Raw genomic sequence first — 57,671 nt, 5'->3', positions numbered from 1 at the left:
TATGCGAACCTGTCACACGCTCAACCAGTACTTCAAGCTTACCGCCCGACACTTTTTGCCCTAAGAGCCGCGCTGGAATAACCCGCGTGTCGTTAAATACAAGCAAGTCATTGGGTTCAATTAACTCAAGCAAGTCGCGGAACTGTTTATGTTCACATGTACCCGTGCTGCCATTTAAGTGAAGCAAACGGCTTGTTGCACGGTCTTTCTGGGGGTAACGAGCAATCAACTCGTCGGGTAATTCAAAGTGGTATTCTTGTCGCTTCATGACCAACCAATAATGTTAGGTAGAATAAATAGGCTACGGAACTAGAGCACGGATTGTAGTCGCTCGTTCAGCTCACCAATTCGTTTTGCCATACCCGCAATAATTGCATCTTTTAACTTTTCTCGAATAGCCGGCGCTAACGAGCGTAAGGCTTCTATGTCAATACGTAATAGCAAGGTGTCTTCCAAAGCGACACCCGAGGCACTTCGCGGGCCTTGAGTTATAAACGCGCCCTCTCCAAGAAATTGACCCGCTTTAACTTCCCCGAGGGTACGATTCAATTTCCGCTGAACAATGCGAACCCGGCCGCTTAAAACCAAATAAAAGGTTGCGTCTATTTCGCCTTCGCGGAACACTCGAAACCCTTTCTTACAAAAGAACACCTGTAACTTGTCTTCTAAAAGTGCATGGCGGTCATCTAAGGAGAACTGCTTAAAAAAGTCCAGCCGGTTCAGTATTTCCAACAGCTTTAAATTCGATACGTTATCGACTTGCTTCATGTTCATCCGTCCTAATTCTAAGGTGAGTTAGAACTTATACACTAAAGTGACAGCTGTTTCTGAATCGAGCTTTTCTGGGTATTCGCCGGAGGCTTTTGGGGTGACCGTTGTATTGTGCGTTAGTGTCAAGGTTAAACGCATGGCTAAGCGGGCATTTAAGTTAGCCGTTAACGCCGACACTGCACGTGAACGTGTGTTGTCTTCACCAACTTCCGTTGAAATAAGCTGTGTGAAGTTTGAGTTTTCGGAAATAGTCCATTCAATGTTCGTCGCCAAACGTAAAATGGCTTCAATTTCAGACTCTTCCTCGACAGACTTGTTGTATGCCAAACCCGGACCAATTTCAAAGTCCGCGTGGAGACTTTCACTGTGTTTATAGCGCGAACCGTAACCCGCGGCAATCGTCGACTGATATTCAAAACTCGACTTACGGTCGTCCTCGTATGAGCCATACATAAAAATAGACGAATTCTGGCTTTCACCGAATACACGGTTCGACTGTAACGAGGTAAATAAGCGGTCCGCGTCCACTTCTGTGCCCGTATCTGTTTTTCGTTCCGCTCTGTCGTAAGTAAATGAACCCCGATGACGCCACATGGCCGTATCGCGATGTATATCTAACTTCGTTTTCCACGACTTCGAGTCGGTATTGCCTGATCGCATCAGAAAACCGAATTCCGCGCTTGCTCTCCACACACCATCTTCTTCTCCAGACGTGTCTCTGTCTTTGATATCATCAAACATAAAGCTTGAAGGTGCAGCCACTGCTGAAAAACTACATAAACTGAGAGCCATTACCAATAATCGCACGAACACCTCTTTTCATTATTTAGGAAAACATAACAGTTAGAGTAGTGTAGCAAAGAATAATAGAGGTCTTATAGGCTTCTGGCCTTTTTTATAAAAAAAAATACCAGCCGAAGCTGGTATTTTTAATAAATGCAATCTGTATTACTTAATGATTGCTTTTAGCTCACCCGCTTCATACTTCTGCGACATAGCTTCAAGCGATATTGGTTTAATTTTACTACCTTGACCGGCAGCACCAAATGCTTCATAACGTGCAATACAAATTTCTTTCATCGCTTGTGTTGCCACAGCAAAGTATTTACGTGGGTCAAACTCGGCTTTATTTTCCGCTAAGAAACGGCGAATAGCACCCGTTGAAGCCAAACGTAAGTCTGTGTCAATGTTTACTTTGCGCACTCCGTGGCGAATACCTTCTTGAATTTGCTCAACTGGCACACCGTAGGTTTCGCCAATGTCACCACCGAATTCATTAATCACTGCTAGCCATTCTTGCGGTACAGACGAAGAACCATGCATCACTAAATGCGTATTCGGAATACGGGCATGAATTTCTTTAATACGGTCAATCGAAAGAATGTCACCTGTTGGTGGACGCGTAAACTTGTATGCACCATGGGAAGTACCTACTGCAATCGCCAATGCGTCAACTTGAGTAGCGCGTACAAAGTCGGCCGCTTCTTCTGGGTCTGTCAGCAGCTGTTCCGCGGTTAAAGTACCTTCAGCACCCACACCGTCTTCTTCTCCTGCCTGACCTGTTTCTAGAGAGCCAAGGCACCCTAGTTCCCCTTCTACAGAAACCCCACAAGCGTGGGCCATTTCTACAACTCGGCGCGTCACATCTACGTTGTAGTCGTAGTCTGCAGGGGTTTTACCGTCTTCTAATAAAGACCCGTCCATCATCACTGAGCTAAAGCCCAGTTGAATTGAACGCTGACAAATTGCTGGGGAAGTTCCGTGGTCTTGGTGCATAACCACAGGAATATGTGGAAACTCTTCGGTGGCTGCAAGGATTAAATGACGCAAGAAAGGTGCGCCAGCATATTTACGTGCACCAGCAGACGCTTGCACAATTACTGGGCTGTCGGTTTCGTCCGCAGCTTCCATAATGGCACGCATTTGTTCTAAGTTGTTCACGTTAAACGCTGGGATACCATAGCTATGCTCAGCAGCGTGATCGAGCATTTGGCGCAATGAAATAAGTGCCATGTCGGAAACTCCTTTACCTAATTATTTTATTTAAATCGTGTTGTTTTCATGTTGTATATGGTGCGCTTGTTTAAGCGTCTTGTCCACGGGCTTGCAGAATCGCCACAGCCGGCAAGGTTTTCCCTTCAAGAAACTCTAAGAAGGCACCGCCACCTGTTGAAATATAGGACACTTGTTCTGCAATACCGTATTTGTCTATTGCTGCGAGTGTGTCGCCACCACCAGCGACACTAAAAGCGTCACTTTCCGCTATTGCCCGAGCTAAGGCTTCTGTGCCCGCGCCAAACTGTTCAAATTCAAACACCCCAACAGGGCCATTCCAAATAATAGTACCTGCATTTTTTAAGTGCTGTGCCAAAGCGTCTGCTGTGTCCGGGCCAATGTCAAACACCATATCGTCTGAGCTTATGTCAGCAACGGGCTTTGTTGTTGCCTGTGCGTCTTCAGCAAACCGCTCACCTACAACCACGTCTGTTGGAATAGGTATTTCAGCACCACGGGCACGGGCAGAGTCTGACAAGCGTTGCGCTTCTTTAACCAAGTCGCTTTCGTATAAAGACTTCCCTACAGGGTACCCTTCACTGGCAATAAAGGTATTGGCAATCCCTCCGCCTACGATGAGTTGGTCTACTTTGCGGACCAAGGAATTCAGTACCATCAGCTTGGTTGAAACCTTTGAGCCGCCTACAATGGCAACCAATGGGCGCTTCGGATTTTCAAACACTTTACCCAGCGCATTCAACTCGGCAGTGAGTAAGGGTCCAGCGCACGCGATAGGGGCGTACTGGGCTACGCCGTAAGTTGACGCCTGAGCACGGTGGGCTGTACCGAAAGCATCCATAACAAAAACGTCGCATAGTGCAGCAAGTTTTTTCGCTAAGACTGGATCGTTTTTCTTTTCGCCCACATTGAAGCGAACGTTTTCAAAAACAACCAGCTCGCCGCCCGACACTTCAACACCATCAAGGTAATTACTTTCAAGGCGCACAGGGAATGGCAAGTGCTCGTCGAGATAGCGTGCTACCGGGCTCATAGAAAATTCAGGGTTATATTCCCCTTCCGTGGGTCGCCCGAGGTGCGACATCACCATCACTTTTGCACCTTGCTCCAGCGCTTTTTTCAAAGTGGGTAGTGCAGCTCGTAGGCGAGCATCCGACGTTATAACTCCCTCTTTAATGGGCACGTTTAAATCTTCACGAATTAATACACGTTTCCCACGTAAATCTAAATCGTCCATTAACTTAACTGTCATCGCATTACCTTCAATGTGTGTTGCTAAAAGTTTATGTTATTGAGCCTTTATGAACTGTCCCATATCCGCTGCCGTGTCGAGCATGCGGTTGGCAAAGCCCCATTCGTTGTCACACCAACTGAGAACTTTCACAAGTCGCTTGTGACTTACCCGGCTTTGCGTACCGTCGACAATACAAGAGCGCGGGTCATGGTTAAAGTCAGCCGAAACCAACGGGGTGTCTGTGTAACCTAAAATACCCTGCTGCGAACCTATGGCTGCGTGTTTTAATGCCTCGTTAACACTGGCTATGCTCACATTTTGATTCAAGGTGACACTTAAGTCCATGGCGGTCACGTTGGTTGTCGGCACACGCACAGCAATGGCTTCAAAGCGTCCGGCAAACTTAGGTAGAATTCGCTCAATCCCACGAGCTAAGCGCGTATCTACTGGAATAATTGACTGTGAAGCCGCACGCGACAAGCGTAAGTTGTCATGATAACTGTCGATGACTTGTTGATCATTCATCAAGGAATGAATGGTGGTTATAGTTCCGCTGTCTACACCAAAGGCTTCATCTAATGCCTGGATAACCGGTACAATGCAGTTCGTAGTACAGGAGCCATTCGACACAACCACATGCTCGGCTTTTAACTCCGAGTTGTTGACGCCTTGTATAACGGTAAAGTCGACATCGGGTGAAGAAGGGTGCGACAACAACACCCGCTTCGCCCCCGCAACTAAATGCAGCTCCGCATCGGCCCGAGACTCAGCAGTGCCGGTACAATCCAGCACAATATCAATACCTAGCGCCTCCCATGGAAGTGCCGACACCTCTTTTTCATGCAGCGTTGTTATGACTTGATCCGCCACACGCAGTGTTTCGCCTTCAACGGTCACCGGGAACGCAAAACGCCCATGTGTTGTGTCGTACTTCAGCAGGTGAGCCATGCCTTCTATAGATGCTAATTCATTAATTGCTACAACTTCAAATGCATGATGACGCTCAGACTCAAACAGGGCGCGTAATACACTACGCCCTATGCGTCCAAACCCATGAATAGCAATTCTTATGCGCTGCTGCTTCATTTACACTTTGCCTACTAGCTCAACCAGGTTTTCTACAGTAAAGCCAAAGTGTTTAAACAACTCGTCGGCAGGAGCTGACTCTCCAAAGGTTGTCATGCCCAGCACGGCGCCGTCGAGACCTACATATTTACGCCAAAAGTCAGCTGAGGCGGCTTCCACAGCGACACGACGACGAACAGCGCGCGGCAAAACCTGCTCTTGGTAGTCAGCGTCTTGGCTGTCAAACACGCAGGTAGAGGGCATTGAAACAACCCGGACTTTTTCCCCTTGCGCAGTTAGCTGTGCAGCCGCTTGCATTGCTAGCTCAACTTCAGAGCCTGTGGCCATTAAAATCACATCCGGTGTGCCTTCCGTGTCGATCAGTATATAGCCGCCGCGGCGAATGTTCGCTAGCTGCTCCTCAGAGCGCTCCATTTGTGGCAAGCCTTGGCGAGTAAATACCAAGGCGGTGGGGCCGTCATTCCGCTCAACCGCAGCCTGCCAAGCCACGGCCGACTCCACTTGGTCACATGGGCGCCAGGTATGTAAGTTTGGCGTTGAACGCATGCTGGCTAATTGCTCGACCGGCTGGTGTGTAGGACCGTCTTCACCCAAGCCAATGGAGTCATGGGTATAAACGTACATGACCGGTAGTTTCATTAATGCTGACATGCGCACCGCATTACGCGCGTATTCCATAAACATTAAGAAGGTAGCGCCGTAGGGACGAAAGCCGCCATGCAGCATGACACCATTCATAATGGCGGACATACCAAACTCACGAACGCCGTAAAACACGTAGTTGCCACTGGCGTCGTCAGCCGTAATGGCTTTTGAGTCTTTCCACAGGGTAAGGTTTGACCCAGCCAAGTCTGCAGAGCCACCTAAAAGTTCAGGCAACATTGGACCAATGGCATTCAACGCATTTTGCGATGCTTTACGTGTGGCTACATTCGCAGGGTTCGCTTGCAGTGAAGCTATCCAGCGGTCACTTTCTTCACGCCAATTTTCAGGCAACTCGCCTTGCATGCGGCGCTCGAACTCTGCCGCTAACTCGGGGTGTTCCGCTTTATATCCGGCGAATAATTCATTCCATGCTTGTTCTGCACGGTTTCCAGCGGCCGACGCACTCCAAGCGTCCATCACGTCATTTGGCACCTCAAATGCAGGGTGCGGCCAGCCTAACTGTTCACGGGCTAACGCAATTTCGTCTTCACCCAGCGGCGCACCATGGCTCGACTCTGAGCCTTGTTTATTCGGTGAACCAAAACCAATCACCGTCTTACAACAAATTAGCGTGGGCCGCTGTGTTTCAGCACGGGCGGCTTCAATGGCTTGTTTTACTGCGTTGGCGTCGTGACCATCCACATCTGCAATGACATGCCAGCCATAACTTTCAAAGCGTTTTACGCTGTCGTCGGTGAACCAGCCGTCCACCTGGCCGTCAATAGAAATGCCGTTGTCATCATAAAAAGCGATCAGTTTACCGAGGCCTAAGGTACCAGCCAGCGAACAGACTTCATGCGAAATACCTTCCATCAAGCAACCGTCGCCTAAGAAGGTATACGTATAGTGGTCTACAATGGGGAACGCGTCGCGGTTAAACTGTGCTGCCAGTGCTTTTTCAGCGAGTGCCATACCCACAGCATTTGCAATGCCCTGCCCTAATGGACCTGTGGTGGTTTCTACGCCGGGTGTATAGCCGAGTTCTGGGTGGCCTGGCGTTTTTGAGTGGAGTTGGCGGAAAGCCTTAATGTCTTCAATACTTACGTCGTAACCGGTTAAATGCAACAGCGCATAAATCAACATCGAACCGTGACCATTGGAAAGAATAAAGCGGTCGCGGTTCAACCACTCAGGATTCGCTGGGTTATGTACCAGGTAGTCACGCCATAGCACTTCAGCGATATCCGCCATCCCCATGGGTGCGCCGGGATGCCCCGACTTAGCTTGTTGAACAGCATCCATACTTAGCGCACGAATAGCATTGGCAAGGTGGCGACGGTCAGACATGCAGAACTCCTTGATAATTAAGAGAAAGGTGGGAAGCGCATAGGTAAAGGCGTTGCAACCCAACATCATTGGCGCATTATTGTCTAATATTCCTGGCGTAGGCGCAAACCTAACCGCCCCTTTGCTACGCTATTTTCAAAAAGAAGTTTAGACAGATAGACGTCTAATTGTAGATTTCTCACTCTCGCTGCTGTATCCTGTTGCCCATTCAATTGTATTTGTTGTGGCAGGTTCTGTTGCAGCACATTTTCCAGCTTCTTGCGTAACCAAACGGACCAAATTATGACACGTCACGTATTTACCTCTGAGTCAGTATCTGAAGGGCATCCAGATAAAATAGCCGACCAAATTTCCGATGCCGTACTGGACGCTATCTTAGCTGTCGACCCAAAAGCCCGTGTAGCCTGTGAAACCTACGTAAAAACAGGCATGGCGTTAGTCGGTGGTGAAATAAACACTACAGCTTGGGTGGATATTGAAAAAATAGCCCGCGATACAGTTCGGCGCATTGGTTATACCCATTCAGACATGGGGTTTGACGCCGACAGCTGTGCTGTTTTAAATGCCATTGGCAAACAGTCTCCCGATATCAACCAAGGTGTGGACCGGGCGACTCCCGCTGAACAAGGCGCCGGTGACCAAGGACTTATGTTTGGGTATGCTAGCGACGAAACAGATGTGCTCATGCCAGCCCCTATTGTGTATTCTCATAAGTTAGTACAGCGCCAAGCTCAGGTGCGCCGCACCGAGTTAGACTGGATGCGCCCAGACGCCAAGAGCCAGCTTTCTTTTGTCTATGAAAATGGTGTGCCCGTTGGTATCGACGCGGTGGTATTTTCCACTCAACACCGGGAAGACATTAGCTTAAGTGATTTACGTGAAGCGGTTATGGAAACCATTATTAAGCCAACGCTTCCTGCGGAGTGGTTGCATAAAGACACGAAGTTCCACATTAACCCCACAGGGCGCTTTGTGATTGGCGGCCCGGTTGGCGATTGTGGTTTAACGGGTCGAAAAATCATTGTGGACACCTACGGTGGTATGGCTCGCCACGGTGGCGGTGCTTTCTCTGGTAAAGACCCTTCAAAAGTAGACCGCAGTGCTGCCTATGCTGCCCGCTATGTTGCCAAAAACCTTGTTGCAGCTGGCCTTGCCAAACGCTGTGAACTGCAGGTGTCCTACGCTATTGGTGTTGCCGAGCCGACGTCTATTAGCATTGAAACCTTCGGAACCAGCCCACACAGCAATGAAACCCTTGAGCGACTTGTACGTGAGCACTTTGACTTGCGCCCTTATGGCTTAATTCAAATGCTCGATTTAGAGCGCCCAATTTATCAAGCAACCGCCGCCTACGGGCACTTTGGGCGGAACGAGTTCCCTTGGGAAAAAACCGACAAAGCTGAACTACTGAGAAGCGCAGTTTAGTTATGCGCGTGCCACGCATTTATCACCCGGAGCCTATAAGCCTTCAGGCTGAAGTAGCCCTCACAGAAGATGCGGCCAACCATGTTGGCCGCGTTTTGCGTTTACGCGAAGGCGCCCCTATTGACCTATTTAATGGGAGCAACAAGGTTTTCCATGCCACCATTGTCACTGCCAGCAAGAAAAATGTGCTGGTTAAAGTGCAAGCCGAGACGCTCGATAACCGTGAGTCGCCTCTCGCCATTCATTTGGCACAAGGTATTTCAAGAGGTGAGCGCATGGACTTTGTACTGCAGAAGTCGGTGGAACTCGGCGTCGCTTCAATTACGCCACTTTTTACCGAGCGATGCACGGTGAAATTACAAGGTGATCGCTTAACCAAGCGGCTGGAGCAATGGCAACGTATTGTCATCAGCGCCTGTGAACAAAGTGGACGAAACCTTGTACCTGAAGTACGCCCTGCGGTAACCTTAGCTCAATGGCTTGCGTTAGAACCGCTAGGGCAACGCTTAATGCTTGAACCGACAGCGCAGCAGTCGTTGTCGGGCTTAACTGCTCAAGACGCCTTCGAAGTGTTGATTGGCCCTGAAGGTGGTTTTAGTGCGCAAGAAGTGTCACTCTGTGAACAGTTCAAGTGCCAAGGCATTCAAATGGGGCCTCGCATTTTACGCACAGAAACAGCTGCGCTTACCGCTATAACCGCACTTCAGTGCCAGTTTGGCGACCTTGCCGGCTTACGTTAGCACTTAGTTTTAAGGAGTATTTATGGCTCGCGTTGGTTTTATCATGGACCCTATCGCCCAGATTACGCCACACAAAGACACCAGTTTCCGCCTTGCCCTTGAAGCGCAAGCACGTGGCCATGATCTGCTCTATTTCGAGCTTTCTGACTTATATATTGAAGACGGCACGCCCGTTGGCTCAGCACGCTCTCTCACCGTGACCGACCAAAGTGAGGACTATTACCGTCTGGGTGAGCGCCAGCAAATAAAGCTTGGCGACGTAGATATTCTGATTATGCGTAAAGACCCTCCCTTCGACATGGAGTTTGTTTATGCAACACATATTCTTGACCTTGCACAACGAGACGGAGCCTTAGTTGCAAACCGTCCACAAAGCCTAAGAGATTGCGGCGAAAAGCTTTACACCGCGTGGTTCCCAGAGTTAATTCCAGCCACTTTAGTGACCCGCAGCGAACAGCAAATTCGTGAGTTTCACAAGAAGCATCAGGACATTATTCTCAAGCCTTTAGACGGCATGGGCGGCGCCTCTATTTTCCGTGTTAGCGAAGACGGCAATAACCTGGGTGTTATTATTGAAACGCTGACCCAGCATGGTCAGCAGTACTGCATGGTGCAGGAATATTTGCCTGCTATCAAAGAGGGCGATAAGCGTATTCTACTTATTAATGGCGAAGCTGCTCCTTATGCACTTGCACGCATTCCTACCGCTGGCGAAACCCGCGGCAACTTGGCCGCCGGAGGCAGTGGTAGACCACAACCTCTCAGCGAGAGCGACTGGGCCTTAGCTCGCGCCGTTGGACCCGCGTTCAAAGCCAAAGGCTTGTACCTCGTTGGCCTTGATGTCATTGGTGACCGCATTACCGAAATAAACGTCACCAGCCCTACCTGCATGCGTGAAATTGAAAACCATTACAATATGAATATTGCAGCCGACTTTTTTGCCGCAGTTGAAGCGGACGTAGCGAGTAAAAATGAATAGTTTACAAAATAACTTTCTCATTGCTATGCCAAGTTTAAAGGACCCTTTCTTTGAACGTACCGTGACCTATATTTGTGAGCATAACGACGAAGGAGCCATGGGCTTAGTTCTTAATCAACCGATAGATTTAAGCCTAGCCAGCCTGCTCGAACAGATTGACATTGAAACCAGTAACCCTGAGCTGGACGAGGTTCCTGTATTTGCTGGCGGCCCTGTTGGCACCGACCGTGGGTTCGTACTCCATACACCACAAGAGGGTTGGCGCAGCAGTTTACAACTTAGTGATGAGGTGATGATCACCACGTCAAAAGACATTTTGTCAGCCCTAGGCACCGACCGTGCTCCGAGCCAATTTTTCTTAGCCCTTGGTTTTGCTGGCTGGGAAGCAGGGCAATTGGAAGACGAGCTAGCCGCAAATAGTTGGCTGACGATACCAGCAGACGCAGACATCGTGTTTAACACCCCGATAAAAGACCGCTGGGAAAAGGCAACCGCTCAACTTGGCATTGACGTATGGCAGCTTAGTAATGAGGCAGGACATGCCTGAGCCCCCCACGCAACAAGCCATGACGGTGCTTGCCTTCGACTTCGGTACCCGCAGTATTGGGGTGGCTGTTGGTCAAAGTCTAACCCAAACCGCTTCTCCCTTAGCCGCCTTAAAAGCCAAAGATGGGCAGCCTCAGTGGCACCTGGTGAGCACCCTATTAGACACCTGGCAGCCTCACCTTTGCGTCGTGGGGCTTCCTTACAATATGGACGGCACAGAGCAAGAGCTCACCCAACTCGCTCGTAAGTTTGCGAACAGGCTGCATGGCCGCTTCGGTGTCCAGGTAGTACTTCAAGATGAACGCCTGACCACCGTGAGTGCAAAAGAAGAACTCTTCGCAGAGTACGGCTACCGAGGGCTGGCGAAAGACAAAATTGACAGTGTCTCAGCCTGCTTAATTGCCGAGGACTACTTTAGCCAAACGCCTCCGATAGTTGGCGATGATTAATTCTTCAGATATAGTAAGTGTCATTACGTTTTTGCAGTAAAGCTGCTTTTATAAGAGGACAGCGCCTTGTTTACACCTGAAGAGCCGTTTCGAGTTTCTGGTAACACCATTACGCTTATTGACGAGAATAAGCAGTTATTACTTGTGACGCCGGATCGGTTTAAAAATATTCTCGTCAGCCGCTATGGTGTCGAGCTATCCGACTGGCAACCAGAGCGACGTCCAGGCGTAAAGAATGTCTTTTTGAATGAACTATTCAAGCGTGAAAAGCTGTACTTCTTTGTCAATGCCTCGGGCGTTGAATACCAAGTGGATCTCAAGTTTGCAGACCGCCCCATTAGTGAAGTTAAGTTTTAACGCTCACCGCCGGTAGGACACCATCGCCACCCATGTTTCAATATCAGCCGCCACAGACCCCGTGGCTTTCTGTCTTATATCAAGACAACGACATTTTGGTTCTCAATAAGCAAGCAGGCTTACTTACGGTGCCTGGTAAAGCCCCTGAGCATTTCGACAGCGTTATTTGGCGCGTACAGCGTGCCTTACCTACAGCGCGCATTGTCCATAGGCTCGACATGGCAACCTCCGGCCTTCTGCTTCTTGCGCTGCATAAGCCCGCGCAAGGCCATTTAGGTAAACAGTTTGAGCAGCGGCAAGTTCACAAGCGGTATGAAGCCGTTGTTTCTGGCGAGCTTGAAAACTCTGAAGGTGAAGTGAACTTACCCTTACGATGCGACTGGCCAAACCGCCCCAAGCAAATGGTTGACCCCCTCGAAGGCAAGTCGGCTCAAACCTTTTATAAAGTGCTAGAACGTCGCCCTGGTGCCACCCATGTGGAGCTGACGCCCATCACTGGCCGCTCTCACCAGCTGCGTGTGCATATGTTAGCTTTAGGGCATCCTATTCAAGGCGACCGTCTGTATGGTCAACCCCATGCTGTAACACAAGCACCTCGACTACAACTGCATGCGACAACCCTCGCTTTTGAGCACCCAAGCAGCGGTGAAGCCATGCGTTTTCACTGTCCAGCCAACTTTTCATAGCGTTAACGTTTAGAAGTTGCGCCTGCGGCCGATACCAGAACTATGAAACAATCGCTTATCTATCTGCTAATGGTCTCGTGGCTTCTCGGTAGCGCTCATGCATCGAAGGCTGATGACCTCGCTTATTATTTGCCACCTGAAAATACTCAGTGGGTTGAACCTGCACAAGAAGGCACTTCTGCCTTTGTGTTGCTGACACACCCAAGCGAATACGCCATAGAAAACGGAACCGTTTTACTGGTTTCTGAGTGGGGTTTAACCCCGCTGCAAAGCCCTTTCGTCCGCTCGCTCAGTGTACACCTGCCTCAATATGGTTGGCAAAGCGTTGCTTTTAGTCCACCGGACATAGACCTTGCCACTTTCAATTGGCGCCACTTAGGCGACAAACCTTACCCAGAGAGCGCACCCAACGAACAACTGTTACAGATTAAAAACCCACTGCAACAGCGGCTGCTCAACACCCTTGAGCACCTAGCTGCAGAGCCCGGCGTTCGTGTTGTGGTAGCAGAAGGGTTAACAGCAGGGCTATTAATACAGCTTTATCAAGCCAATGCGTTGCCCCACCCAGAGGCCTTGGTTGTCGTGTCTCCATACCTGCCCCACTGGCAGCTTAACCAAGCCTTACCTGAGCTGTTAGCCGCATTACCCTTCCCAGTGCTTGATTTGCAAGCAATGAATAGCAACAGCTGGAGCAGTAGCACAGCCTCCGCTCGCGTTATACAAGCGAAGCGTGCGTCGCACGTCCAATACAGGCAGCGCACTTTGCCGTATTTTCCGATGCGCGACGACGCGCTGGCCAAACAGGTTTTTGGCTGGCTAAGACATGCCGGAGTTCAAGGCTAGCGACGATGCTGCTTAATTAAATTGTAGGCAGCTTGTATTTCTTGTGTACGACGGGTTGCACCAGCCAACATTTCTTCTGGCAAGCCCTGGGCAGCCAGTTTGTCCGGGTGGTGTTCTGCCATCAGGCGGCGATAAGCTTTTTTAATAACTTCATCGGACGCTTCCGAGGTGACCCCCAGCACTGTATAGGCGGCTTTTAACTGCTTGTTCTCGGCTGCTGGCTGTGGTCGCTTTGCCTTATTTTTAAATCGTTTAAACTGCAACTGAGCCGATTCCATTAACAGCCAGCGTTCGAGTTCAAACCGCGTGTAGCCAAGCGTTTTAGCAACCGTAAGTAGCAACTCGAACTCGGCTCGCTGCAAACGGTGAGCGCGTATTAGCAAAGCGATAAGTTGCAGCATAAACGACTGCAAAACGGCGCTTCGGTTGTCGTAGTCGCGACGAAACTGTTTCAGCGTAGGCACCAATGGAAAATGTGGATCTTTGCCTTCGCGAAAGGCAGCACGGGCCTCTTCTAAGGCAGCACCTTTTAATCCAAGCTCGTCCATTAAGCCCTGTGCTGACGCTATATCTGCCTCGCTAATACGCCCCTTGGTTTTAGCGATATGGCCATGAGCTGCAAACAAAGCATAAAAAAATGTAGCGTCTTGGCGAGAGTAGCTTCTTTTTGCAAAGAAACGATTCAGGCCACCTTGCCCAGCTAAGGGCGCGCCGTACTTCCAGTCGAACCAGTAGCCTATGGCAAAGCCTAAAACTGCACCTGGCAACTTTCCAAAAATAAAACCAAATGCAGCACCTACAACACGCCCCCACATTTAACCTGCTCCTGCCAAGGCTTTCTCCAGCGTTTCCAAACGCTCAGGCGTACCCACATCGGTCCAGGCGCCGCAATAATGGCGGCCTGTTAAACGACCTTGGGCAATCGCTTGTTGCAGTAGCGGTCGCAGCCCCTTACGACCCGCAGACACTCCTTTAAACAGCGCTGGGCTTAATACGCTGACGCCACTAAATGTAAGCTTCTGCCCCTCTAACTTCACCCGCCCTTCTGCTGACAAAGCAAAGTCGCCCTGTGGGTTATGCAAGGGGTTATTGACTAGCACCACGTGCCCTAACGCCCCTTCCAGGGACCGTGGTAACACAGAGAAATCAAAGTCTGTCCAAATATCGCCATTGACCACCATAAATGGCTGGTCGCCAAGCAACGGCAAGGCTTGAACAATACCACCGGCCGTTTCTAATCCGCCTGGCGGCTCATGGGACCAATGCACATGTAAGCCCCAGTTTGCACCGTCGCCAACGGCGTCCACTAAGGCGTCACCTAACCAGGCTGTGTTAATCACCACCTCGCTCACGCCCATGCGCGCCAGCTTCTCTAAGTGCCACATTAACAACGGCTTTCCAGCCACGGGCAGCAAGGGCTTTGGGCACGTGTCGGTGAGAGGCCGCATACGCTCTCCTCGACCGGCTGCTAAGATCATGGCTCGCATGGAGTTCCTCGCTGCTCGGCTAATGGCAGCACTTTCTGCTCGACCCAATGACCATAGGCTGCTAATTCGTCATACTGCTTAGCTACTTGCACGATATAACGGAGGGTTTGTGGTATGTCGCCTAAATAACGTGGCTTGCCATCTCTATGGTAAAGGCGCGCAAATATTCCACTTGCTTTGGTATGTCGTTGCAGCCCCATCAAGTCGAACCAACGGCGAAACCTCGATAAGTCCACGGTTGCCGCAAGGTAGCCATGCTTTTGGAATACCTGGTAAGCATACCCCATAAGCTCATCTACAAAGTCGGTTGGCCACGCCACATAACAGTCACGCAAGAGCGACACAGCGTCATAGGTAATAGCTCCCACCACAGCGTCTTGAAAATCGATCAGCGCCAACTCTTGAGCTGAATTCACCATAATATTGCGGGAGTGGTAGTCTCTGTGTACTCCCACCTGGGGCTGCTCCAGCGCATTCTTTGTCATAACGCTCGCAAAGTGCTGCCACAAACTTAGCTCATGGTCGCTCAAAGTAAGCCCGAGGTGTTTTTTCAGCAACCAGTCCATAAAAAGTCCATTTTCCTGCTCGAGTAAGGCCTTATCATAGGCGGGCAAGGGACCTAGCCGTGTTGCCTGCACACTCATAACCTTAGGTAGTAAGTCAATGGCTTGTTGGTAGCGATGCCGAGCAGACACCTTGGTTTCTAACAAAAGGGTGTCGCCTAAATCCTCTAGCAGCATAAACCCTTGTTGGATATTGGTTGCCTTCACTTGCGGCACCTGCAGCCCTGCTTTTGCATAAGCTAAAGCGACAGAATGAAAAGGCTCAAGAGCTTCAGGAGGTGGTGCGTCTACTAGAATTTCAGTCTGCTGATGACTGCCTGTTACCCTGTAATAGCGACGAAAACTGGCGTCACCGGCTAACATCTTGACTTGCGGCTCTGGTAACGTACTTACAGTGCGCACCCAATTTAACCGCTCTACTTCTCTTTGGGGCATATCCTCAGCCTTTGTTATACAGTGAAACTATCGTAGCAAATAGCGTTATCAAATAGCAGGAAGTGGAAAATTGCTTTATCATAACGGACTACTTGAATCTTAAGAGAAAACGCACTGTTCATGTTCATTCGCTTACATATTTTACTGACCACTTTTGTTGCCTGCTTCAGTATTGCCACAGCCAATGCAGTTGAGGTTAAAGAGCAAAGCACAAGTGCGTATTTAGCGAACCAGCAGTGTCGTATTTCACCTTCCTGGTTACCAGGACTAGACGATATTATTACGCCTTCGAGTCAAGGGCAACTAACGGCGGAAGCCGACCATGTTGAGCTACGTGGCAATCAGTTCGCAGAACTGTCTGGTCACGTCACCTTGCGCCAAGACAATCAATGGTTAATTACCAACAACGCCGTGCTTGATCAGGAAGCCGCTCGCCTACATGCATACAACGGCATACGATATGGCGACGGCTATATTGCAATTCGCGCTGACGAAATTGAAGCAGACATAAATGCCGCCACAGCTGAAGTGGGCGCAGCTGAATACTTGCTTATTCCAAATTCAGCTTATGGCACAGCCTCCTCCATTGCATTAGGCGCTGCCCCCGGCGAGCGACATGTCACCTTATCAGAGGGTACTTTTACCACCTGTCCAGGCGAACGACCCGCATGGCAAATTCGTGCCGACAGCATACAAGTGAATGAAAACAAGTCCTGGGGGGTGGCCAAACGAGCCCAGGTGCGCTTGTTTGATGTGCCTGTTTTATACGTTCCTCACTTCACCTTCCCATTAACCGACGAACGCAAAACGGGCTTGCTTTACCCGGTTGTTCGCAGCACCTCACGCAACGGTTTGGAAGTTGAAGTTCCTTGGTATTTAAACCTAGCTCCCCAACGCGATGCGACCATTACCCCTCGGTTTACAAGTAAACGAGGCGTTATGCTAATGGCAGAGCTGCGTCAATTAACCGAGCAGCATCGCATTCAACTAAATGGCGAATACCTCGATGGCGACAAAGAAATAGCAAACCGTCCCAACCGCCATTTTATCCGTTTTGAAACCCAATCAGAATGGCAGGCTAACTGGTCAAGCTATGTGGAGTTCATGCAGGTTAGCGACACCAGTTACATTCACGACTTTAACAGCAACTTTGCTAACCCAGCCGACGCGCATCTATATCGACAAGGTCAGCTGAACTATCATGGGGCGCATTCTCGCCTGCAAATTCAAGTGGAAGACTTTCAAATGCTTGGGCCCTACAGTGCGCCTTATCGCACCCTGCCTCGCATAAGCTTTCACTCGGGGCGGTCCATCACCGACTTGTTAAGCTATAACGTATTTTCTGAGCTCACTCATTTCCGTAACAGCGAGCGCTCCCAAGAGCACGCGACTCGCCTGCACATCGAGCCGAGTGTTTCTTTAAACGTGCAACAGCCGGGTTGGGACTGGCAAACAGAAGTGAGCTATCTGGCCACCCATTACACTCAAAACAACATACCCGACACATCCGAAAGCACAGTAACTCGCTACCTGCCTCGTTTTAGAACGCAAGCGCGGCTGCATTTGGAGCGCGCCTTTGGCGACGAGGGCGGCTTACAAACACTCACACCTCAAGTGCAGTACCTGTATGTCCCTTTCCGTGACCAAAGCAACATTGGTATTTATGACACAGGCCTTATTCAGGATGACTACCATGGTCTTTTCAGAGCCCGCCGTTTTACCGGCTTAGACCGAGTGGCAGACGCCCATCAAGTTACGCTTGGGGCTTCCACCAGCATATTTGATAGCGACGCTGAGGAACTATTGCGGGTCAGTTTAGGTCAGATTTTCTATCTTGATGAAAGCCAGACACAATTGTTTGACGACAGTAGTCGAATAACGGCTAGTAATTCCGAGCTGGCCAGTGAACTCGACTTTCGAGTGAGTGACCGCTGGTTTTTCAGTGGCGCATTGCAGTACGACACAACGCTCCAGATTGCGCGCAAAGCTCGCCTTGCTGCCGAGTACCGGAAAGATAGTGACAGCCTTATCCAGTTCAACTACCGTAAGGTGCACGGTGCAGGCAATGAAACCGAAGAAAGTCGTTTCCAACGTGTTGAGCAAATTGGTGTTGCCTCTTCTTGGCGCCTCGACCAAGACTGGGCCTTAGCCGCACACTGGTATCAAGATATACGCCGTGGTACCACGGTTGACGCTTTAATTGGCATACAGTACGAAAGCTGCTGTTGGTCTATTCGTGTTAATGCATACCGCCGTATTAACCGAAGTTTTGAACCAACACTGCTGAATAGCCCCGTGCCGGCCGCAGAGTTCGATAACGGGGTGAGCGTACAATTTATGTTAACCGGCCTTGGAGGCGGTTCGCGTCGATTAACTGATATACTCCAACAAAGTATTTTCGGTTATCGCCGTCCTTTTTATTTAAGTAATTAGTGGACTATATATGAACCTTTTGAAAGTATGTTTTACCAGCCTTGTGCTCGCACTTATGCTTGGCCAGGCTTCTGCTAAAGAGCTAGACCGAATAGCCATTGTGGTGGACAGTGGTGTTGTGCTTGAAAGCGAAGTGCAAGCTCTGATGAGCCAAGTAAAAACCAACTTAGAGCAGGAAGGGCGTGCACTTCCCAGTGACGAAGCCTTGCGTGTTCAGGTCACAGAGCGGTTAATTACGGAAGCATTACAACTCCAATTAGCAGAGCGAATGGGATTTGTCATCTCAGACGCCCAACTTGACCATGCAATTCGAGGCATTGCAGGTGAAAACAATGTAACTCTTGAGCAGCTACGCAATCAAATTGAGCGTTCCGGTGACAGCTGGCGGAGCTATCGCGAAAGTATACGAAAGCAAATCATTACCTCAGAAGTGCAGCGGGTGTCGGTTCAACGTCGTATTTATATGAGCCCCCAAGAAGTCAGCATGCTGGTGGAGCTTATTAAAGAGCAAGGCGGCGACCAAACAGAGTACAACATGGGCCATATTTTAGCCCGTATTCAAACTCCTGACGGCAGCCTTGACGTCGAGGCAAGCCAAGCTCAAGCCGAGCAAATTATTGCCGAATTAAACCGCGGTGGTAACTTCCGCGACCTGTCTATTTCTGCTTCTAGTGCTTCAAATGCTTTAGAAGGCGGTGACATGGGCTGGCTTACACTCAGCGGTATGCCGACTCTTTTTGCCAGTGCCGTAGAAAGCAACCCAACGAAAGGCGCTATTATTGGGCCTCTTCGGAGCGGCATCGGTTTCCATATTCTTACGGTGCACGACGTGCGGGGACAAACCCAAGCTCAAATAGAAGAAGTGCGCTCACGCCATATTCTTATGCGCCCTTCTGTCATTCTTTCTGAAGCCAAAGTTCAAGAACAGCTAGAGACGATGCGCCAGCAAATTCTTGATGGCACCGCGACCTTTGCTGAGCTTGCTGAAGAGCACTCGGCCGACCCAGGCTCAGCTCGCAATGGCGGCGACTTAGGCTTCGCAGAGTCTAGCCTGTATGTACCTGCATTTAAGCATATGGTGGACACCCTAGAAATTGGCACCATCAGTGAGCCGTTCCGCACGGAGCACGGCTGGCATATTGTTGAAGTACTTGAGCGCCGTACACAGGATGTAACCGAAAAACGTCTTGAAGAGCGTGCTCGCCAAATTCTCTTTAGCCGTAAATACCAAGAAGAGCTGGATATTTGGCTACAAGAATTGCGTGACAGTGCCTATATTGAGTTTAAGGAATAATGCCAAAACGAATTGCTATTACACCCGGCGAGCCGGCTGGAATTGGGCCAGACCTTATTGTTACACTGGCTCAGCAAGCATGGCCTGCTGAGCTGGTTGTTTTTGCCGACCGCCAACTCCTGCTTGATCGAGCAGCTCAACTCGGGCTGCCTTTATCTTTGCGGGAGTATGTCGAGCAACAATCGCCGCAGGCGCAAACTGCAGGCACGCTGACGGTTTCCCATGTTCCTTTGCAAGTACCAGCAACGCCAGGACAACTGGCTGAAGCAAACGGGCATTACGTGGTTGCCACCCTGACCGCAGCAAGCCAAGCGAACCTGTCTGGCCAGCTCGACGCCATTGTGACTGGGCCTGTGCATAAAGGCATTATTAACCAAGCTGGGGTTGCTTTTAGTGGTCACACGGAGTTTTTTGCCCACCATGCGGGCTGCTCGGACGTCGTGATGATGCTCGCGACAGAAGGCCTTCGCGTCGCTTTAGTTACAACCCATATTCCGCTGGCGAATGTACCTAAAGCCATTACGCGGGAACGGTTAATTAAAGTCATTGATATTTTACATCATGACTTAAAGCATAAGTTTGGTATTCAAAGTCCACATATTTTAGTTTGCGGTTTGAACCCTCACGCAGGTGAAGGTGGTCACCTAGGGTATGAAGAAATAGACACAATAACACCAACCCTTGACCACCTGCGCAAAGAACACAACTACCAGCTAACGGGCCCTTTGCCCGCTGACACTATATTTCAACCAAAGTATTTAGCAGCGGCAGATGCTGTTCTGGCTATGTATCATGATCAGGGCTTACCTGTGTTAAAATACAAAGGCTTTGGTAACGCTGTGAATATTACCCTGGGTTTACCATACATTCGCACTTCGGTTGACCACGGCACAGCCCTTGACCTTGCAGGGACAGGCCAAGCCGACGTGGGCAGTTTTAAACTCGCTATTTCTCACGCACTAACAATGGCAGAAAACACAATTTATGAGTAAGTCTATGCACGGGCACCGCGCTCGGAAACGCTTTGGTCAAAACTTTTTAAACGACGACCAAGTTATTCACGACATTGTCTCCGCTATCGGGCCGCAGCCACAACAGCATTTGGTTGAAATAGGCCCAGGCCTTGCCGCCCTCACCGAGCCTGTCGCTGAAACCAGTGGCCATTTGCATGTCATTGAGCTTGACCGCGACCTAGCAGATCGCCTAGAGCAACACCCGCGGTTGAGCAAACTGTTAACTGTGCACCGCAATGACGCCTTGAAGTTTGACTTTCAAGCGCTTGCCGCTGATCTTGGCGGTAAGTTACGCGTGTTCGGGAACTTACCCTATAACATCTCAACACCACTTATTTTCCATATATTGCAGTCATTAGACGTGGTGGACGACATGTACTTCATGCTGCAAAAAGAAGTGGTTGACCGCATGGCTGCAGGGCCAGGCAGTAAAGCCTATGGGAAACTGTCTATTATGGTACAGCAATGCGCTGAAGTCTCTTTGGTACTAGATGTGCCACCTGAGGCTTTTACCCCTGCACCTAAGGTAGACTCCGCCGTGGTTCGGTTAGCGCCTTATGCGCACCCCCCTTTTCCAGTGAAAGACCGGGCAATGCTGAATCGTGTCTGTCAAACTGCGTTTAACCAGCGCCGTAAAACCATGCGCAATAATTTAAAAGAACTCCTGAGCGCAGAACAGCTCGAAGCATTGCAAATAAACCCTGGCGCACGCCCTGAAACATTAGCCGTCGCCGACTACGTTCGTATTGCGAACTGGCTAAGTGATAATCCGCCCCAAGAAGATGAGTAATAATAACGTTTCTGTAAAAGTTAAAACCATGTTTTTGCCGGCTCAGTCCGAGTCGGCCCGCCACCGTTATGTGTTTGCTTACACCATTACCATTACCAACCAAAGTGAAGGTTCTGTGCAACTTATGGACCGCGCTTGGACTATTACAGACGCAAACGGAGAGGTAACAGAAGTAAAAGGAGCGGGTGTGGTAGGCCAGCAACCCATTATCGAGCCTGGTGACTCTTTTACCTATACCAGTGGCACTGTGTTAGAAACTCCCGTGGGTGTCATGGAAGGTTATTATGGCATGCGCGATGCATCCGGCGAGTCCTTTCAGTTGGTTATTCCCCAGTTCAGGCTGGCTCAACCGAACATTTTACATTAATGTCAAAGGAGCCCGTGGCATGAGCCGTTACCTGGTGGGTGATATACACAGTTGTTACACAACCTTACGGAGCCTCTTGGCAGAAGTCGACTTTTCTCCAAGTCGAGACGAGCTATGGGCCGTGGGCGACTTAATTGGGCGTGGCCCTGCGCCCCTAAAAACCCTGAATTTTCTTTATAGCTTAGAAGGTGCTTTTTCATGCACCCTTGGTAACCATGACCTGCACTATTTAGCTGTGTACGCTGGCTTGCAACCCACCAAAACAAGCCAAGAAACAGCTGCGCTTTTGTCCGCTCCAAACAGCCACCTTTTAGCAGACTGGCTGCGCCACTTTCCGCTTGCCTTGCATGACCCAAAAGCACGTCAATTTATGAGCCACGCAGGCTTGCCACCCGGCTGGAAAATTGCAGAGACAATTCAGTATGCACACGAAGTTGAAGAGCAACTACAAAGCGCAAGCTGGAAGGGCTTACTGCAACACATGTATGGTAATGAACCCAACAAATGGCACTCAAGTTTGTCAGGGAGCGACCGATACCGATATATAATCAATGCATTAACACGCATGCGTTATTGCACCCCAGAGGGTGCGCTAGACCTGACGCACAAGGATGCGCTAGAAACAGCGCCACCGGGTGAGCTTGTTCCTTGGTTTGAATTACAAGCCACCAGCACCACCCAAGTATTTTTTGGGCATTGGGCTTCTCTCAGTGGTGAAACGGGGCGTGACGACATCATTGCCCTAGACACGGGCTGCGTATGGAATGGTCACTTAACATTATACGATTGCGACCGTGCAGAAAAAGTTAGCCTGCCTAATTTAGAAGGCAAATAAAAACAAAATTCAGTGGTTTGTGGAGCTTATTATGAGAATAACTGTTGCTATGCGCATCATCGGTGGCTTTGCCATCATAACGGCACTTCTATTTGTTATTAGCGTGAGCTCATTTTTTGGCTTGCGGAATGTAGGAGCCTCTACGGATCAAGTGAATGAAGTGGCTATTCCTTCTTTAGTAGGGGTTGGCGCTATCCAAGCTGAACTCTTGCAAATCAGCAACATTCAACTCAAAAGCTACCATGCCACAACCTTAGACCAAGTTAATGCAGAACAGTTAGCATACGACGAGAACTTAGAAAGTTTAGACGCTGACATGGAGCGCTTGGCCGATACCCTTGCGGCCTCTGGACAACAAACCAATATTCAAGATGTTATTAATAGAGCCCACAACTTCACCACAGATGCAGCCAATGTCATTAGCTCACAGCGTGAGTTTTTAACCTTAGGTGACCAAACTCAGCGCCGTATTCGTGATGTAGAAAACTACTCTGACAGTGCGGCTATGTTTATTCTTGACCTCATTGACGAGCCTGGTATTTCTCGTGAGCTTTACAACGACGCAGGCCTACTAGAAACAGCACTGAACAGCTTTGTAACTCTAGGCTACGACATTTTAAATGCAGACGACGCTGACCGTGCCAGCATTATTCGTAGTGAAATTGAAGTGGCCATTGAAACCATTGACTCGCGCTACCAATTAGTTCGTGGGCATGCTCCAACGCATCCTTTACTGCCCGACATTGCCGAAAACATTCAGGAAGCTAAAAACGCTTTAATTGGCTCACCTGACGCGCTTGTCGAAATGGTGCAGCGCTCGCTTTCACTCCGCACGCAAAGCCAAGCACAAATCACCGCTAACGAAGAGCGCATGTCGCGTCTACTTGTGGATATGAGCCAGTTACAGTCGCAAGTACAAGGCGTGGCTCAAACCTTACGCCAAGACGCACTCGCCTCTATTTCTCGTGGCACCTGGATTAATACCTTGCTCACCCTGGTCTCTGTGCTACTGGCGATAGGCATTAGTTTTGTCACTGTGCGCGCTATTACCGCCCCGCTAGGCCGCGTCAATGAAATTCTAAATACGCTTGCCTCTGGTGACTTAAGTCATAAGCTAGACGACTCAAGCAACGACGAATTTGGTGAGCTAGCAAGTAACACCAACAAGTTAATTGATAACTTAAGAACCCTTATTGAAGGTATTGCAAACCGGGCTACCCAACTAGCAACGGCAGCCGAGCAGTCATCCAGTGTGTCAGCGTCAAGCATGAGTGCTATCCAAGAGCAACGCTCACAGGTTGAACAAGTTGCAGCGGCCACGCAAGAAATGACGAGCACCTCTTCGGAAGTTGCACGTGCCGCCACCGACGCATTGCGTGAAATTCAGCATTCAGACGAAGAAGCAAGCCAAGTTATTGTGCTGGCGCAAGAGAACAGAAAAACCATTGAAGGCTTAGCAGTTGAAATTAAAAATGCCGCCGAGGTTATTAACCAGCTTTCAGAAAACAGTTCCAACATTGGTGGTATTCTTGACGTCATTCGCGGTATCGCCGACCAAACCAACTTATTAGCTTTAAATGCAGCCATTGAGGCCGCTCGTGCGGGTGAACATGGTCGAGGCTTTGCGGTTGTAGCTGACGAAGTACGTACTCTTGCCAGCCGTACACAGCAGTCAACAGAAGAAATTCAAAGCATGATCGAAAGCCTACAGACAGACTCGGAGCGCGCCGTTAGCGTGATGGAGCGTGGTCGTCAGCAAGCAGAAATGAGCGTCACTCAAACTGAGAAACAAACCAGCGCACTGGACGAAATTACTCACTCGGTACACCAAGCTTCCGACAGCAGCACGCATATTGCCACTGCCGCTGAAGAGCAAAGCGCTACCAGCCGTGAGATAAGCGAGAAGCTTGAAGAAATTGTAGCTATCGCAGAGCGTGCCGAGTCCGGCGCATTACAAACCGACGAAGCAAGTGACGAAGTTGCCCGCCTCGCAGCGGAGATGCAAGAGTCGATTCGAACCTTCCGCTTATAATCAACAGGCAAAATAAAAAGGGCTCTGAATAATCAGAGCCCTTTTTTTATGCTTTACAAAGCTGCGCAACCCTTATGCTAGCTTAATGCGAGCAAACTTACGCTTTCCTACTTGGTACACTGCTTCACTGCCACGCTCGCACGTTAACTTGGTGTCTGTCACACGCTCGCCGTCTATGCGCACAGCGTTTTGTTTAATCATGCGCATGGCTTCAGAGGTAGACTGTACTAAACCGGCCTCACGCAACACACTGGCAATACCTAGCTGTGCGTCATCTAAAGTTAATTCCATGCTTTCAATATCTTCTGGCATGGCGTTCTTTTGGAAGCGTTGAACAAAGTCTTGCTCTGCTGCGTCGGCAGCAGCCTCGTCATGGAAGCGCGTAATGAGCTCTTTGGCCAATGCCACTTTTACGTTACGCGGGTTTTCTCCTTCGGCAATGGCTTGCTTTAAGCCTGCAATTTCTTCTGTGGAACGGAAACTAAGCAGCTCAAAATAGCGCCACATCAACTCGTCAGAAACGGACATAAGTTTGCCAAACATATCATTCGGTGCATCGGTAATGCCGATGTAGTTACCCAACGACTTCGACATTTTCTGGACGCCGTCGAGCCCCTCAAGTAATGGGACTGTAATAACCGTTTGAGGCTCTAGCCCTTCTTCACGTTGAAGTTCACGCCCCATAAGTAAGTTAAAGCGTTGGTCAGTTCCGCCCATTTCTATATCGGCCTTTAACACAACCGAGTCCCAGCCTTGCACCAGTGGGTAAATAAATTCATGAATAGCAATGGCTTGGCCGTCTTTGTAACGTTTTTTAAAGTCGTCACGCTCCAGCATACGGGCAACGGTTTGGCGGGCAGCAAGCTTAATCATATCGGCGGCGCCCATCGCGTTCATCCATTCACTATTAAAGCGAACATCTGTTTTGGCTGGGTCAAGAACTTTGAATACTTGCTCTTTATACGTTTCTGCGTTCGCGAGCACTTCTTCACGGGTAAGTGGCTTACGCGTGACATTTTTCCCTGAGGGGTCACCTATCATGCCCGTAAAGTCGCCAATCAAGAATACCACGTTATGACCTAAGTCTTGGAAAGCACGTAACTTGTTCAGTAAAACCGTATGGCCTAAGTGTAAATCAGGGGCTGTCGGGTCAAAACCTGCTTTGATTGTCAGTGGCTTACCACGGCTTAACTTCTTTTCTAATTCCTCTTGTAATAAAACTTCATCAACCCCACGGGTGATGAGCGCCATTGCTTTCGCCACATCTGTACTCATTTTTTACTCCACGTATAATGAACTTTTCTGCATACTATGTATTCTACTGCAAAGCATATTTTTATTGAACTCACTTGGTGCTAGCAAAGCGTATAAAATGCTATTATGCTAAGGCTGCTTACCAAATAGGTCTTTGTTTTATGGTAAAACCAATTCAAAATGTGGTGCGACGTTTACCGCGCCGACACAAAATAACCATTTCGGGTATCTCCGCTTTATTATTGATCCTCCTGATATGGCCTTCTGAGCGTGCCAGCGCCTCACGTAATGTAGCAGCACAAGAGTCGCTCTATGAATTAGGGAAACGCTACCCCCTACCCCTTGATATCGCCCTGCCAGAAGGCGCTGAAACGCCTGAACAAACCGTTACCTGGCTGGAGTATGAAATTAAGTCCGGTGACAGCTTAGCACGCATTTTTTCTAGCTTAGGCTTTTCTGCCCAACAACTGTACCGCCTGACCCAAGCCGATACCGACAACCTACTTCGCCGCGTACACCCGGGCGACACACTGCAAATAGCCAAAAACCCAGAAAACAACATTGTTGAGCTTCGCTATGTGTTGAATACCACTGACACGTTTGTACTGCGTGCCGCAGAAGGTACAAGTGACTTTGTTGCCCATATGGAAACCAAAGAGTTTGAAAGCCGCGAAGAATTCACGCAGGCCACTATTACCAGTAACTTTTGGAACGCAGGGGTTGAAGCGGGGTTAACCCAGTCACAAATTATGAGCCTAGCAGAATTGTTTGGCTGGGATATCGACTTTGCTTTAGACATTCGTCAGGGCGACCGCTTTGCGGTTATTTTCGAGAAAAAATACGTAGACGGCGAGTATGTGGGCACAGGCCATATTATTGCCGCTGAGTTTATTAACCAAGACGAAGTGTTCCGTGCTGTTCGTCACAACAACGGCAACTATTACACGCCTGAAGGTAAAAACATGCGCAAAAGCTTCTTGCGCGCACCCGTGCACTTTACCCGCGTCAGTTCAAGTTTCAACCCACGCCGCTTACACCCAGTTACCGGCCGGGTGTCACCTCATAATGGTATTGACTATGCAGCCGCAACTGGAACTCCGGTTATGGCCGCAGGCGACGGTAAAGTCATCGCCAGTGCCTATAACAATTTAAACGGCCACTATGTGTTTATTCAGCATGGTGAACGCTATGTAACTAAGTACCTGCACCTTAGCCGCCGTCATGTGAGCCGCGGCGACAGGATTCGCCAAGGACAGCTTATTGGCCGCGTCGGTGCCACAGGCCGAGTAACCGGTCCCCATTTACACTATGAGTTTCTTGTTGATGGTAGCCATCGCAACCCGCGTACAGTCAACTTACCGCAAGCCGAGTCCTTACCGGCAAGTGAGCTGGCATCTTTTACTCATTTTGCCGAGCAAAAAATGGCCATGCTAGAAAGTCGTCAGCGTATTTTCTTGGCTTACCACAATGCCGACTAAGCAACTTTATCTTGGTGCCTTATCGGGCACCAGTATAGATGCTATCGACATTGCTATTACAGCTATTGACGCGGCTGGCATTGAGTTGGTGTCCAGCTATAGTCACCCATTTCCACCGGCGCTGAAACAGCAACTCCAACAGCTCTGCAGCCCACATGCGAATGAACTCGTGAATTATGGCTTGGCCGACCGAGACTTTGCTTTAGAAACAGCGAAGGCTGTGCAGCATGCTTTAGCCGCAGCAGGTGTGCAGCCACAAGAGATCATAGCCATCGGCTCCCACGGTCAAACCGTACGGCACCACCCAGAATTGACGCCCGCATTTAGCCTACAGTTAGGTTGCCCAGCGACCCTCGCAGCCAACACTGGCATAGCTGTGGTGTCTCACTTTCGCCAAAAAGACATTGCTGTCGGTGGGCAGGGCGCACCACTTGCGCCAGCTTTGCACCAGGCTTTATTCCATTCAACGGAGTACAACCGTGCCGTCATTAATTTAGGTGGCATCGCCAATATTTCCTGGCTTCCTGCCTCAGGAGATATTACCGGTTTCGACTGCGGCCCAGCGAACACGCTGCTTGACGCCTGGTACCAGCAGCATCATAAACAGGCACATTTCGACCGAGATGGCGCTTGGGCACGCTCTGGCCAGCCCCTTGCTCCATTGCTAGAAGCCTGCCTTGCCGATCCCTACTTTCAATTAGCGGCACCGAAAAGTACCGGCCGTGAGTATTTCAACTTACGCTGGCTTCACCACAAGCTTGCAGCGTTCACCGCTGTTACCGGCCAAGAGCCTACGCCAACAGACGTACAAGCAACCCTTTTAGAGCTGACTGCCCACACAGTCGGGCACGCTCTCATGCAGCAAGGACACTGTGACCAAGTGTACCTTTGCGGAGGGGGCGTTAAAAACACCTACTTGGTTGAGCGGCTGCAAGCATTGACTCCTAATATCGATTGGCACAGTACCGCTGTGCTCGGGGTCGATCCTGAGTGGGTGGAGGCCATACTGTTTGCATGGTTAGCTTATGCTCATGTCACCACGCAAGCGGGCAACGTAACACAGGTCACTGGCGCGAAACGGCCTGTTGTTCTTGGTAGTTACACGCCTGCCCTGTAACGAACAGGCGTGCTGTAGGTGGCTTATTTCAAGCTTGCGAAGGCGTCTCGGGTGAGGTTTTCTACCGTGCCTTCTGAGGTTACATGTACGCTGTCTTCAATCCGAACGCCGCCGTACGGACGGAGCTCTGCAATTCGCTGCCAATTGAAGTCTTCGTTTCCTTCAAACTCTTCGAGCAACTGATCAACCACATACAAGCCAGGCTCAATGGTAAATACTTGACCTGCCTGAATGGTTTGGCGCAATCGTAAGAACGGGTGCTGTGCGTCGGGTGCGAAACTTTCCCCTTGTGCGTTCTTTAAGTGCCCAGCCACATCGTGCACCTGTAAGCCAATAAAGTGACCTAACCCATGCGGAAAGAAGGCACGGGTATAGCCACGCTCAAAAATGGCTTCAGCACTGATTTTGAAGAAACCAAATTGGGCCAAAAGACCTGCAATTTTTCGGTGCATGTCCACATGTAAGTCGTAATAGGAACGACCCACTTCGATGTCACCTATAATCGCTTGCTCTGCTTCGTCTACAGCCTGTACTAATTCGGCATAAAAACCTTCCGCTGAAGCACTATAGGTCCGTGTAATATCGGCACAGTAGCCGTCATGCAATGCTCCGGCATCAATCAGGAATGACAGGTGCTCCGCAGGGGCTTTGGTTTCATATACGTCGTAATGCAGCACGGCCCCATTTTGGTTCAAAGCCACAATGCTGTTATACGGCAGTTGTGTTTCGTGGCATTGAATAGCGCCCAAGTAGGCATGGTGTATTTCCAGCTCACTGGCTTTGTTATCAAAGGCGAGCTTAGCTGCATTGTGCCCTTGCGCAGCCAACACGTTGGCTTTTCTTAAGCAACTTACTTCGTACTCGGTTTTGAGCGAACGCTGAAAATGCACGTAGTTAATGAGCGACGTTGGGTTCACTTCAGCAAGCCCCCACTCTGACAGCCCATCAAATGCTTCACCGAGAAACGCTGTTTGCGACAATGCGCCGCTTAATGCAGAACGTACTGGTTGAATCGTATCGATCAGTTGAATATCGAAAAGCTCTTGCCATTCACCCGGTGGCAGTTGAGGCTGGGTGTGCCAAAAGTCGCGTGCTTGGAAAAGAAACAGCTTAGGTGTTTCGCCCTTGCGGTAGAAAATATAGCTTTTAGGGCTTTCCGTAATGGGCAGCCAATACTTAAAAAGTGGGTTTACTCGGTATGGGTAGCTATTATCGTCAAGGAAGGCTACTTGAGGTTGTCCGGAAAAAATTAATACGCTGTCGAACCCCGTATGTTCCAGGGCCTCGTCGAAACGACGCATTACGGTTTTTAAGTGTTCACTGTATAGGCTCATACGCCCCTCTTCAAAACTAAAAGGTGTATGCGCAGTGTAACAAAAGAAGCGACTCGCTTCCTAACCCGAATGCGTCGGTATGCAGTGTGGGTTATTTCCCTAAGCGTTGGCGAACAATCGCAATCACGGGCGAGCTGCCATAGCCGGCTTTTTCTGCCCATTCATCCACACTTTCCCCGTCAACCTTGTCAGCTTCAAGTACGCTTAGGGGCACACGCCGTATAAGCATTTCGCCCACATCAAGTGCTTCTGCCGTAATGGCAAACTGCAACATGCTGTAGCCATTGCAACGAACGGCTGTAAATACATTCGGCAAACGTAGCTTGTGTTTCGTGATGATGTCTCGTAGATACGAGCGGTCGTCCGACATAATTGCCCGGCAGAGACTTTTGGCAATTAGTTCGTTTTCTACTGCTTTGGCGGGTGCTGCAAACACAGCGGATGTAAGTAAAACAGGTAAAAACCATTGAATCAAACGCATCGTTTTAAACTCCTAGCTCTACTCGACAGAGCAATAAAACGTGTTCGATTCTCCCTGTTTTATTTCGTAAATCAATTGATTTCGTGTTTTCAATTTGTTAAATGGCGCCTGCCTGCTTGAGCTAGTTTGTTGCTAATAAGTATACTCTTAGACGCCAACTTTCACTTAGCGCATGTACCATATAGGCTTGCGCAGGTTATACAAAACGTTAACCTGCTACACAGAAAAGGATGCGCCACAGCCACATGTTGTACTCGCATTGGGATTGTTTACAAAGAAACGGGCGCCTTGTAAGCCTTCTTCATAGTCCACCACGCCCCCCACAAGGTACTGTAAGCTCATCGGGTCGACGACAAGAGCTACGCCATTTCGCTCTATTTTAAAGTCATCGGCGTTTTGCTTCTCATCAAAGGTGAAGCCGTATTGAAAGCCCGAGCAACCACCTCCTGTAATGAATACACGAAGCTTTAGATTTTTGTTTTCTTCTTCGGCAAGCAAATCGTGTACACGCTTTGCTGCTGACTCACTAAACTCAATAGGCATTGCCTGTTCTACACCACTCATAAACTTTGTCCTACCTATTTCATTAAGTTACTTTCTCAGTCTTATTTTCCCTGAATCGTACTGGGGTTGCAATCACTCTTCAGAAGGAGCCTCCTGCACCGAACCCGCAGGGCTGCCTAGCAACACCTGCCATTGGTATGTTTGTTCTATGGCACGGGCATTGTCTGCCTTCGCCGTTACTTTCACATACTGAGGAGTAAACCCGTCTGGCAGTGTAAAAGTACCTTCTGCAAGCGCATAATAATGTATTTGAAAGCGCCCTGATGTATCTGGCGTATTGGCAAGCTCAAGCAGGTTGAGCGTAACATTTTCCTGGTCAAGCTGCCCGACTATTTCTATATCAAAGCGACCTGAGATGCGCTGCTGCACGCGACGGTCTAACTGTAAAAGAATCAAACGATAATAATAACTATTATTTGCCCGGCTGGGGGTCACGACAAATGAGTCCTGAATAACCCCTTTTGTGCTTTGCTCCGGCGACACCACGCGTTGATAAAAGGTCAGCTCACGAGTTAACTCAGACTTTTCAGCAATGAGGGCTTCTACGTCTTGCTGTAAAACTGCGCTGGCTCCCCGTTCAACGTCTATTTCAACTTGCAAAATATTAATTTGGTATTCTAATTGCGCTATACGTTCATACAAGCTGCTGTTTTGCTGTGCCAACCAGTCGCCCCTGGCAAGCTGCCACTTTATATGGGCTGTCGCCGCATAGTAGCCAAGCGCGACTGCTGCTAACAGGCTTGCGATAACTATTAGCAGTGTTTTCCGCGTGATGACGTTCCCAATATTAAACACTTGCAGGTTCCTCTTTGGTTTGGCTGGTTCTGGCACTCATGTGCCGAGCGTGCTAAATTCCATAACTCTAAATATAAGGGAGTATTATGGCAGACTATCAACTTGTGCAATGGTTCAAAGCTTTGCATCTCGCGTTCATGGTGGCGTGGTTCGCAGGTATTTTCTACCTCCCTCGCTTGTTTGTCTATCATGCAGAAAGCAATGAGCCTCTCGTGCACACACAGCTTCTTACCATGGAGCGGCGCTTGTTGTTTTTTGTGACTCCCTTCGCAGTTCTTACCTTTGTATTTGGCTTTGGTATGCTTTGGATTTATGGCATTGAGTGGTTCAAAGTGTCTCACTGGATGCATATCAAGCTTCTTTTGGTTTTAGCCTTAGCAGTTTACCATGTTTATTGCTTCCGTCTGTTGAAGCGCTTTCAACAGACACCCCATTTCCGCTCGGGCCGTTGGTTCCGTATTTTCAATGAAGTGCCGGTGCTTGCCCTCTTTGCTATTATTTTCTTAGCCGTGCTCAAGCCGAGCCTTGGCGCCTAATTCTTTCCCTCTTAAGGGCCCTTTCTGCTACAATTGACGGCAATTATATGTCTGGGGAAAGGTAAAGAGGGTTATGCAATTTAAAGGGGCTAATATTCTTTCAGTCGGGCAGTTCACCCCCGACTCTATTCAGCAAGTATTCGCAACTGCAGACTTAATGGAACCCTATGCACACCGGAAGAAACGCACGACGGTTTTGAACGGTGCTATTTTAGGTAACTTGTTTTTTGAGTCCTCCACCCGAACCCGTGTGAGTTTTGGTACCGCCTTCAACCTACTCGGTGGTGAGGTACGTGAAACCACGGGCATGGAAAGTTCTGCTATTGCGAAGGGCGAGTCGCTCTTCGATACGGCCCGCGTACTCTCAAGCTATAGCGATATTATTGCAATGCGCCACCCAAAGGCAGGCTCCGTAAGTGAGTTTGCTGAAGGAAGTCGAGTTCCCGTCATTAATGGCGGTGACGGTGCTAACGAGCACCCAACCCAAGCACTGCTCGACTTGTATACAATAGCCAAAGAGTTGGCGCACCACGGGCGGCAAGTAGACGGCATGCATATTTGCATGATCGGCGACTTAAAGCACGGGCGTACTGTGCACTCGCTGTCAAAGTTGCTTTGTTTGTACAAAAACATTCGTTTCACTCTTATTTCGCCTCGGGAATTAGCTATGCCCGACGAGGTGCTTGACGCCCTGACCAATGCAGGCCATGCGTTTCACATTACCGACGCGCTTGTTGGTGAACTAGACGCCGACATTGTGTACCAAACCCGAATTCAACAAGAACGTTTCGCAAGTTTAGAAGAGGCAGCTTTGTACCGCGGGAAGTTCCGTCTTAACAGCGAAATTTATACCCGGCATTACAAGCCGAACACTGTGATTATGCACCCGCTTCCTCGCGATTCACGGGCAGAAGCCAATGAGCTTGACAACGACTTAAACCAAAACCCTAACTTAGCCATTTTCCGCCAAGCGGATAATGGCGTACTTATTCGAATGGCTTTATTTGCCCTTACTCTTGGTGTTGAGAATATCGTCAGCAAATACGACACCGACGTTGTTTGGCATAGCCAAAAGTCACGTTATTAAAAGGATCCACTATGTCTCGTTCTGAAGAACTATATACCCAAGCCCAACTAAGTATTCCTGGTGGGGTCAACTCCCCTGTCCGTGCGTTCAAAGGTGTGGGGGGCACGCCTGTTTTTATTGAGCAGGCTGAAGGGGCATATATGTTTGATGCCGACGGCAAAAAATACATTGACTATGTGGGCTCTTGGGGCCCAATGATTCTTGGTCACAATCACCCAGACGTGCGCAATGCAGCTATTGATGCCGCATCACGCGGGCTCAGCTTTGGTACCCCCACAGCCATTGAAATCAGCATGGCAGAAAAAGTCATTTCACTCGTACCTTCTATTGAAAAGGTACGCATGGTGAACTCAGGCACTGAAGCCACCATGAGCGCTATTCGATTAGCTCGTGGCTACACAGGCCGCAATAAAATTCTTAAATTTGAAGGCTGTTACCACGGCCACGCCGACGCTTTATTGGTGAACGCAGGCTCAGGTGCCCTGACGCTAGGCGTACCAAGCTCACCTGGCGTGCCAGCTGATGTAGCGCAGCATACCCTGACCGTCGGCTTTAACCAGCTTGATCAAGTTGAACAGGTTTTTAAAGAAGTAGGCGACGACATTGCCTGTATTATTGTGGAGCCTGTGGCGGGTAACATGAACTGCATTCCACCTCAGCCAGGGTTCCTTGAAGGATTGCGCGCGCTGTGTGACACCTACGGCAGCGTGCTTATTTTTGACGAAGTGATGACCGGCTTCCGCGTATCTCGGGGGGGTGCACAGCAGTTTTATCAGGTGCAGCCCGACCTTACCTGTTTAGGTAAAGTGATTGGTGGTGGTATGCCTGTTGGGGCCTTTGGTGGTAAAGCTGACATTATGAATCACATTGCACCTCTAGGGCCTGTGTATCAAGCCGGTACCTTATCTGGTAACCCGGTCGCTATGGCTGCAGGTTTAGCGGCTTTGAATGCGATTTCTGATGAAAGCCAATACCAGCTACTAGAAGACAATGTGACCAAGTTAATGGACGGCTTCCGCGCCTCGGCAGCGAAGCACGGTATTCCACTCACCACCAACCAAGCCGGTGGCATGTTTGGGTTCTTCTTTACTGACGCCGAGCAAGTGACCAGCTTTGAGCAAGCAACCCAATGCAATATGGAGCAATTTAAAGCCTTCTACCATGCCATGCTGGAACAGGGTGTGTACCTTGCGCCTAGTGCTTATGAAGCGGGCTTTATGTCTTTCGCGCATTCAGACGACGATATCGAAGAAACCCTTCGTTGTGCCGATGTGGCCTTTGCACGCTTAGCAAAGCAGTTTTCTTAGGAGCATCAATGACAGACGCTAGCAACAAGAAACCTCTTTATATTCATTACGCTGGACCTTCTTTGCTGGAAACGCCACTGCTCAATAAGAGCAGTGCGTTCAGCCCCGAAGAACGTAAAGAGTTTAACTTAACAGGCCTGTTGCCACCCCGCTATGAAACCATTCAAGAGCAGGTGAGCCGAGCCTACATGCAATATAAAACCTTTGATATGCCATTGAACCAGCATATCTATTTACGGGCTATTCAAGACAACAACGAAACCATGTTCTTCCGCCTGCTGAAAGAGCACATCGAAGAAATGATGCCCATTATTTACACCCCAACCGTTGGCGACGCCTGTGAACAGTTCTCCGACATTTACCGCAGTGCTCGTGGTTTGTTCCTGTCTTACGAGGACAAAGACAACATCGACGATGTGCTGCGCAACGCCACCAAGCGTAATGTGAAAGTCATTGTTATTACCGACGGCGAACGCATTTTAGGTTTAGGTGACCAAGGTATTGGAGGCATGGGTATACCTATTGGCAAGCTCTCTTTGTATACCGTCTGTGGCGGTATTAGCCCAGCATACACCCTGCCTGTCATGCTAGACGTGGGCACCAATAACGAAAAGTTACTCAATGACCCTATGTACATGGGAGCTCGCCATAAGCGCATTACAGGGGAAAAGTACGACGACTTTGTGGACACGGTACTACAAGCTATTAAACGCCGCTGGCCTGAAGCCCTTATTCAATTTGAGGACTTTGCCCAACAAAATGCCATGCCACTGCTCAAGCGCTACAAAGACCAGTTGTGCTGCTTTAACGACGACATTCAAGGCACTGCGGCAGTCACCGCAGGCACCTTGCTCGCCGCTTGTAAGGCGAAAGGCGAGTCCATTAAAGACCAGCGCATTGTATTTGTTGGGTCCGGCTCCGCTGGCTGTGGTATCGCCGAGCAGCTTATTGCCCATATGTGCAAAGAAGGCATAAGCCGTGAGCAGGCCCAGTCGCAAATATTTATGGTCGACAGGTTTGGCTTATTAACTTCGCAAACGCCTGATTTGCGTGACTTCCAGGCGGCACTGGCCCAGCCTGAAGAGCACCTATCAGACTGGCAATACAGCGGCACCTTCCCCTCGCTTTTAGACGTGGTGCATTGTGCTAAGCCAACAGTCCTGATTGGTGTCTCGGGGCAGCCGGGGCTGTTTACTGAGCAGGTCATTCGGAGCATGCACCAATACTGTGAGCGCCCCGTTATATTTCCATTAAGCAACCCTTCACGCCAAGTAGAAGCCCACCCAAGCGACGTCCTTGAATGGACGGATGGCCAAGCGATCATGGCTTCGGGCAGCCCCTTTGGTACCGTAACCTACAAGGGCGACGAATACCCCATTGCCCAGTGCAATAATAGCTATATTTTCCCCGGCATTGGTTTGGGTGTGTTAGCGGTTAGTTCAAAGCGGGTTACGGAGGAGATGATGATAGCCGCCAGCGAAACATTGGCTTCATTGTCGCCGCTGGTGCTGGGCACAGGCAGCACCTTGCTGCCGCCATTAACAGGTATCGAAGCCTTGTCCCGTGAAATTGCTTTTGCGGTGGGTAAGGTTGCTCAAGAGCAAGGGCATGCCCTGAACATTGACGACAGCATGCTACGCCAGCGTATTGAAAATATGTTCTGGCAGCCTGAATACCGCGAGTATCGTCGGGTCAGTCTCTAATACCTGAGCCCAGGTGCCATAAAAGCCGGTGTACAGCGTAAGCCTACACCGGCTTTTTTTATGCCCCGAACAGACGCTGCCACCAGGACTTCTTCTTTTCATCCTTCGGCTGTTCAGTCTCATGATGTTCAGGGAGTGGTTCACCCTGACAGTCGTAGGTCGCCTCTGGGGCTTCTCCCCATATAGGTAAACGTATGGCATGTTCACACTGAGCCCCCACGCGCACGCCTCGTGTTTGATCAATATACGCCCAGTGCATTTGTTGGGGTAAGAAGGGGCTGCGCGGCGCCACCCCTGCGACTTGCCAGTATGCTCCTGCAAGGGGCAGTGCTCCGCGGCTCCCCGTCAAGCCAACGGGGCTATTGTCGTCGTGCCCTAACCACGTCGTTAAGACATAATTAGCGTCGTAGGAAACAAACCAGCTATCGCGTAAGTCATTCGTTGAACCGGTTTTTCCTGCTAAGCCTGGACCTAAATGCGCCAGCCCACGGCCCGTACCTGTACGAATGGCTCCCTCAAGGGCAAAACTGGTTAACCATGCTGCTTCCTTCGTAAATAGTTGCACTGGCTCTGCCATGTGCTGATACAGCAGGTCACCTCGATGCGTTGTGATAGCGTTCACCGCGTAAGGCTTATGTGCAATTCCCTCGGCAGCAAGCGCACCGTATACGCGTGCCACTTCGAGTGGGGTGAAGTCCATGGCACCGAGCAAGATGGAGGGCCAGGGTGGAATTCTGGCGTCGCCGGCCGCCGGGAGTAAACGGCTACGAATATATTCTGGGGTTAACTCCATGCCTAAACGCACCACAGGAATGTTTAAAGAGTGCACCAAGCTTTGGTATAGGCTGGTGTAGCCTCGAAATTTATTATCGAAGTTGCGCGGGGTCCAGTCCTCGCCATGTTTGTCTTGTATGGTGACCGGGCTGTCGTCGAGCATGCTGGCTAGGCTATAGCGTTCAGCTTGCTCAAGCGCTATTGCATACACCCAGGGCTTGGCTAAAGAGCCAACCTGACGCCGCGCTGTAATCGCTCGGTTAAACCCGCCTAGCACAGGCTGTGCCCCACCGACTAATGCTCGTACAGCTCCTGAACGATGCTCTGTTAACACCATGGCACGTTCATTATCAGCGAGTTGCTGTACCGAGTTGGAGTTTCTAGCGGCTTGCTCTAGCGCCCGTTGTTGTTCTGGGTCAAAGGTAGTGAACACCCGCAAACCTGTTTCTTGCCAGCTACGGTCTGGCAAGATGGAGCGCACTTCCTGCTGAACCAAGTCTATAAAGTCGGGCCGATTAAAGCGCGCTAGGCGCTTTTCTGCCCGTGTTCGAACCGGACTTTCAACGGCCGCAAGGTACTGAGTTTGCGAAATCAAGTCGTGTTCGAACATCAAGCGCAGCACCACGTCTCGGCGCTGCTGAGCACGTTCAGGGTTGCGCCGGGGCTCGTAATAGGAAGGGCCCTTGATCATGCCGATTAAAGTAGCAATTTCAGCCACGCTTAAGTCTTCGACAAACTCACCAAAGTAAAACTGGCTCGCTAGAGCAACACCATGAATGGCATTACCTCGGTCTTGACCAAAAAACACTTCATTAAAGTACGCTTCTAGAATTTCGTCTTTGGAAAACCGGTAGTCCAGTATAAGGGCCATAATGGCTTCGTTTGCTTTACGGACATAGGTTTTGTCATGGGACAAGTACATGTTTTTTACCAACTGCTGGGTAATGGTACTGCCCCCTTGTACCGCTCGACCTGCCATGAGGTTTGCTACTGCAGCACGAGCTATCGCTGTGGGTCGCACCCCATGGTGGTGATAAAATTCGCGGTCCTCCACCAGCAGCAGGGTTTCCCGCATCAGCACAGGCACCCGTTCAAGGCCAACTAATAGCCTGTCTTCATGACTGTCTGTGGAAAAGCGCCCTAATATTTGTGGCTCTAATTGCAAGCTGTCGAGGGGCTCTTGCCCTGGCCACGACTCTACCCGTTCAAGCCAACCTTCTTCATCGAAGAGCAAGCGGACACGTTGTGACTGGGCAAAGTGCGTCGGAAAGCTAAAGGCACGTGTGTTCAAAAGGAGCTGCTGCCCCTGCGCTTGGTACTCGCCACTATTGCGTGCATAACGGCTGACTTGATAGTCGAGTGCCTGTAGTTCTTTAATAATACGCTCGCGGGTAATAGGCTGCTGAGCATTTATTTCTAGCGCTTGGCTATAAAGTAATGCCGGAGCTTGGTAACGAGCCGTACTAAATCTATGGGTCAACTGCCCATCTAAATAAATGGCATAGAAGACAAGCACCACGGCCGCTACAAGCCCGAGGCGAAAAATAAGACGAAATGAGGGTAGCCAACGACGGCTTTTAGGTGTTTTCATAGCCCAGTATTTTGACTCGCTTTCGTGGAATTAAACATGCACTTTGCATAAGGTTTACGGTTTTTTACGTGCTAAAGCACGCTTGGTCAGGTGCGTTGCCTCTGCCTCCACCGGATGTTCAGGCCATGGGTGTTTGGGATAACGCCCACGCATTTCCTTACGCACCTCTGGCCACGCATTCTGCCAGAAAGACGCCAAATCCGCCGTACGATGCAATAGTCGACCGGCTGGTGACAACAACTCAAACGCTAGGGTAAGCTGACCGTTGGCTAAGGTTGGCGAGCTGGGCGTTCCAAAGACTTCTTGCAGCTTGAGCGCTATAAAGGGGGCATCCGTTGCCGTGTAGTTAATACTATGACGACGCCCACTAGGTGCTTGCCATTCAGTGGGCAGCCAGCGCTCCAACTGCTGCCGCTGCTGCTGTGTAATCAGGGTGCGTAAAGCCTCCAGGGGACGCCACTGCTTTAGATCGTTTCGCCGCTCCATGGTTATCAGCCAAGGCAACGCCCATTGTTCAAGCTGTTCAAGTAACGCGTGCGCGGTCCAACCCTCGGCCGACGCTTGGTTGAGCCGCATCAGTTGCTGCATACGAGCACAGAACTGGTCTTCCGCGTGGCTCCAAGCTGTTTTGCCCCAGCCCTGTTGGCGTAACCAGTCTGCTAATGCTTTGCCCCGTTCATCCGCTGTAATGGCGCCCTTTGCCTGTGTGGTTTGCAGTATCAGCTTGCCCCAGCTGACTACATGCTCTCGCTCAAGTCCCCCTTGCTCTCCGCGCCAGCGGGCTCGCGTGGCACTGAGCTTCAGCGGGTGCGACATGGCCGCAAGTATTTCCGGGTTGAAAGACTCATAGAGCCACAGCCTTGCTGCGGCTTGGTCTTGTTGCAGAGAAACCTCTACCGCAATAAGCCAGTCCCCACTCGGGGGACGTTCTTCCCCCATTTCCAGGGCTAGCCCGGTGGCTAATTGGTAACGTCCGCGCTGAGGCTCTGCGACACGGTCTGCAAAGCCCTCAAGCAGCATCCGTGGTAACTCAGAAAAGGGCAATTCAGGTACAGGTTGGCAACCTAAAAAACGCAGCCAATGCTGAAAACGCCGTTGGGTTCTCGGTAAGCCGTTGGTCTGCTGCCATCGCTGGTGTAAGGCTGTTTGCAAATGCCCGGTGAAACGCCCTTCCCGCTCTTCTAGGTTCGCCACCAGCCAAGCTGCAAGCACTTGTTCGCGAACACTTTGTTTGCGGCTATAAGCCAAAATGGCAGCATACCTTAACTCGGTACTTGCTTTAACTAATTCAGCACCCCGTGCTGTCACCTGGCCTTTCTCAATGGCTTGAAGGTCGTGTAGTTGCTGTTCCGCAGCCGCCAGTAAGGCGGGTGAGGGGGGTGTATACCATGCCAATTGCTCCACAGGTGCGCCCCACACTTTTAATTCTAATAGCAGATTAGCTAGGTCTTCACGTTCGATGGCCGGAGTGCCAAATGCATCCAGCCGGTCCGTGCCGCCTTCTTGCCACAACCGGAAACAATGACCAGGGCCTGTTCGCCCTGCGCGCCCTGCTCGCTGCACCGCTGAAGCCCGCGAAATCATGCGAGTGCTTAAGCGGGTAAAGCCATATTTCGGACTGTATTGCGCTCGTCGCTCGCGGCCCGAGTCGACAACGACGTCTATATCAGGAATGGTCAAGCTGGTTTCAGCAACATTAGTAGCAAACACCAACTTCAAGCCACGCGCCAAAGGGGCCATCACCGCTTGCTGTTCTTCAATTGTCAGGCCTCCATATAAGGCCATCACCCGTACCTGAGCAGGTGCAGTACGAAAGGCCTCTTGTAGCCTGCGTATTTCCCGTTGCCCAGGCACAAATACCAACACGCCCTTCTGCGCCATAGTTAAGGCTTCTCGCACAACCGCAGGGAGGTCTTGTAGCCAGTTTTCTAACGTACTAGGAGGGCGGTAATGGGTTGTTATCGGGTACTGGCGACCTTCGCTCGCAACGAAGTGGGTGGCATGTCCCTGTTCTTCTAACCAGGTCTGAATCATCTGTCCCGGCAAGGTTGCAGACATCACCATGACCCGCAAGTCAGCTCGAAGGGGGAGTACGTCAAGACACAGAGCTAAGCCTAAGTCTGAATGAAGGTTTCGTTCATGGAATTCGTCGAAAATAACCAAGCCCACACCCTGTAGCTCAGGGTCTCGCTGTAACATGCGAGTAAAAATACCTTCGGTAACGACCAAAAGCTGTGTACTTGCAGATAAGCACTTCTGATTTCGGATATGGAAGCCAACACGCTGCCCTGGCTTTTCACCCAGCTGTGCGGCCACGTAATGGGCCACATTCACTGCAGCGACTCGCCGAGGTTGGATAAGGATTATGCGGCCGTTCCAGCCGTGATACTGTTGCAGCAGCCAGCGGGGTAGTGCCGTAGACTTGCCCGCTCCAGGAGCAGCTTCCAGCACCACATGATGGGTTGCAAGCGCACCTGCAACCTCATCAAGAATGCCTTCAACAGGAAGCTTATGCGTTGAGCAAAGAGGCGATGGTTCTGACACCTGTTGCCGTTGCTCCAGCTGCAAATAAGCTATTGCTTTGACCGTGATAAGCAGCCGCTAGGTCGAAATGCAACCAGCCGGCTCCTTGGTTTGGCGCAAAGCGCAGTAAGAAGCCTGCCGCGTTACTTGCGCCCCCTGTCCCCCCACCTTTTTGTGGGCGACTGTTTGCCGTGTCGGCAAAGGGCGACGGGCACTGGAACTGGTGCCAAGGTGCCAGCGGTAAGCGCCAAAGGTTTTCTTGTTCCTTTTTCGCTGTTGCTAGCGCTTCTTCGGCATAGCTGTCGTCAACACTAAACAAGGCATTGTACTCTTTGCCAACCGCAACTTGGGCTGCTCCCGTTAAGGTGGCTGCGTCAATAATACGCTTTGCACCCAACTCGCCCGCTCGTATTAAGCCATCGGCCAGCACCAAACGACCTTCGGCGTCTGTATTCACCACTTCAACGGTTTGACCGTCTTTGTAGGTAATAATGTCGCCGTTTTTATAGGCGCTGCCATCAATCATGTTTTCGGCACAGCATAAAATGAGTTTCACGCGCTTATTCAGGCCCTGACGAATGGCTAGCATGAGCGCACCGGCAACCGTAGCAGCACCGCCCATGTCGCACTTCATGCTCACCATGCCTTCGCTGCTTTTAATGCTGTAGCCACCCGTGTCAAACGTAATGCCTTTACCAATGAGGGCAAAGTCCACTTCCGCTTTGTCATTACCCGTTGGGTTGTAGTCCAGCTCTAACATAGCAGGTGGGTGCTGACTTGCACGGCCTACCGTATGTATACCCATGCGTTTTTCAGCAAGCAACTCAGGGCCTACCACGAGACGGTGGCTCACGGCTTTTCCGCCGACTTTACTTAATTCAGACACCACCCGTTCGCACAGGGCTTCTGGGAAAATTTCCGAAGGCGGCAAGTTCACCAGTTCACGTACCCAGGCAAAACTTTCATGCATAGCCGTTAATTCGTCTGCTGCGTCCCCAGTAAAGCTCACATCGCCCTTATTCAGTGTGTCGATAAAGCCAATGGAGAAGGCCCACTGGGCATCTTTCGTCCAGTCATCGCCGGCGAACTCAACGCTTTCAATACCTAACTGCTCAAGCTTTCGCCCCGCTTTTTGGATCACGAGCAGCTTTTCTGCTTCGCTCTTGTCTTTTACCGCAATGGCGTACCCATCGCTGGTAGCAAACACAATACTATTTTTACGTACTCCGGCTGGTAATTCATTTTCGCTTAAATGAATGCGCACTGAACTGGACATAACATACCTCACCACGTAGTTTATTCGCTGCTTATAATAAGCGTGAACAGCTTGTGAAAGCCATTCGAGTTAAATTTTAGCTTTATACTGTAACGAGAAACCTAGTGACTATGCAATTTGAACCTTCATTAAGCTCGGCCACCCTCATTCGTCGCTATAAGCGTTTTTTAGCAGATGTCACCCTACCTTGTGGCGAAACAGTGACCATTCATTGCCCAAATACAGGCGCCATGACAGGCTGTGCAGAGCCCGGTAGCACTGTATGGTTTAGCACCAGTGACAACCCCAAGCGCAAATATTCCCGCACTTGGGAACTCACTCATACTCAACAGGACCACTGGATTTGTGTGAATACCCATCGAGCGAACAAGCTTGTAGAGCAGGCAATTCTTCAGCACTCCCCTGCTGCTTTTGAAGGCTATACTGACGTTCAACGCGAAGTTCGTTACGGCGAAAAAAGTCGCATCGATTTGGTACTCAAAGCTGCCAATAAGCCAAACTGTTATGTCGAAGTAAAATCTGTCACATTATTAGGTGAAGAACAGCAAGGTTACTTCCCAGACGCCACTTCAGACCGGGCTGCGCGCCAGCTCGAAGAGCTAACAAGCCTGTGTCAAAGCTCGTCAGAGTTGCGTGCTTTTGTGGTGTATGCAGTCCTACACTCGGGAGTTACGAAAGTAAATGCAGCCAAACATATAGATCCCAAGTATACTATTGCGCTTGAAAATGCGAAGTCCGCTGGTCTGCAAGTTCTCGAGGCGCACTTCACTGTAAATGCAGAGGCCATTACTTTTTCGCACTGGCGCACTTGAAATAATTAAGTTAGCCCCCATTGAATGGGCTTCTGTAAAATTGCACGATTTTTTTTATTCTGTTATACATATCCCCACTTTATTGGGGTTGACTTAAACCTCCCGGAGGAGTGTGACCATGGCGGACATCAAGGGAAAAAAAGTACACGGAATTTTGGCACAAGCGGGTTTAGAGCCATACGTTGAAAAAGAAGGCGAAGAATACATGGGTGAAGCACAGCGTGCTCACTTTAAACGTATTCTTGAAGCCTGGCGTACCCAGCTACGTGAAGAAGTTGACCGTACTGTAGGGAACTTACAAGAAGAAGCAGAAAACTATGCCGACCCTGTCGACCGCGCTGCTCAAGAAGAAGAATTTGCTATTGAGCTTAGAACTCGCGACCGCGAACGTAAGTTAATCAAGAAAATCGAAAAAACCTTAGAGCTGATAGAGCACAATGACTTCGGCTTTTGTGAGTCCTGTGGCATTGAAATAGGGATTCGACGTCTTGAAGCACGCCCAACAGCAGACCTTTGCATAGACTGCAAAAGCCTAGCGGAAATTCGCGAAAAACAAATGCGCGGCTCTTAATTGTTGCGCATTTTTCACCTCAGCAAGAGCTCGTTGTAACGAGCTCTTCAGGCAAGGGCACTCACTATATTCAAACACCTCTTAAACATGGCACGTAACCTCATGCCCAGTAAAAAAACAAACGCCACACCAGCCGTTGTTGTACAAAAGATCCCACGGGATAAGCACCCTATTTCTCGCAAAGACATTTCTGAAAATGCAATTAAAGTGCTTTATCGCTTACACAAAGGGGGCTTCGACGCTTACCTTGTGGGCGGCTGTGTCCGCGACTTGTTACTCGGCATTACCCCAAAAGACTTTGACGTTGTCACCAATGCAACTCCTGAACAAGTGCGTCAGCTGTTTAAAAACTGCCGCTTAATCGGGCGCCGCTTTCGCTTGGCTCATATTATGTTTGGCCGCGACATCATTGAAGTGGCTACTTTTCGCGGCCCCCATGAAGAAGATAAAACGAAAAACAGCAATGTGTCTCGGACCAATGACGAAGGCATGATTTTACGTGACAATGTGTACGGCACCATTGAAGAAGACGCCGTGCGCCGCGACTTCACCGTGAATGCCTTGTATTACAATATTGCCGACTTTGCTATTTATGACTTTGTAGGCGGAATGGCCGACCTTGAAGAAGGCGTACTAAAACTTATTGGCGACCCAGAAGAACGCTATCGCGAAGACCCTGTTCGTATGTTACGGGCTGTACGCTTTGCCACCAAGTTAGGCTTGCGCATTGATGACTCCTGCCGCAACCCTATTCCTCGTTTAGCCCATCTTCTGGATGATATTCCTGCAGCACGCCTTTTTGAAGAGTTTTTAAAAGTCTTTATGTCGGGCAAAGCCGTGGCTAACTTTGAAGTATTGAACGAACACGGGCTCATGGCGCCTCTGTTCCCTGTGCTAAAAATGCCACTTAAAGACCCTGCAAGTATTGAATACCGCATGGTCCATCAGGCATTTACCGACACTGACGAGCGGCTGCAAGCGGGCAAGTCGGTCAACCCTGGCTTTTTGTTTGCCGCTATTCTTTGGTACCCCATGCTTGCTCGGGCGAATGAAATTAGCCAAGAAGCCAGCTTCACTGAGTACGAGTCGTATCAAATGGCTGCTGCCGACGCAGTCAGTTTACAGGCCCGAAGTATTTCTATACCTAAACGCTTTAGCTTGCCCATGCGCGATATTTGGATTTTACAGTTACGCTTGACGCAAACCGCACCGCGCAAAGCGCTGCGTCTACTGTCGCACCCGAAATTTAGAGCAGGCTATGACTTTTTACTGCTACGGGCCAAAGTGGAAGGCGACAAGCAGCTTCATTCCTTAGCTGCGTTTTGGACAAAAATGCAGGCCGAAAACCCAGGTGTTGCGCCAAGCCCAAGTAAACCTGTGGCAAAACGTCGACGCCCTCGTCGTCGCCGACCGCCCCGTAAGTCGTAAGCTAGCGTCATGGTAGAATGCATCATTGGCCTGGGTGCCAACTTGAACAACCCTGTGCAGCAGGTGCTAAACGCCAGCAAAGCTCTCGCTGAACATGCTGAGATTGCGGGCTTCCATAGCTCGTCTTTGTACAGTAGCAGCCCAATGGGTCCGCAAGATCAGCCCGACTATGTCAACGCGGTGGCTATCTTTCACAGTGCCCTTGCCCCGCATGCACTGCTCGACCTGTTGCAGTCCATTGAACAACAACACGGCCGTGTGCGTAAGCAGCACTGGGGCCCTCGCACCTTAGACCTCGACTTGCTATTTTATGGCCAACAGCAAATTCACGATGAGCGCTTAACCGTACCCCATCCTGGTATTCTGGTGCGTGAATTTGTAGTGGGTCCCCTCGCTGAGTTGCGCCCTCACTTTGTGCTACCAAATAATATCATGGCCAAACAGCACCTAAGCACCTTAAATACCCAGGAATTACGCGTCATTCAGGCAAGCCCATACCAAACTGACTTTTAACCCTGTGCCGCACAGGCTACAATAGCCACCTATTATTCATTAACTATTAGGTGTAAGCGCCATGAGCAAAGTTCGTATCTCACAGCTTTTAAAAATGAAGCAGTCGGGTGAGAAAATCACTGCTGTCACAGCCTACGATGCTAGTTTTAGTAAGCTATTCCATGAGAACGGTATCGAAGTCATATTAATCGGTGACTCCTTAGGCATGGTATTACATGGCGAAGACACCACTCTGGGCGTGAGCGTAGAAGACATTGCTTACCATACGCGAGCTGTGCGCAAAGGTGCTGCTGACGCTTTTGTTATTGCGGACATGCCTTTTATGAGTTACCCAGACCCAGACACCGCAGGATTCCACGCCGCTGAATTAATGCGCGCAGGCGCCAACATGGTCAAAATGGAAGGCGGTGAATGGTTGGTCGACACAGTAAAGCACCTTACCCAGCAAGGCATACCTGTATGTGCCCACCTTGGTTTATTACCCCAGCAGGTGCATTTGATTGGCGGCTACCGTGTGCAAGGGAAAACCAAAGAACAGGCGGACAAGCTCATTGAGGAAGCCTTAAAACTCCAGGCTGCAGGTGCCCAGCTGTTAGTTGTCGAGTGTATACCAGCAGCACTTGGTAAACGCTTCAGTGAAGCCTTGCATATTCCAGTCATAGGCATTGGTGCCGGTGCAGACACAGATGGTCAAATTCTCGTTATGCACGACATGCTTGGCATGAATGCTGACTACTTACCTAAGTTCACCCGCAACTTTTTAGTTGGCCATGACAGCTTGGCAAAGGCCGTTCAGTCGTACGTGGCTGCGGTGAAAGACGCAAGCTTCCCTGGTCCTGAACACACCTTTAGTTAAGGACTAACCATGCAGCATATCACCACAGTGAGTCAGCTCCGTCAGCAGCGCCAAGCCTGGCGACAAGCCGGCGAGACATTGGCCTTCGTTCCTACCATGGGTAACTTGCACGACGGTCACTTGGCGCTTGTTCGACAAGCAAAAGCCAGTGCCCAGCGGGTGGTGGTGTCTATTTTCGTGAATCCCTTACAGTTTGGCGCCAATGAAGACTTAGACAGTTACCCGCGTACGCTAGCAGCTGACATGGCCCAATTAGAAAGCCTTGAAGTAGATGCAGTTTTTACCCCAAGCGTGGAAGAAATGTACCCACGCGGCTTAGCGGCCCAAACAATGGTTACGGTACCTGAAGTGTCTACCATACTGTGTGGTGCTTCCCGTCCAGGCCACTTCGAAGGGGTGGCAACGGTCGTCACGAAGCTTTTCAACATGGTGCAGCCTGACATTGCCGTGTTTGGCACCAAGGACTACCAGCAACTGCAAGTCATTCGCTTACTGGTGGAAGACTTGTGTATGCCCATTGAAATACAAGGTGTAGAAACCAAACGCGAGCCTTCAGGTTTAGCCCTCAGCTCGCGCAATCACTATTTAACCGACGAAGAGCGTGTAAAAGCAACGGTTATTTATCAGTCGCTGCAGCATGTGGCTCAAGCTGTGAAGTTAGGCGCCTCTATCCCCGAGGCTATTCAGGTTGCTCTTGAAAGTTGGCACACGGCAGGTTTACGAGAAGACTACCTGCAGGTGTGTCGTGCGAAAGACCTCATGCCACCGACAGACAAAGACAGCGAGCTCGTTGTGGTCGCCGCTGCTTACTTAGGTCATGTCCGCTTGATCGACAACCTCTCCTTTAGTCGCTAGAAGTAGCGGAATTAGCCGCTCTTGTGCTAAAGTGCCCGGCTCGCATAATCGGAGAAGATTATCTTGACGATGTCTAAACAACCAGCAGAAGCCACTGTGGAGTCTTTGCACCGTATATTTACCGTGCCTGAAGCCCCTGACTCTACGCTTGGCCGTATTGAACAGCACCTTTCAGAAAACCTTGAGGATTTTCTGAGCAACCATATTGTTGCGCGTGAAAAACCGCTGCAAGAAATTGAGCGTGGCTTTTCTGAAAGTGCCATTCCGGAACAACCTGAGTATGTGTCTGATCATACTGAGGTGTTGTTAAATAAGCTGGTGGCACACTCCGTACACACAGCCTCACCGCGTTTTATTGGGCATATGACTTCAGCGCTACCCTATTTTTTGCTTCCTTTAGCAAAGCTCATGGTGGGGCTAAACCAAAACCTAGTTAAGGTTGAAACCTCGAAGGCCTTTACGCCCATGGAACGCCAGGTGCTTGGCATGCTACACCACTTGGTGTACAGCGAAAGTGAGCACTTCTATACAAAGTGGATGCACAGCGCAGAACATTCCCTTGGAGCCTTTTGCTCCGGTGGTACTGTCGCTAACATTACCGCACTTTGGGTGGCCCGTAACCGCGTTCTCGCACCACAAGGTGACTTTAAGGGCATTACCGCTGAAGGGTTAGTGGCTGGCCTTGAGCACTATGGCTACAAACGCTTAGTTATTTTGGTCTCTGAACGGGGCCATTACTCCCTATCCAAGGCCGCTGACTTGCTTGGCATTGGTCGAAAAAACATTATTGCCATTCCCACCGACGAGCATAACCGCATTCAGCTCGAGGCTTTGAAAGAAACCTGTGCCGATGTAACCGCACAAGGTGGCAAAGTGATGGCCATTGTAGGCATTGCAGGCACCACAGAAACCGGTCACATTGACCCGATAGATGCCTTAGCAGACATTGCCGAAGCTTATGAAACACATTTACACATAGACGCTGCCTGGGGTGGTGCAACCTTACTGTCAAACAAGCACCGTGAACTGATGCAAGGCATTGAACGTGCCGACAGCGTCACCATAGACGCGCACAAACAAATGTATGTGCCCATGGGCGCGGGAATGGTTATTTTTAAAACGCCGCATTTAGCGCGATCCATTGAATATCATGCGGAGTATGTTATTCGCCGAGGCTCTAAAGACTTAGGTAGCCACACGTTAGAAGGGTCTCGCCCGGGCATGGCCATGATGGTGTATTCAGCGCTGCACGTGATAGGCCGGAAAGGGTACGAGCTGCTGATTAATAAAGGCATTGATAAGGCAAAGTACTTTGCCGAGTTAATTGCACAGCAAGACGACTTTGAAGTGATTACACAGCCCGAGCTATGCTTACTCACGTACCGGTATATTCCAGCGGAACTCAAGGGAGCGTTAAAAGCAGCAAGCCCAGAGCAAATAAAAGCAGTGACCCCTTTGCTGAACTCGCTCACGCGCTTTATTCAAAAGAGCCAACGGGAAACGGGCCAGTCTTTCGTGTCACGGACTAAGTTAACGCCCTACCAATACGCCCACCAAGCCACTGTGGTGTTTCGTACCGTACTAGCAAACCCGCTGACCACGCACGAAATGTTGCGAGACATTTTGAAAGAGCAGCGTGCTATTGCGGCAAAAGCTCATACCATTTTAGCGGACTTGAATACTCAAGCCCGCAAAGCAGGTTTGTTATAGCTTGTCGCTTGGCAGCGTCGCCTGAAGTTGCCAAAGCGCTTGCCCTGCTGCTTGGTACTTTCGCTCAAAAGGCGTGATGGGGCTCACATTGTCAGCTAACTGCTGCACATCCGCTTGCACCTGATAGTGGCTTAATGCCGCAGCAAACTCTTCAATATATATTGACCAATTACTTCTCACCGTCAGCTTGCCCCCTAACGCCACTAGCGCGGGTAGTACGGGGCTTGCGTGCCAACGCCGGCCAAGGTGCTTTTTCTTTGGCCAAGGATTGGGGTACAGCAAATAATGGTGGCTTAACTGCCACTTTGCTTCAGCAGCTAAACGCCAAAAGTCATTTAAATCGGCGCGTAGCAATAAGTACGAGGCGTCACCGGCTCGTTCCTTATGTTGCAAGTTCCGTTGCAAACGGTGGGCCGACTTATCCACGCCTATGACAAGCGCTTCTGGATGTCGGTTCGCCAGCACCGCTGTACTTTCGCCAACCCCACAGCATGAGTCTAAAATAACCGGCCCTTGCCACTGCCGCACGTGTTCTGCAGCGGCTTCAAAGGCTTGTCGGCTATGCTCAGCGATAGGCTTCAAAAACGGGTGCGCCTGGTAGCGGCGCACCTGTTCTGCTAAGTCTTCATGCACACCGTCTTGGTTGCTGGTCACTGCTCGTGCTGGTTGCTGCATTAGGTACGAATTCCTGTGCCACGATGAAGAAGAACCCACACAAGCGCGAGGAAAGCCGCATTAAACCCAAGCAGCACCACAATCGCAATACTCGGTGAGACATCAGAAACGCCAATAAAGCCTGCTCGGAACCCATTTACCATATAAATAATAGGGTTTCCTTTTGACACCATTTGCCAGAAATCTGGTAGCAGAGTAATCGAATAGAACACCCCACCTAAATAGGTCAGTGGGGTTAGCACGAAGGTTGGAATAATTGAAATATCGTCAAACGACTTCGCATGGAGTGCGTTCAGTAAGCCCCCCAAAGCAAACAGGGTAGCCGTTAGCAGGACTGTGCCTATGACCATGCCATAATTCTGTATGCTTAAGGGCACAAAGAAGCTTGAAACTAAGGTGACTATGGTGGCAACCAAAACGGCTCGAGCCACGCCTCCGCCCACATAGCCAAGAATAATGGTTAAATTAGAAACAGGCGCCACCAACATTTCTTCGATATTGCGCTGAAACTTCGCGCTAAAGAACGACGAGGCCACATTCGAGTAGGAGCTGGTAATCACCGACATCATGATTAAGCCAGGCACAATAAACTCCATGTAAGACACGCCGCCCATTTCGCCTATACGCTGCCCTATTAAATTTCCAAAAATAATAAAATAGAGGCTAATAGTAATAGCGGGTGGTACTAAAGTTTGAACCCAAATACGTAAAAAGCGGGTACATTCTTTTATCCAAATGGTTTTTAAGGCGTTAAAGTGAATTAAGTTACCCATATTATGCTGACGCTCCTGATTTACGACCTTCCTCTACCAAGTGTACAAACAACTCTTCCAGCCGGTTTGCCTTGTTTCGCATTGAAAGCACCTTGTGCCCCTGCTCTGACAGCTCCGCAAAGACTTTATTTAGGCCTTCCGATTTAGGGACATCTACCTCAATGGTGTGATCATCAAGTTGTCTGTAGGCTACACTGGTTAGGTTCATTGGCTCTTTTACAGGCGCTATGTCTAATACAAAGGTTTCGACATTGAGCTTGCCAAGCAATGCCTTCATGGATGTGTCTTCAACAATTTCACCCTTATCAATAATGCCTATGTTGCGGCACAGCATTTCAGCCTCTTCTAGGTAGTGAGTGGTTAAAATAATGGTCACGCCTTCTTGGTTAATGCGTGTTAAAAAGTCCCACATGCTTCTACGCAGCTCAATGTCTACGCCGGCCGTTGGTTCATCAAGAATGAGTAGTTTAGGCTCATGCAAAAGGGCCCGCGCAATAAGAAGACGACGCTTCATGCCCCCAGAGAGAGTCCGCGCTCGTTCATTTCGCTTATCCCAAAGCCCAAGTTGCTTCAGGTACTTCTCGGCCCGCTCTTTCGCCACTTGCCGTTTTACACCGTAATATCCTGCTTGGTTCACTACAATTTGTAGCACTGTTTCGAACTGGTTAAAGTTAAACTCTTGCGGCACTAAACCTAGTTGTTTTTTCACATCGGTTATTTGTGTGTCTAGGTCGTAACCGAACACATTTACCGAGCCAGAGGTTTTATTCACCAAAGAGGAAATAATACCTATCGTGGTGGACTTGCCTGCACCGTTTGGACCTAGTAGCGCATAAAAGTCGCCTTCTTTTACTTTCAGGTCTACCCCTTTCAAGGCTTCCATACCACCTCGGTATGTTTTCCGTAAACCTTTTATCTCAAGCGCACAACGCATACTTGCTTACTCCTTTCCTGTACTTCCGCTGGTGTTTGAATAACCCCAACGGCCAATTAAGTTCTGTTCCAGCCCTAGATGGTCAAGAATTCTTGCCACCACAAAGTCAACTAAGTCGTCTATCGTTTGGGGGCTCTGATAAAAGCCTGGAGACGCAGGCATAATGGTTGCGCCGACTTGGGCCAGTTTCAACATATGCTCAAGGTGAATTGCATGCAACGGCATTTCTCGTGGCACTACAATAAGCTGACCTCGCTCTTTTAACACCACATCTGCGGCTCGCTCTATGAGCGTATTGCTTGCGCCTGTTGCCACAGCACTTAAGGTGCTGGTTGAGCATGGGCAAATGACCATTTTTTTAGGTGCCGCAGAGCCAGACGCTGCGGGTGAGAACCACTCATGTTTGCCAAACACCTGTATTTGCTTGTCCTGAACAGCAATGCCTTTATTTTCTAAATACTCTTGCAAAAACGCAGCGGTTGCCTCGGTTCCACCTGGGAACTGCATGTTTTCTTCTGTTGCAAACACCACCTTTGCCGCACTGGAAATAAGCACCAATACCTGTTGTTCTTGGGCCACAAGGCACTCGAGCAAACGAAGCGCATACGGTGCTCCAGATGCGCCCGTTATGGCCAGCGTAATACGGCTATCTTTATTCGTCATGTAGCTTCTCCTGCGTTTGTAACGCATTTAATAACTGCTGGTGAATGCCACCAAAGCCGCCATTACTCATAATAACCCAATGCCCCGGCTGGCCTTCTTCCGCTAATATACGTTCAACTAACGCTTCTACACTGGTTGCAACCACCCAGTCACCTTGTTGTTTCGCACTCGCCAGTGAAAGAGCTGCATCTGCTGGCTGCAAGGCATATACTCGGTCCGCTTGTTCAAACGCTTGCATTAAACTGTCGCCATGCACGCCTGCTTTCATGGTGTTGGAGCGCGGTTCAAAAATAGCCACGATGCGACTGCCAGCCCCTACTTTTTCCCGTAGCCCATGTAAGGTGGTTGCTATGGCCGTTGGGTGATGCGCAAAGTCATCGTAAATGTGTACATGATTGTGCACGCCAAGCAGCTCCATGCGGCGGGCCGGCGCCTCGAACTCATTTAAAATAGTGCAGGCAATTGCTGCTGGTACGCCTACTTGGTCTGCCGCTGCAATGGCAATCAACGCATTTTGCATATTATGCTCACCTAATAGCGACCACTCGATATGGCCAACACAATGTCCGGCATACAGCACGCTAAAAGAAGAGCCATCTTTTGTATTGTCAGCCACCGACCAACTACTTTCGTTATTGAGGGGAACCAGCTTCGACCAGTAGCCGCGCTGTAGAATGTTGTCTATGGCTGGTTCAGCGGTCGCTGCCAAAATGCTGCCTGAGCCAGGCACTAAACGGATACCATGGGCAAACTGTGTTTGAATGGCATTTAAGTCGGCAAATATGTCCGCATGATCAAACTCTAAGTTATTGATAGTAAAAACGTTCGGGTAATAGTGAAGAAACTTAGAACGCTTGTCGAAGAAGGCCGTGTCATACTCGTCCGCTTCTATCACAAAATAGTCGCTGTCGGTTAACCGGGCTGTTTGCCCGAAAGGCTTCACCACGCCACCCACCAAAAAGCTCGGATTCAAGCCCGCTTGTTCCAGAATGAAGGTGAGCATACTCGCCGTGGTTGTTTTGCCATGGGTGCCGGCCACAGCCAGCACATGCTTATGGCGTAATAGGTTGTTTCCTAACCATTCAGGTCCTGACTGGAACGGCATGCCTTGTTCAAGCACATATTCAACCAGCGGATGTCCACGGCTCATCGCATTGCCGATAATGACAAGATCAGGGGCAGGTTCTAATTGCTCCGTAGACAAACTCGAGGTCAACTCAATGCCAAGCTTTTCCAGCTGGGTGCTCATGGGTGGGTAAACATTTGCGTCCCAACCCGTAACATGGAAGCCAAGCTCACGTGCCAGTGCAGCGACGCCACCCATGAAAGTGCCACAAATACCAAGAATATGAATATGTTTCGCCAAACCTGCTGCCCCGCGTTAACTTTAATAAGTTATTGTAACACTGCAAGATACACGATTCACCCAGACAAAGTAGGACAATAAAGGGGCATTTGTTCAGCAAATCCGTTACACTATGCAGCGTTTTTAACGCACCTAAACTGTTATCACGAGGCCTAACATGCAACGATTAATTCCGGTATTGAATAGCGACCATGTGCCGCTCCATCTAATTTCCGTAATTAATACTCTTCTTACCGCCGCTAAGGAAATTTCGCACCGCCTTCATCAAGGCAGTCTAGCGGGTACTTTGGGTTCAACTTTAGATGAAAATATTCAAGGCGAGACCCAAAAGAAGCTCGACATTGTTTCCAATCAGCTCATCAAAACGATGTTGCTTGAAACCAACTTGGTTCATGCGGTAGCGTCAGAAGAAGAAGACGACGTGGTCATGGGTAACCCTGATGCGCGCTACCTTGTTGCATTTGACCCGCTCGATGGCAGCTCAAACATCGACATTAACTCGTCCGTGGGTACTATTTTCAGTATTTTAGAAAAGCCCAAACACCCTGCCGAAGGGAAAGAGCTTTTCTTACAAACAGGTGACGAGCAAGTAGCCGCAGGGTATATCCTATATGGCCCTTCTACTATGTTAGTGCTTACTACGGGTCAAGGTGTACGTGCTTATACCCTCGATCATCGCGTCGGCGAGTTCCTACTTACAGTAGACAAGCTAACCATTCCAGAAGAAACCCAAGAGTTCGCAATAAATATGTCGAACCAACGATTCTGGGCAAAGCCTATGCAAGCTTATATTCAAGACCTATTAGCAGGCACGGAAGGGAAGCGTCAAAAGAACTTTAACATGCGTTGGAACGCTGCCATGGTGTCCGACGTTCATCGCGTGTTATCACGCAGTGGTATTTTTGCATACCCGGCAGATTGTCGTGATGAGAACAAACCTTGTAAGCTACGACTACTTTACGAAGCAAACCCAATGAGTTTTATTGTGGAGCAAGCAGGTGGTAAAGCAAGCACAGGGTATGAGCGTATTATGTCGTTACAACCTACGGAGATTCACCAGCGCGTGTCTGTAATTATGGGCTCCCGTCAGGAAGTAAACACTTGTTTAAGCTATTACAAAAGCATTGAGTGCGAACGCCTCGATGGCTAATGATGCATTAGAACCGACGACTGAAACTGTAAAATAAAGGAAAACACTATGAGTTTAAGTGACGTACCAGCGGGCAAGAACTTACCAGAAGAAATCAACGTCATTATCGAGATTCCTGCAAATGCAGATCCGATCAAATACGAAGTAGACAAAGACACAGGGACCGTTTGGGTGGACCGCTTTATGTCCACACCTATGTTTTACCCAACCAACTATGGTTTTGTAAACAACACCTTGTCACTTGACGGTGACCCAGTAGACGTGTTGGTACCTACTCCTTACCCACTAGCGCCAGGAACTGTTATTGCCTGTCGTCCAGTAGGCGTGTTAAACATGACCGATGAGTCGGGTGAAGATGCGAAAATCTTCGCAGTACCTGTCAGCAAGCTGACAAAAGAGTACGACCACATTCAAGACGTAAACGACATTCCAGAGCTTCTCAAAGCACAAATTACCCACTTCTTCGAGCGTTATAAAGACCTTGAAGCTGGCAAGTGGGTTAAAATTGAAGGCTGGTCCGACGCAGCTGCAGCAAAAGAAGAAATCGCATCCTCTTTCGAACGCGCGCAGTAATCTTTGATAGGGCTTCAGGCTGTCTGAAGCCCTCTTTCCGAACACTTCCTATCCTCAAGTTTTCCCTCGGCCCCCCGATATAATAAGTTAGGGGTTATTTTAAAAGGGGAAGGCTGTGCACAAAACGCACCGTGAACAGTATATTATTACACCGTGCCGCTCGCGCAGCAGGTTAGTTCAAAGCTTAGAAGCTTTTGGTATTCATATACCTATGCATGCAAGTGAGCAGTCACTTAGCCTAGCCAGTCGGTATGAACAACGCCAACACGCACTGACATTACGTCACCAAGAAAACCTCGAGCGTATTATTCAAAGAGCCCTCGACAAGAGTGACAAAATACTTTCCATTACTCGGCCTGACCAAGACTGGCTTGAACACTTCTTAGAGCTTGCAGAGCGTACAGCACACCCCCGTATGCAAGAACTATGGGCTCGGGTATTACTTTTAGAAAGCCAGTCTCCTAGTAGCTTCTCCATTCGCACACTGCGGGTACTTGCACTTCTTACCCCTTATGAAGCTAGTGTTCTTCGTCGTGCTAAAAGCATGACAGCATTTGAAAAGCGTACGTCCCGCCATAAAATTATTATCGGCTATCAGCAGAAGCCTCGGTTTTTGCGAGCTTTTAGCAAAAAAACAGCAGCACAAGCAAATATTGCCAAATGTGGGCTAAACTACCCTGATATTTTAGCCTTGGTGGAACTTGGTATATTACACGCAGATCTAATAGAAACCGGACTGTTAACCATGCGCCGCGCTATGCAGCTCTCATCAGGCAGTCAACGTATTAGCGTAACGCCTTTGGAAAAAGAACTCGTACTTACGTACTTTAGATATACACCCATAGGCGAAGAACTGTGCCGGCTGATACCGAGCACACAGAATGAAGAGTATTGGCAAGAATTAGAGCAGGCCCTTGAACCCAAGTTCCTGCTCCAACAAGACACCTATTAAAAGTGTAAGGCGAGGTTCACAAATGGGCCTTTCACTTCAAAGTCACTATATAAGCCCGATGCACCTTCAAACTTCAAGTTCAAAACCCGGTACCCGGCCGATATTGTGCCATCTAAGGGTAAAGTGTCTAAGAACTCATACCGAAAAGACGCTTCCATATCGAAGACTTCATGGTCGCCTATAGACACAGGGTAGCCCTCAGCGCGTACTGACAAACCAGTGAATGGTAGGCCCGCCGTTAAACGTAGATAACCCATTGGAATAGTTTCATCTATGCTTTGGCGCAGGCTTTGGTCGTTTACTTGAACTGCCACGTCACCATTGAACTTTTTCGCTGCAACACCAAAGTAAAACTCGACAAGGCTGTTATCAAAAAAGCGATAGTACAAGGTCAGGGTGTCGTGCCCTAAGTCCCAGGTAGAATCAACGAAGCTCGTAGAGCCATCGACAGGTGCAGGGTAGGCATTACCTTGGAACACAAAGTCAGTTGTATGAGCTTTTTGGCCGGTACTTTCTAGCATCTGGCGCTCAACCATCACATTCGGGATTAGCGGTAAGAAATGGTTCAAGCTTAAGCGCAAACGCGTTGCCCCTTCGTCATCCCAACCCCAACCGTCTGTTGTCGCGCCGTAACCGAAATCACCAGAGTTTTCTGCTTGCCAGTACTGGGCTTCTGCATGTACGCCAAAAAGAAAATCTGCTTTCGAAGAAAAGCTGGCGGATGCCAATAAGCCAAGTGCAGTTACGCTTACTAATGCTTTTGATTTCATTTGTGTATCCCCTGTTTTTAATTTGTAACTAGTATAGCACGCTAATTATGCTTTATTGCCGATAAAATATGAGCTTTGTATAAAATTCAAGCCAATTGCAATCAAAGGCTAACAACTCTTTGTAGTAAGTTGTGGGAATACAGACAGCAAGTTAACGCAATACTTTAACCGTACATTTAATGAATAAATAAACAACCAATCCAATAAGCAGCAATGGCAGCCATGCGCCTATAGTAGCAACCGCCAGCACAATAGCTGCAACTAAGCCTGCCGTAACAATACTTCCTGCAATTAAAAAAGTGATTCCATAAGCTAAAGCTGCAAGTAAAAGCACCACACCTACAGTACTAATGACACCTACTGCTACACCTAGAAGTGTCGGTGCCAAATAAAGAAACAAACAGATTAAGAGAATATACCCAATAATTTTCACGAGACAGACTCCTTGATAGATAATTATTCAGTAACGCCAATGTGCGTCTACTAAACACTTACAAAACCCGTGCCAAGTATAATAAGTTTTAATATCAATAGTTTACATCAAGAATGAATTGAATCTAATATCAATGTTAGTCAATTTAACCATTAAGTGATGAAATTTTCAGCATTTCCACGTTATGCACATGATGTAACACCTGTACATTACCCGCAGTACGTTTTATAGGAAGGTTTGGAAGGTCGTTGCATTTCAACGGCAGGCGGTGCCTCTATTCGTCAGGCAGTGCCTGACCTACGGAGACGCAATATTCCAACGGTAGGTAAGGCATCGCCTTACGTTGCACGCGCGTATATTTGTATAGGAAGGTTTGGAGGGTCGTTACATTTCAACGGCAGGCGGTGCCTGCCCTACGGTAGGACACCGGGTAAGCAATACAAACAA

56 protein-coding genes (1 of these 56 running past the window's edge) are annotated in these 57,671 nt (G+C 49.5%); 31 read left to right on the top strand and 25 right to left on the bottom strand.

The genetic code is table 11. From position 1 onward, the window contains the following. The 7 genes from queA to tkt all read right to left on the bottom strand — a co-directional run. Positions 1–268, bottom strand: the start of a protein-coding gene (gene queA, locus CWE15_RS07995; protein ID WP_126757566.1) for a tRNA preQ1(34) S-adenosylmethionine ribosyltransferase-isomerase QueA. The gene continues 773 nt to the left of window position 1, outside the view; the window shows 268 of its 1,041 coding nt (coding positions 1–268); it begins with the start codon at positions 266–268; its stop codon lies beyond the left edge, outside the window. Positions 269–309: 41 nt separating this feature from the next. After that, the gene (locus CWE15_RS07990; RefSeq protein WP_157980737.1) at positions 310–768 is read right to left on the bottom strand and encodes a Crp/Fnr family transcriptional regulator; all 459 of its coding nucleotides are present in this window, start codon (positions 766–768) and stop codon (positions 310–312) included. Positions 769–795: 27 nt separating this feature from the next. Continuing rightward, positions 796–1,578: a DUF481 domain-containing protein gene (locus CWE15_RS07985; RefSeq protein ID WP_241971875.1), complete on the bottom strand. Its 783-nt coding sequence runs from the start codon at positions 1,576–1,578 to the stop codon at positions 796–798. 141 nt (positions 1,579–1,719) lie between these two features. Further along, entirely contained in the window at positions 1,720–2,784 is a 1,065-nt protein-coding gene (gene fba / locus CWE15_RS07980) for a class II fructose-bisphosphate aldolase (RefSeq protein WP_126757564.1), read from the bottom strand. Positions 2,785–2,854: 70 nt separating this feature from the next. After that, the gene (locus CWE15_RS07975; RefSeq protein ID WP_126757563.1) at positions 2,855–4,036 is read right to left on the bottom strand and encodes a phosphoglycerate kinase; all 1,182 of its coding nucleotides are present in this window, start codon (positions 4,034–4,036) and stop codon (positions 2,855–2,857) included. 36 nt (positions 4,037–4,072) lie between these two features. Then, positions 4,073–5,104, bottom strand: coding sequence for an erythrose-4-phosphate dehydrogenase (gene epd / locus CWE15_RS07970; RefSeq protein WP_126757562.1), 1,032 nt, complete (start codon positions 5,102–5,104; stop codon positions 4,073–4,075). Next, positions 5,105–7,096 (bottom strand): transketolase, encoded by a 1,992-nt coding sequence (gene tkt, locus CWE15_RS07965; protein WP_126757561.1) that lies wholly within the window; start codon positions 7,094–7,096, stop codon positions 5,105–5,107. It lies immediately after the preceding gene. 282 nt (positions 7,097–7,378) lie between these two features. Here tkt and metK point away from each other — a divergent pair, with 282 nt between their 5' ends. From metK to CWE15_RS07925, 8 genes are all read left to right on the top strand, one after another. Then, positions 7,379–8,521, top strand: a complete 1,143-nt coding sequence (metK, locus tag CWE15_RS07960; RefSeq protein ID WP_126757560.1) for a methionine adenosyltransferase — start codon at positions 7,379–7,381, stop codon at positions 8,519–8,521. Positions 8,522–8,523: 2 nt separating this feature from the next. Continuing rightward, positions 8,524–9,261 (top strand): 16S rRNA (uracil(1498)-N(3))-methyltransferase, encoded by a 738-nt coding sequence (rsmE, locus tag CWE15_RS07955; RefSeq protein ID WP_126757559.1) that lies wholly within the window; start codon positions 8,524–8,526, stop codon positions 9,259–9,261. A gap of 22 nt (positions 9,262–9,283) precedes the next feature. Continuing rightward, positions 9,284–10,240, top strand: a complete 957-nt coding sequence (gshB, locus tag CWE15_RS07950) for a glutathione synthase (protein WP_126757558.1) — start codon at positions 9,284–9,286, stop codon at positions 10,238–10,240. Further along, positions 10,233–10,787: a YqgE/AlgH family protein gene (locus CWE15_RS07945; protein WP_126757557.1), complete on the top strand. Its 555-nt coding sequence runs from the start codon at positions 10,233–10,235 to the stop codon at positions 10,785–10,787. The genes gshB and CWE15_RS07945 overlap by 8 nt, the downstream gene beginning before the upstream one ends. Further along, positions 10,780–11,235: a Holliday junction resolvase RuvX gene (ruvX, locus tag CWE15_RS07940; RefSeq protein ID WP_126757556.1), complete on the top strand. Its 456-nt coding sequence runs from the start codon at positions 10,780–10,782 to the stop codon at positions 11,233–11,235. Before CWE15_RS07945 ends, ruvX begins: the two co-directional genes overlap by 8 nt. A gap of 66 nt (positions 11,236–11,301) precedes the next feature. Further along, positions 11,302–11,592, top strand: a complete 291-nt coding sequence (locus CWE15_RS07935) for a hypothetical protein (protein WP_126757555.1) — start codon at positions 11,302–11,304, stop codon at positions 11,590–11,592. Between the two features lie 32 nt (positions 11,593–11,624). Continuing rightward, complete coding sequence (locus CWE15_RS07930; RefSeq protein ID WP_126757554.1) at positions 11,625–12,278, top strand: RluA family pseudouridine synthase; 654 nt, start codon at positions 11,625–11,627, stop codon at positions 12,276–12,278. Positions 12,279–12,320: 42 nt separating this feature from the next. Next, complete coding sequence (locus CWE15_RS07925) at positions 12,321–13,121, top strand: DUF3530 family protein (protein WP_126757553.1); 801 nt, start codon at positions 12,321–12,323, stop codon at positions 13,119–13,121. Here the strand turns inward: CWE15_RS07925 and djlA are convergent. The 3 genes from djlA to CWE15_RS07910 are packed head-to-tail and all read right to left on the bottom strand — an operon-like array spanning position 13,118 to position 15,606. Next, positions 13,118–13,936, bottom strand: a complete 819-nt coding sequence (gene djlA / locus CWE15_RS07920; RefSeq protein WP_126757552.1) for a co-chaperone DjlA — start codon at positions 13,934–13,936, stop codon at positions 13,118–13,120. The two genes, CWE15_RS07925 and djlA, sit on opposite strands and share 4 nt — an antisense overlap. Further along, positions 13,937–14,599, bottom strand: coding sequence for an N-acetylmuramate alpha-1-phosphate uridylyltransferase MurU (gene murU / locus CWE15_RS07915; protein ID WP_420807753.1), 663 nt, complete (start codon positions 14,597–14,599; stop codon positions 13,937–13,939). Continuing rightward, positions 14,596–15,606, bottom strand: a complete 1,011-nt coding sequence (locus tag CWE15_RS07910) for an aminoglycoside phosphotransferase family protein (RefSeq protein WP_126757550.1) — start codon at positions 15,604–15,606, stop codon at positions 14,596–14,598. The genes murU and CWE15_RS07910 overlap by 4 nt, the downstream gene beginning before the upstream one ends. A 120-nt stretch (positions 15,607–15,726) precedes the next feature. On the opposite strand from CWE15_RS07910, the gene CWE15_RS07905 reads away from it, so the two are divergent. From CWE15_RS07905 to CWE15_RS07875, 7 genes are read left to right on the top strand one after another with little or no spacing between them, the layout of a single operon-like run. After that, on the top strand, positions 15,727–18,039 hold the full coding sequence (locus CWE15_RS07905; protein WP_126757549.1) for an LPS-assembly protein LptD: 2,313 nt from the start codon (positions 15,727–15,729) through the stop codon (positions 18,037–18,039). A gap of 10 nt (positions 18,040–18,049) precedes the next feature. Beyond that, on the top strand, positions 18,050–19,333 hold the full coding sequence (surA, locus tag CWE15_RS07900; protein ID WP_126757548.1) for a peptidylprolyl isomerase SurA: 1,284 nt from the start codon (positions 18,050–18,052) through the stop codon (positions 19,331–19,333). Next, entirely contained in the window at positions 19,330–20,325 is a 996-nt protein-coding gene (gene pdxA, locus CWE15_RS07895) for a 4-hydroxythreonine-4-phosphate dehydrogenase PdxA (RefSeq protein ID WP_198674996.1), read from the top strand. The genes surA and pdxA overlap by 4 nt, the downstream gene beginning before the upstream one ends. Further along, on the top strand, positions 20,318–21,136 hold the full coding sequence (rsmA, locus tag CWE15_RS07890; RefSeq protein WP_126757546.1) for a 16S rRNA (adenine(1518)-N(6)/adenine(1519)-N(6))-dimethyltransferase RsmA: 819 nt from the start codon (positions 20,318–20,320) through the stop codon (positions 21,134–21,136). The genes pdxA and rsmA overlap by 8 nt, the downstream gene beginning before the upstream one ends. Next, positions 21,129–21,503 carry a Co2+/Mg2+ efflux protein ApaG gene (apaG, locus tag CWE15_RS07885; RefSeq protein ID WP_126757545.1) on the top strand — a complete coding sequence of 125 codons (375 nt, stop codon included), beginning with the start codon at positions 21,129–21,131 and terminating at the stop codon, positions 21,501–21,503. The genes rsmA and apaG overlap by 8 nt, the downstream gene beginning before the upstream one ends. Before the next feature lie 19 nt (positions 21,504–21,522). Further along, the gene (locus tag CWE15_RS07880) at positions 21,523–22,338 is read left to right on the top strand and encodes a symmetrical bis(5'-nucleosyl)-tetraphosphatase (protein WP_157980736.1); all 816 of its coding nucleotides are present in this window, start codon (positions 21,523–21,525) and stop codon (positions 22,336–22,338) included. 31 nt (positions 22,339–22,369) lie between these two features. Further along, positions 22,370–24,370 (top strand): methyl-accepting chemotaxis protein, encoded by a 2,001-nt coding sequence (locus CWE15_RS07875; protein ID WP_126757543.1) that lies wholly within the window; start codon positions 22,370–22,372, stop codon positions 24,368–24,370. A gap of 72 nt (positions 24,371–24,442) precedes the next feature. On the opposite strand, the gene tyrS is transcribed toward CWE15_RS07875, so the two are convergent. Next, positions 24,443–25,645, bottom strand: coding sequence for a tyrosine--tRNA ligase (gene tyrS / locus CWE15_RS07870; protein WP_126757542.1), 1,203 nt, complete (start codon positions 25,643–25,645; stop codon positions 24,443–24,445). A gap of 140 nt (positions 25,646–25,785) precedes the next feature. On the opposite strand from tyrS, the gene CWE15_RS07865 reads away from it, so the two are divergent. Continuing rightward, the gene (locus tag CWE15_RS07865; protein WP_126757541.1) at positions 25,786–27,102 is read left to right on the top strand and encodes a peptidoglycan DD-metalloendopeptidase family protein; all 1,317 of its coding nucleotides are present in this window, start codon (positions 25,786–25,788) and stop codon (positions 27,100–27,102) included. Then, complete coding sequence (locus CWE15_RS07860; RefSeq protein ID WP_126757540.1) at positions 27,092–28,219, top strand: anhydro-N-acetylmuramic acid kinase; 1,128 nt, start codon at positions 27,092–27,094, stop codon at positions 28,217–28,219. Before CWE15_RS07865 ends, CWE15_RS07860 begins: the two co-directional genes overlap by 11 nt. Before the next feature lie 23 nt (positions 28,220–28,242). On the opposite strand, the gene pepQ is transcribed toward CWE15_RS07860, so the two are convergent. The 4 genes from pepQ to CWE15_RS07840 form a co-directional block, all read right to left on the bottom strand. Beyond that, positions 28,243–29,553 carry a Xaa-Pro dipeptidase gene (gene pepQ / locus CWE15_RS07855; protein ID WP_126757539.1) on the bottom strand — a complete coding sequence of 437 codons (1,311 nt, stop codon included), beginning with the start codon at positions 29,551–29,553 and terminating at the stop codon, positions 28,243–28,245. Between the two features lie 91 nt (positions 29,554–29,644). Continuing rightward, positions 29,645–30,034, bottom strand: coding sequence for a DUF3718 domain-containing protein (locus CWE15_RS07850; protein WP_126757538.1), 390 nt, complete (start codon positions 30,032–30,034; stop codon positions 29,645–29,647). 216 nt (positions 30,035–30,250) lie between these two features. Next, positions 30,251–30,598 (bottom strand): iron-sulfur cluster insertion protein ErpA, encoded by a 348-nt coding sequence (gene erpA, locus CWE15_RS07845; protein ID WP_126757537.1) that lies wholly within the window; start codon positions 30,596–30,598, stop codon positions 30,251–30,253. A gap of 72 nt (positions 30,599–30,670) precedes the next feature. After that, positions 30,671–31,393 carry a DUF6776 family protein gene (locus CWE15_RS07840; protein WP_126757536.1) on the bottom strand — a complete coding sequence of 241 codons (723 nt, stop codon included), beginning with the start codon at positions 31,391–31,393 and terminating at the stop codon, positions 30,671–30,673. An 86-nt stretch (positions 31,394–31,479) separates the two neighbouring features. On the opposite strand from CWE15_RS07840, the gene CWE15_RS07835 reads away from it, so the two are divergent. From CWE15_RS07835 to CWE15_RS07820, 4 genes are all read left to right on the top strand, one after another. Beyond that, positions 31,480–31,929, top strand: a complete 450-nt coding sequence (locus CWE15_RS07835; protein ID WP_126757535.1) for a CopD family protein — start codon at positions 31,480–31,482, stop codon at positions 31,927–31,929. A gap of 73 nt (positions 31,930–32,002) precedes the next feature. Next, positions 32,003–33,016 carry an aspartate carbamoyltransferase gene (locus tag CWE15_RS07830; RefSeq protein ID WP_126757534.1) on the top strand — a complete coding sequence of 338 codons (1,014 nt, stop codon included), beginning with the start codon at positions 32,003–32,005 and terminating at the stop codon, positions 33,014–33,016. 11 nt (positions 33,017–33,027) lie between these two features. Then, the gene (gene hemL, locus CWE15_RS07825; RefSeq protein ID WP_126757533.1) at positions 33,028–34,323 is read left to right on the top strand and encodes a glutamate-1-semialdehyde 2,1-aminomutase; all 1,296 of its coding nucleotides are present in this window, start codon (positions 33,028–33,030) and stop codon (positions 34,321–34,323) included. Positions 34,324–34,331: 8 nt separating this feature from the next. Next, the gene (locus tag CWE15_RS07820) at positions 34,332–36,026 is read left to right on the top strand and encodes an NAD-dependent malic enzyme (RefSeq protein ID WP_126757532.1); all 1,695 of its coding nucleotides are present in this window, start codon (positions 34,332–34,334) and stop codon (positions 36,024–36,026) included. A 58-nt stretch (positions 36,027–36,084) separates the two neighbouring features. On the opposite strand, the gene mrcB is transcribed toward CWE15_RS07820, so the two are convergent. Genes mrcB through pepB form a run of 3 tightly spaced genes read right to left on the bottom strand, consistent with a single transcriptional unit; the run spans position 36,085 to position 42,190 of the window. After that, entirely contained in the window at positions 36,085–38,391 is a 2,307-nt protein-coding gene (gene mrcB / locus CWE15_RS07815) for a penicillin-binding protein 1B (protein ID WP_126757531.1), read from the bottom strand. A gap of 54 nt (positions 38,392–38,445) precedes the next feature. After that, on the bottom strand, positions 38,446–40,935 hold the full coding sequence (hrpB, locus tag CWE15_RS07810) for an ATP-dependent helicase HrpB (protein ID WP_157980735.1): 2,490 nt from the start codon (positions 40,933–40,935) through the stop codon (positions 38,446–38,448). Beyond that, on the bottom strand, positions 40,901–42,190 hold the full coding sequence (gene pepB, locus CWE15_RS07805) for an aminopeptidase PepB (RefSeq protein WP_126757529.1): 1,290 nt from the start codon (positions 42,188–42,190) through the stop codon (positions 40,901–40,903). The genes hrpB and pepB overlap by 35 nt, the downstream gene beginning before the upstream one ends. A 110-nt stretch (positions 42,191–42,300) precedes the next feature. Here pepB and sfsA point away from each other — a divergent pair, with 110 nt between their 5' ends. The 7 genes from sfsA to panP all read left to right on the top strand — a co-directional run bounded on the left by sfsA (position 42,301) and on the right by panP (position 48,935). Further along, positions 42,301–43,002: a DNA/RNA nuclease SfsA gene (gene sfsA / locus CWE15_RS07800; protein WP_126757528.1), complete on the top strand. Its 702-nt coding sequence runs from the start codon at positions 42,301–42,303 to the stop codon at positions 43,000–43,002. Positions 43,003–43,120: 118 nt separating this feature from the next. After that, a complete protein-coding gene (gene dksA / locus CWE15_RS07795; RefSeq protein WP_126757527.1) occupies positions 43,121–43,573 on the top strand; it encodes an RNA polymerase-binding protein DksA in 453 nt (150 codons plus the stop codon). A 102-nt stretch (positions 43,574–43,675) separates the two neighbouring features. After that, entirely contained in the window at positions 43,676–45,001 is a 1,326-nt protein-coding gene (gene pcnB, locus CWE15_RS07790) for a polynucleotide adenylyltransferase PcnB (RefSeq protein WP_241971874.1), read from the top strand. A 9-nt stretch (positions 45,002–45,010) separates the two neighbouring features. Next, entirely contained in the window at positions 45,011–45,514 is a 504-nt protein-coding gene (gene folK, locus CWE15_RS07785) for a 2-amino-4-hydroxy-6-hydroxymethyldihydropteridine diphosphokinase (RefSeq protein WP_126757525.1), read from the top strand. 61 nt (positions 45,515–45,575) lie between these two features. Next, on the top strand, positions 45,576–46,370 hold the full coding sequence (panB, locus tag CWE15_RS07780; RefSeq protein ID WP_126757524.1) for a 3-methyl-2-oxobutanoate hydroxymethyltransferase: 795 nt from the start codon (positions 45,576–45,578) through the stop codon (positions 46,368–46,370). Between the two features lie 9 nt (positions 46,371–46,379). Further along, a complete protein-coding gene (gene panC / locus CWE15_RS07775) occupies positions 46,380–47,225 on the top strand; it encodes a pantoate--beta-alanine ligase (protein ID WP_126757523.1) in 846 nt (281 codons plus the stop codon). A gap of 69 nt (positions 47,226–47,294) precedes the next feature. After that, the gene (gene panP / locus CWE15_RS07770; protein WP_126757522.1) at positions 47,295–48,935 is read left to right on the top strand and encodes a pyridoxal-dependent aspartate 1-decarboxylase PanP; all 1,641 of its coding nucleotides are present in this window, start codon (positions 47,295–47,297) and stop codon (positions 48,933–48,935) included. On the opposite strand, the gene trmB is transcribed toward panP, so the two are convergent. The 5 genes from trmB to mpl are packed head-to-tail and all read right to left on the bottom strand — an operon-like array spanning position 48,930 to position 53,346. Further along, positions 48,930–49,610: a tRNA (guanine(46)-N(7))-methyltransferase TrmB gene (trmB, locus tag CWE15_RS07765; RefSeq protein WP_126757521.1), complete on the bottom strand. Its 681-nt coding sequence runs from the start codon at positions 49,608–49,610 to the stop codon at positions 48,930–48,932. The genes panP and trmB overlap by 6 nt on opposite strands. Further along, positions 49,610–50,383: an ABC transporter permease gene (locus tag CWE15_RS07760; protein ID WP_126757520.1), complete on the bottom strand. Its 774-nt coding sequence runs from the start codon at positions 50,381–50,383 to the stop codon at positions 49,610–49,612. Before CWE15_RS07760 ends, trmB begins: the two co-directional genes overlap by 1 nt. Before the next feature lies 1 nt (position 50,384). Next, complete coding sequence (locus CWE15_RS07755) at positions 50,385–51,317, bottom strand: ABC transporter ATP-binding protein (protein ID WP_126757519.1); 933 nt, start codon at positions 51,315–51,317, stop codon at positions 50,385–50,387. A 6-nt stretch (positions 51,318–51,323) separates the two neighbouring features. Next, positions 51,324–51,980, bottom strand: a complete 657-nt coding sequence (locus tag CWE15_RS07750; protein ID WP_126757518.1) for a flavin prenyltransferase UbiX — start codon at positions 51,978–51,980, stop codon at positions 51,324–51,326. Further along, positions 51,970–53,346, bottom strand: coding sequence for a UDP-N-acetylmuramate:L-alanyl-gamma-D-glutamyl-meso-diaminopimelate ligase (gene mpl / locus CWE15_RS07745; protein WP_275065509.1), 1,377 nt, complete (start codon positions 53,344–53,346; stop codon positions 51,970–51,972). Before mpl ends, CWE15_RS07750 begins: the two co-directional genes overlap by 11 nt. Before the next feature lie 157 nt (positions 53,347–53,503). Between mpl and CWE15_RS07740 the strand changes: the two genes are divergently transcribed. The 3 genes from CWE15_RS07740 to CWE15_RS07730 all read left to right on the top strand — a co-directional run bounded on the left by CWE15_RS07740 (position 53,504) and on the right by CWE15_RS07730 (position 56,021). Beyond that, positions 53,504–54,496, top strand: coding sequence for a class 1 fructose-bisphosphatase (locus CWE15_RS07740; RefSeq protein ID WP_126757517.1), 993 nt, complete (start codon positions 53,504–53,506; stop codon positions 54,494–54,496). Positions 54,497–54,544: 48 nt separating this feature from the next. Next, the gene (gene ppa, locus CWE15_RS07735; RefSeq protein WP_126757516.1) at positions 54,545–55,069 is read left to right on the top strand and encodes an inorganic diphosphatase; all 525 of its coding nucleotides are present in this window, start codon (positions 54,545–54,547) and stop codon (positions 55,067–55,069) included. A 115-nt stretch (positions 55,070–55,184) separates the two neighbouring features. Continuing rightward, entirely contained in the window at positions 55,185–56,021 is an 837-nt protein-coding gene (locus CWE15_RS07730; RefSeq protein ID WP_126757515.1) for a TIGR03899 family protein, read from the top strand. Here the strand turns inward: CWE15_RS07730 and CWE15_RS07725 are convergent. Both CWE15_RS07725 and CWE15_RS07720 read right to left on the bottom strand, forming a co-directional pair. After that, complete coding sequence (locus tag CWE15_RS07725; protein ID WP_126757514.1) at positions 56,018–56,791, bottom strand: TIGR04219 family outer membrane beta-barrel protein; 774 nt, start codon at positions 56,789–56,791, stop codon at positions 56,018–56,020. The two genes, CWE15_RS07730 and CWE15_RS07725, sit on opposite strands and share 4 nt — an antisense overlap. 151 nt (positions 56,792–56,942) lie before the next feature. Then, positions 56,943–57,224, bottom strand: coding sequence for a hypothetical protein (locus CWE15_RS07720; protein ID WP_126757513.1), 282 nt, complete (start codon positions 57,222–57,224; stop codon positions 56,943–56,945). Positions 57,225–57,671 lie beyond the last annotated feature (447 nt).

The sequence above is a fragment of the Aliidiomarina taiwanensis genome, from assembly GCF_003987015.1.
GTDB classification, from domain to species: Bacteria; Pseudomonadota; Gammaproteobacteria; order Enterobacterales; family Alteromonadaceae; genus Aliidiomarina; species Aliidiomarina taiwanensis.
The sequence above is the reverse complement of the archived record's forward strand: the minus strand, read 5'-3'. Positions and strand labels throughout refer to the sequence as shown.

Excerpts from the sequence above, each read along its gene's own strand:
- CWE15_RS07990 (WP_157980737.1), bottom strand. The coding sequence starts at position 768 with ATGAAGCAAGTCGATAACGTATCGAATTTAAAGCTGTTGGAAATACTG.
- fba (WP_126757564.1), bottom strand. The coding sequence starts at position 2,784 with ATGGCACTTATTTCATTGCGCCAAATGCTCGATCACGCTGCTGAGCAT.
- CWE15_RS07975 (WP_126757563.1), bottom strand. The coding sequence starts at position 4,036 with ATGACAGTTAAGTTAATGGACGATTTAGATTTACGTGGGAAACGTGTA.
- epd (WP_126757562.1), bottom strand. The coding sequence starts at position 5,104 with ATGAAGCAGCAGCGCATAAGAATTGCTATTCATGGGTTTGGACGCATA.
- tkt (WP_126757561.1), bottom strand. The coding sequence starts at position 7,096 with ATGTCTGACCGTCGCCACCTTGCCAATGCTATTCGTGCGCTAAGTATG.
- metK (WP_126757560.1), top strand. The coding sequence starts at position 7,379 with ATGACACGTCACGTATTTACCTCTGAGTCAGTATCTGAAGGGCATCCA.
- rsmE (WP_126757559.1), top strand. The coding sequence starts at position 8,524 with ATGCGCGTGCCACGCATTTATCACCCGGAGCCTATAAGCCTTCAGGCT.
- gshB (WP_126757558.1), top strand. The coding sequence starts at position 9,284 with ATGGCTCGCGTTGGTTTTATCATGGACCCTATCGCCCAGATTACGCCA.
- CWE15_RS07945 (WP_126757557.1), top strand. The coding sequence starts at position 10,233 with ATGAATAGTTTACAAAATAACTTTCTCATTGCTATGCCAAGTTTAAAG.
- ruvX (WP_126757556.1), top strand. The coding sequence starts at position 10,780 with ATGCCTGAGCCCCCCACGCAACAAGCCATGACGGTGCTTGCCTTCGAC.
- CWE15_RS07930 (WP_126757554.1), top strand. The coding sequence starts at position 11,625 with ATGTTTCAATATCAGCCGCCACAGACCCCGTGGCTTTCTGTCTTATAT.
- CWE15_RS07925 (WP_126757553.1), top strand. The coding sequence starts at position 12,321 with ATGAAACAATCGCTTATCTATCTGCTAATGGTCTCGTGGCTTCTCGGT.
- djlA (WP_126757552.1), bottom strand. The coding sequence starts at position 13,936 with ATGTGGGGGCGTGTTGTAGGTGCTGCATTTGGTTTTATTTTTGGAAAG.
- murU (WP_420807753.1), bottom strand. The coding sequence starts at position 14,599 with ATGATCTTAGCAGCCGGTCGAGGAGAGCGTATGCGGCCTCTCACCGAC.
- CWE15_RS07910 (WP_126757550.1), bottom strand. The coding sequence starts at position 15,606 with ATGCCCCAAAGAGAAGTAGAGCGGTTAAATTGGGTGCGCACTGTAAGT.
- CWE15_RS07905 (WP_126757549.1), top strand. The coding sequence starts at position 15,727 with ATGTTCATTCGCTTACATATTTTACTGACCACTTTTGTTGCCTGCTTC.
- surA (WP_126757548.1), top strand. The coding sequence starts at position 18,050 with ATGAACCTTTTGAAAGTATGTTTTACCAGCCTTGTGCTCGCACTTATG.
- rsmA (WP_126757546.1), top strand. The coding sequence starts at position 20,318 with ATGAGTAAGTCTATGCACGGGCACCGCGCTCGGAAACGCTTTGGTCAA.
- apaG (WP_126757545.1), top strand. The coding sequence starts at position 21,129 with ATGAGTAATAATAACGTTTCTGTAAAAGTTAAAACCATGTTTTTGCCG.
- CWE15_RS07880 (WP_157980736.1), top strand. The coding sequence starts at position 21,523 with ATGAGCCGTTACCTGGTGGGTGATATACACAGTTGTTACACAACCTTA.
- CWE15_RS07875 (WP_126757543.1), top strand. The coding sequence starts at position 22,370 with ATGAGAATAACTGTTGCTATGCGCATCATCGGTGGCTTTGCCATCATA.
- tyrS (WP_126757542.1), bottom strand. The coding sequence starts at position 25,645 with ATGAGTACAGATGTGGCGAAAGCAATGGCGCTCATCACCCGTGGGGTT.
- CWE15_RS07865 (WP_126757541.1), top strand. The coding sequence starts at position 25,786 with ATGGTAAAACCAATTCAAAATGTGGTGCGACGTTTACCGCGCCGACAC.
- CWE15_RS07860 (WP_126757540.1), top strand. The coding sequence starts at position 27,092 with ATGCCGACTAAGCAACTTTATCTTGGTGCCTTATCGGGCACCAGTATA.
- pepQ (WP_126757539.1), bottom strand. The coding sequence starts at position 29,553 with ATGAGCCTATACAGTGAACACTTAAAAACCGTAATGCGTCGTTTCGAC.
- CWE15_RS07850 (WP_126757538.1), bottom strand. The coding sequence starts at position 30,034 with ATGCGTTTGATTCAATGGTTTTTACCTGTTTTACTTACATCCGCTGTG.
- erpA (WP_126757537.1), bottom strand. The coding sequence starts at position 30,598 with ATGAGTGGTGTAGAACAGGCAATGCCTATTGAGTTTAGTGAGTCAGCA.
- CWE15_RS07835 (WP_126757535.1), top strand. The coding sequence starts at position 31,480 with ATGGCAGACTATCAACTTGTGCAATGGTTCAAAGCTTTGCATCTCGCG.
- CWE15_RS07830 (WP_126757534.1), top strand. The coding sequence starts at position 32,003 with ATGCAATTTAAAGGGGCTAATATTCTTTCAGTCGGGCAGTTCACCCCC.
- hemL (WP_126757533.1), top strand. The coding sequence starts at position 33,028 with ATGTCTCGTTCTGAAGAACTATATACCCAAGCCCAACTAAGTATTCCT.
- CWE15_RS07820 (WP_126757532.1), top strand. The coding sequence starts at position 34,332 with ATGACAGACGCTAGCAACAAGAAACCTCTTTATATTCATTACGCTGGA.
- mrcB (WP_126757531.1), bottom strand. The coding sequence starts at position 38,391 with ATGAAAACACCTAAAAGCCGTCGTTGGCTACCCTCATTTCGTCTTATT.
- pepB (WP_126757529.1), bottom strand. The coding sequence starts at position 42,190 with ATGTCCAGTTCAGTGCGCATTCATTTAAGCGAAAATGAATTACCAGCC.
- sfsA (WP_126757528.1), top strand. The coding sequence starts at position 42,301 with ATGCAATTTGAACCTTCATTAAGCTCGGCCACCCTCATTCGTCGCTAT.
- dksA (WP_126757527.1), top strand. The coding sequence starts at position 43,121 with ATGGCGGACATCAAGGGAAAAAAAGTACACGGAATTTTGGCACAAGCG.
- pcnB (WP_241971874.1), top strand. The coding sequence starts at position 43,676 with ATGCCCAGTAAAAAAACAAACGCCACACCAGCCGTTGTTGTACAAAAG.
- folK (WP_126757525.1), top strand. The coding sequence starts at position 45,011 with ATGGTAGAATGCATCATTGGCCTGGGTGCCAACTTGAACAACCCTGTG.
- panB (WP_126757524.1), top strand. The coding sequence starts at position 45,576 with ATGAGCAAAGTTCGTATCTCACAGCTTTTAAAAATGAAGCAGTCGGGT.
- panC (WP_126757523.1), top strand. The coding sequence starts at position 46,380 with ATGCAGCATATCACCACAGTGAGTCAGCTCCGTCAGCAGCGCCAAGCC.
- panP (WP_126757522.1), top strand. The coding sequence starts at position 47,295 with ATGTCTAAACAACCAGCAGAAGCCACTGTGGAGTCTTTGCACCGTATA.
- trmB (WP_126757521.1), bottom strand. The coding sequence starts at position 49,610 with ATGCAGCAACCAGCACGAGCAGTGACCAGCAACCAAGACGGTGTGCAT.
- CWE15_RS07760 (WP_126757520.1), bottom strand. The coding sequence starts at position 50,383 with ATGGGTAACTTAATTCACTTTAACGCCTTAAAAACCATTTGGATAAAA.
- CWE15_RS07755 (WP_126757519.1), bottom strand. The coding sequence starts at position 51,317 with ATGCGTTGTGCGCTTGAGATAAAAGGTTTACGGAAAACATACCGAGGT.
- CWE15_RS07750 (WP_126757518.1), bottom strand. The coding sequence starts at position 51,980 with ATGACGAATAAAGATAGCCGTATTACGCTGGCCATAACGGGCGCATCT.
- CWE15_RS07740 (WP_126757517.1), top strand. The coding sequence starts at position 53,504 with ATGCAACGATTAATTCCGGTATTGAATAGCGACCATGTGCCGCTCCAT.
- ppa (WP_126757516.1), top strand. The coding sequence starts at position 54,545 with ATGAGTTTAAGTGACGTACCAGCGGGCAAGAACTTACCAGAAGAAATC.
- CWE15_RS07725 (WP_126757514.1), bottom strand. The coding sequence starts at position 56,791 with ATGAAATCAAAAGCATTAGTAAGCGTAACTGCACTTGGCTTATTGGCA.